Here is a 57,671-nt window from a genome sequence, read left to right as displayed (position 1 = left end):
TGTGATATGTTTAGATCAGAAAAGCAGTTTAGATACTATACTTTTAATGTAACTTTATTAATCGTAAATTATGCATCAGGCTACTATATACTTATAGGGCTTGAATATGCGATTTAAACATGGAAGCGAATTATTTTCCAAATTGTTTACATTTACCAAATAATGTATCTCTTATGTACGAAGAATTAAAATATTGGTATTTGCGTGATCATAAATTGTTTAGGACTTTGAGTTTTTCTCAAATCAAGCAACTTTGCATAATCACAGGTTTTAAAAAAGCCTCAAAAGGGGAAATTATTTATTTTTCATCTTCAGATGTGCCCCGGATTTTTTTACTTAAAAAGGGGAATATCAAGATTGTTGCCCTGGATAATAATGGCAACGAAACTATAAAGGACATTATCCAGAAAGGAGATTTGTTTGGTGAACTGACTTTGGAAACAGATAATAAAAACGAAGAATATGCAAAAGTCCTTTCAGACGATGTTGCCATCTGCAGTTTTTTAATGTCTGATTTTGAAGATTTATTGCTTCGTAATCCGACTTTAGCACTTTCATACACCAAGTTTGTAGGACTGAAAATGAAACGTATTAAAAACAATTATGCCAATCTAATTTCTAAGGATGCCAAAACCAGATTGTATCAATTCCTGAAAGACTGGGCAGAACAGGAAGGCGTTAGAGAAGGAAATTCAGTAGCCATTGAAAATTATCTAACCCAAAATGATATTGCCCAGATTATCTGTACTTCCAGACAAACCGCTACACAATTGCTCAATGAGATGGAAACCAATCAGCTTTTAAACTACAACAGAAAAGAAATTATCATTCGAGATATTACCAAATTATAATTATTTTGGGCTAAGTGTAAATTAGCCGACATTTTGCTTTTTTATAGTATGATAATTTTACATTATTAAAAAGATGTAAAAACATACACTATGAAAAAATTAATTTTTATTTTTTTAGCGACCCTTACTTGGGCTGCTAACGCGCAAAACATGATTGCTAAATCTGCCACTGATATCACTCCTTTGCTAATAGGAGAGAAGATTCCAAACCTTACTTTAAAATCATCGGATAATACAGATGTACAAATTTCAGACCTGCTAAAAAAGAAAAAGACAGTTCTTGTTTTTTATCGTGGAGGCTGGTGCCCGTATTGCAATATGCATCTGCAGGCATTGGCCGAAGCCGAAAAGCAAGTTATGGATTTGGGATATCAAATTATAGCGGTAAGTCCTGATTCTGCTGAAAATTTAAAAATGACAGCAGAAAAAGATAAAGTAAAATATACCTTACTTTCTGACTCAAAAGGAGAATTAATAAAAGCCATGGGAATTGCTTTTGAGGCTCCTGAAAACTATAAAAGTGTAATTAACGTAAATTCTAATGGAATGAATACTAGTTTTTTACCTGTTCCGTCCGTTTTTGTTGTGAATCCCCAGAGTGATATCCTTTTTGAATATGTCTCTCCTGATTTTAAGCATCGTATCACTACCGAATTACTTGTTTCAGTATTAAAAAATTTAAAATAAAAAAAATGAAAAAGTTAGTATTACTTGTATTGATTTTGGTTTTTGGAGTTTCTTCTGCTCAAAATGATGCCAAAAGAGCTAGCCAGTATAATTTAGAAAACAAAACTGCCATTCAGGGTTATGGTCCGGTAGGATATTTTAGTCAGGGAAAAGCAGTTAAAGGGAAAAAAGGGATCTCAGCTTCTTACCAGGGCGTGATTTATAATTTTTCGTCAGGTGAAAATAAAAATGCTTTTCTGAAAAATCCATCAAAATACGAACCTCAATACGGTGGCTGGTGTGCTTATGCGATGGGGAGCGCTGGCGAAAAAGTCGAAATAAACCCCGAAACGTTTAAAATTACTGATGGCAAACTTTTTCTGTTTTACAATGCCTTTTTCAACAACACCTTAAAAAGCTGGAATAAAGACGAGGGAAATTTAAAAATAAGGGCAGATGACAACTGGAAAAAAATCTATAAATAACACGGTCATGAAAAAGGAAATTTTAATATGGATTCTCAGAATTGCCGCCTCGGTAATTTTATTGCAGACCTTATATTTCAAGTTCAGCGGAGCAGAAGAAAGCATCTATATTTTCACTGCCCTAGGAGTAGAACCTTACGGAAGAATTGGTTCAGCAATAGCCGAATTGATAGTTGTAATTTTAATCCTGATTCCAAAAACCACCTGGATTGGTGCTTTGGGTGGAATTGGGGTAATGACCGGAGCTATTTTATCACATGTATTTGTTTTGGGACTCGTGGTAAAAGATGACGGCGGATTACTTTTTAGTCTGGCTATTATTACCTTATTATGCTGCCTGGGTTTGCTTTATTTCAACAAAAACAAATTGTCTAATCTTCTAAATTAAAAGATTATGTTACTAGAATCAATACGCCAGAGTTTAGATGAGTTAATATATCTATTAGATCAATTGTCAGATCAGGATTATTCAAAATCTTGCCAGGCTTTAAGTAATGCCACAATTGGCGAACATACAAGACATATTCTGGAGATGTTTCAATGTCTGGAACAAAGTTATGATTCGGGAATTTTAAATTATGACAACCGCCAGAGAAATAAGCAAATTCAAACCGAAACAGAATTTGCTAAAAAATGCATTATTCAAATTAAAAAAGAATTGAAAAGCGAGAACAAAATAATCTATCTCGAACAGTTTATTGATGGTCTTAGCATGAGGATTCAAAGCAATTATTATAGAGAATTGCTCTATAATTTAGAGCATTGTGTGCATCATCAGGCGCTCATAAAAGTGGCCGTTTTGCAATTCGAAAATATTATCATTGATGAAAATTTTGGTGTAGCGCGCTCGACCATAGCATACAGAAAACAATGTGTACAGTAAGTTTTGTAAATAATAACGGAGTTGTAATGATCACTTCAAACAGGGATGAAAAAGTAATTCGTCCCAGTGCTATTGTGCCCAGGAATTATAAGCATAAGGGAAAAAATATGATGTACCCAAAAGATTCAAAAGCGGGGGGAACCTGGTTTGTCATGGATGAAAACGGAACAGTTCTGGTTTTGCTAAATGGCGGAATCGCAAAACACAATGTGATACTGCCTTATCGAAAAAGCCGCGGACTAATTGTTTTGGACATTATTTCGGATGATTCTCCAAAGGACTTTTGGAAACAAATTGATCTGGATAATATTGAGCCTTTTACGCTGGTTTTGTATCAGGAAAAAGAATTGTACGAATTGATTTGGGATGGCATTGAAAAAAAGAGCACAATATTAGATGAATCCCGAAATTACATTTGGTCATCAGTTACTTTATATACAGATCCGGTAAGAAATAAAAGATCAGACTGGTTTTTTGATTTTTTGAAAGATAAAAATGAAATATCACCATTGGAAATGCTGGATTTTCATCGAAACACAAGCAGCGAAGACACTCAAAATGGTTTAATTATCAATAGAGAAAATAGGATGAAAACCCTGAGCGTAACCCAAAGCGTAATAGAGCAAAATAGGGGGGTAATGAAATATTATGATTTAGTCAAAGCAGAAGATTTTTCAACCTCATTTATTCGAATTTAAAAACATTCAGATGAAACTATTTTTTCATAAAATTACCAATTGGGAATATTGGCCATTTCAGGTTCTGTATGTTCCTATCTATTTTCTTTGGGCCTATTATGCCATCAGAGCAAGATCGATTTTTTTCTTTAATGCCTCTAATCCGAAAATTAAAAACGGCGGGTTTATGATGGAAAGCAAAAAACAGATTTATGATCTGCTTCCTGAAAAATGCTACCCGAAAACCATTTTAATTAAAGAAAATACGGATTTTAAAACCATAGCAGATAAGGTATTAGAAAGGGAAATCTATTTCCCGTTAATTGCAAAGCCGGATATTGGCCTGCGTGGTTCGGGCGTGAAAAAAATTAAAACAATATCGGAGCTGAAAGACTATGCCCAAAAAGCAAATTTTGATTTTCTTTTGCAGGATTTAATCCCATTCAAGAATGAAGTGGGTGTTTTTTATGTTCGTCATCCGCTGGAAAAATACGGAAAAATTACCGGAATTGTCTCTAAAGAGTTTTTGATTGTAACAGGTGATGGCAAATCAACAATTGAAAATCTGATCAAACAAACGCCAAGATTTCAGTTGCAGTTTAATGTTTTAAAAGAAGAATATGGTGATCAATTGGACCTGATATTACCCAGAGGCGAAACCATAAATTTAGTTCCATTTGGCAATCACGCCCGGGGCGCAAAATTTTTGGATGGCAGCCATTGGGTTACGCCAAAATTAACCAAGATGATCAATGAGCTCGCTGCTCAAATTCCTGAATTTTATTTCGGGCGTTTCGATATCATGTACAACACTTTTGAAGAATTAGAACAAGGAGAAAACTTCCAGATTGTAGAATTAAACGGTGCGGCAAGCGAACCTACACATATTTATGACCCCAAACATTCGGTTTGGTTTGCATGGAAAGAACTGGCACGACATATTACTTATATGTATGAAATAAGTGTTGAAAACCATAAAACGGGCGTTCCCTATTTAGATCACAAAGTGGGAATGCGTGAGTACAGATTGCATCTGGCACAAAACAATAAAATAATGAATTTCTAGAAATGAAAAAGGTAAAAAATATCTCCGTTGGATTTCTGGTAAGTTTTCTCGGATCAGTTCCGCTGGGATACTTAAACTTAGTTGGACTGGAAATCTATGCAAAATCAGGATTTCATAATTTGGTTTTCTTTTTGTTTGGAGTCATATTTATAGAAGCCTTTGTGATTTATTTTACGCTGCTTTTCGCCAGAGAGCTTATAAAAAACAGAAAACTCATGAAGGTCATAGATCTGTTTTCAGTTGGCTTCATGCTTACTCTGGCGTTTGTTTTTTATTTGAATTTCAATCACCCGGCAGAGTCTGATTATTATTTAGAGAGATATTTGATCTATTCTCCATTTATAATTGGCGTAATTTTAAATGGATTTAATTTTTTACAATTGCCTTTTTGGACCAGCTGGAATTTATATTTGCTCAATGAAAAATATATTACCATTCAAAGGAAGCTAAAATATTATTATATCGCAGGAACCTTAATGGGTATTTTTACAGGAATGCTTAGCGTAATAATAATATTGCAGTCTGTTTTACAAGACACAAATCAATTCGCAAAGGGCATACTGCCTGTTTTTATTCCGCTTTTTTTTATTGCTTTAGCAGGTATTCAATTGTTTAAAGTATATAAGAAATATTTCAGTGTGTATTAGAATTTTAAAAGGGTAAAATTTATTATGATTTGCAGGTGATTTTTAGTGGAGACTATTAATTAATAATTTTTCAGGAGCTTTTCCCGCTATCGGTTCCACCCGAGTGCCAGCGTACTGGCGAAGCAATCTTTTGTGCCAGGCCCCGGCACAAAAGGATTTCACTGCCATCGAGGGTAGGGCTGCCACAGAGCCCTGTTTTGTCGTGGAGGACTGCACATTCAAACGCAATTCTTTGCAGCAAACCTGAATTTTACCTGCTGAAATGATAAATTACAGTCTGAATATTATTCTTTAAATCACACGAAAAATATTTCCATGCAGCCCTGTTTAAAATACAGTCTATTGGTTTTTGGTATATTTAATTGGAGGTACAGTTATAATGAGTTAAATTTGTATTTATGGCAAAACTCATAAATCTTAAGGTCTTTTCTCATTTTTTCCGATCCTCCTCTGCAGGTGGAATTATATTATTAATCTGTGTACTTATATCACTTTTGATTGCCAACTCGGGATGGTCGGGTGGTTTTAAGGAACTGCTTAATTTTGAACTGGGATTCAATACTTCTTTGCTGCATTTAAAATATCCGGTTTTACTCTGGATCAATGACGGGCTTATGGCTGTTTTTTTTCTTCTTGTAGGACTGGAAATAAAAAGGGAGATAGTGGAAGGGGAGCTTTCTTCATTTGCCCAGGCTTCCCTTCCGGTGCTTGCCGCAGTGGGCGGTGTAGCGGTTCCGGCCTTAATTTATTTCTTTTTTAATAATGGCGATCCGCATACGGCCAAAGGCTGGGGGATTCCAATGGCTACCGATATTGCTTTTGCACTGGGGATTTTATCCCTTTTAGGCAGTAAGGTACCATCGGGCCTTAAAATATTTCTGGCCGCGCTGGCTATTGTGGATGACCTTATTGCAATTTTAGTAATAGCCCTATTTTACTCCTCGGAATTGAATTTTCTCTATTTAGGATATGCAGGGGCATTGTTTGTTTTATTGATAATCTTTAATCGAATGGGTGTCAAAAATATACTTTTTTACCTGATCCCCGGAGCAGTTATCTGGTATTTTATTCATCACTCGGGTATTCATGCCACTATTGCCGGTGTTCTGGTAGCCGTAACGCTGCCCACTACTGAGGATGATACGGAGTCTGCTCTTGAAAAACTGGAACATGCCCTGACCCGTCCAGTGAATTTTATAATTATGCCCATTTTTGCCCTTGCCAATACCAATATCACTTTTGAAACTGAAATGATATCAGGGCTTTTCAGTAATCTGGGACTGGGTATTATCCTTGGATTATTTTTAGGTAAACCCATTGGAATTTTTATAATGTCATGGCTGTCGGTCAAGCTGAAAATTGCCGAACTTCCCCAGTCTGTTACCTGGATGCATGTGCTGGGGCTTGGTCTGCTGGGCGGGATCGGATTTACAATGTCGATTTTTATAGCACTTCTTTCCTTTGGAGATGCACTGCATCAAAATGAAGCCAAATTCGCGATACTCATTGCCTCTACAATTGCCGGTATTTCAGGGTTTTGCATTTTGAGCCTGTACAATAAAAAGCAGAAAAAAGCTCTTGGGGAAAATTAATGTTTCTTGAAAAGTTCCACATCTTTTACCAGCAGGCGCTCATTGAGCCACAGCTTGAGTTTGTCGCTCTGGGCCGGACTTAGAGTTTTAGCGCCGTCATAGATAACGGCCGTTATCGTTGTAATGCTGTCTTTTTGATTAACAAGGCTGCTTTTATTGATAGAGAGTGAACTTACAGCTGGAAATAAAACCCGGGTTTCTTTTAAAATCTGAAGGTTGTCAAATTTGTTCCTGGTCAGCTGCTTTTCCAGCTGCATGATCTTAACGTCTTTTACATTCATCTCATTCTCACTGCTTTTAATCTGGCTCAGGATATCGCCCTTTAGAGCATTGAAGCGGTCAGTGCTGTCCTGACGGATCTGCAATTGTGTGCCGGCCAGGTATTTATTTTGGTTCAGTTTATCTTTAAGCTCTTTTATTTCTAATGCGGAAAACCGTCTGGAGAGGAAAGCCAGCTCGAGTTTTTTAGCTTTAGGCGTAAAATCAGTTTTTTTATACACTATGGTATATCCTTTATTGGTGAATTCACTCTCAATGAAAAGATCTGCATTTTTTTTAAACTGCTGCTCCCTGTACAGTGAGTAAGCCAGATAACTGCTGGGCACCAGCATAACTGTTATTAAAAAAGCAATGGTATACTTTACCCGTTTTTGGTGTTTTTCATCTACCTGTTTAACGGCCGGGTAATTAAGGTATTTAATGATTAAAAAAGTAGCAATTCCTATAAAGACGCAGTTGATGCAGTAGAGATAAAATGCCCCTAAAAAAAAGGTCCACTGCGCGGTGGCAATCCCGTAACCGGCCGTACACAGCGGCGGCATAAGGGCCGTTGCAATGGCAACCCCTGGAATTGGATTGCCTTTTTCCGATCTGGTAACGGCAATCACTCCCACAACACCTCCAAAAAAGGCGATAAGGATATCATAGATATTTGGGGAAGTCCTGGCCAGCAGTTCGGACTGTACATCCTTGAAGGGACTAAGGTAAAAATACAAGGTCGAAACCACCAGGCTTACTACTGTTGCAGTCAGTAAATTTTTGAGTGACCTTTTAAGCAATGAAAAATCATAAATACCCAATGCGAATCCGGCCCCCACAATCGGCCCCATGAGAGGGGATATGAGCATTGCCCCGATAATCACAGCTGTTGAGTTTACATTTAACCCAACCGAGGCGACAATAATGGCGCAGGCCAATATCCAAAGGTTTGCTCCTTTGAACGTTATATTGTTCTTTACCGCCTCCAGGGTTTTTACCCTGTCATCTTCTCCATCGCGAAGGTTGAGCAGGTCTGTAATTTTTCTCATAATCTATATAATTAGCAAGCGATTTAATACGCTATTTTGGCATGTAGGACTAAGATAAGACTAATTTTAATAATTATTTACTGAAATCGGGCAAATGAGAACTCAAAGCTGATTGAATTTATTTTATGCAAGGGAAGGTTTTATTCAAAGATCATCGATTTTAGCCTGTTTCGGTATGATTCCAGCACATCTGATTTGGTTATAAAACCATAGTACTTCCCGTTTTTAAGCACCGGCAGGAAGGCCTTATTGCTTTTTTCAAATTTATTCATAACAGTTTCCATGCTGTCAAAGAGATCTGCAGTCTGAATGGGCTGGACCATTATATCTTTTACAAGGATATTTTCCGCTTTGAGGTTATCGAAGATTACCTCGCGTATATCATTAAAATACACCAGTCCCTGCAGATCGTTTTCACCGTTTACAACCCCAAAAATAACCTGATCGGAATGTGCCAGAAGATCGGCAACATTTTCAAGGTTTTGAGTGCTCTCTACAGTGAGGTAATCTTTTTTGACAAGGTCTTCAATTTCCAGTGTGCACAGAATATTAGTATCCTTGTTGCCGGTGAAAACATTTCCTTTTTTAGCGAGGTTTTTTACATCCAGGGAGTGCTTTTCAAAACGCTTGGAAACAGCAAAACTCACAGAGGCTACAATCATAAGGGGAATCATCAGATCATATCCTCCTGTTATCTCTGCAATAAGAAAAATAGCCGTTAGCGGCGCATGAAACAGGCCGCTGAGGATCCCTGCCATGCCCACGAGCGTGAAATTGCTGACGGGAAGATCAGTAAGTCCCGTGAGATTTAAAAATTTGGAAAAGAAATATCCGGCATAAGAGCCCAAAAAAAGCGAAGGGGCAAAATTACCGCCGTTACCGCCGCTTCCCAAGGTAATTCCCGAAGAAAATGCCTTGAGCATCATAGAAAACCCTACAAAGGCCAGCAGTACCCAGCTGTTGTCGGCATAATCCCCAAATAGCGTATTTTCAAGCAATTTTCCGGGCTCTTTGTCGGCAAGGGTTTTAATGCTTTCGTATCCTTCGCCAAAAAGCGTAGGGAAAATAAAGATCATCAGTCCTAAAATGCAGGCCCCGATTAGCGCTTTTTTATAGATGCCAAATTTTAAATGGGCAAAATAGTGCTCGGTTTTTAAAAATTTCCGGGCATAAAAAACGGCAATAAAACCCGTGAAAAGTCCCATTAAAACGTAAAAGGGAATATTATGGTAATCGAAAGTCTGTTTTTCCCTGAAGGTCAGCAGTATATTCTCATTAAGCACTATGGTGGAAACTAGTGTTCCGGTGGCCGCTGCAATCATAATAGGGGTAAAGGCCGAAATGGTGACATCCACCAGCAGCACCTCGATGGCAAAGAGCACCCCGGCAATCGGCGCATTAAAGGCGGCCGCTATACCGGCGGCAACCCCGCAGCCAATGAGCAGTGTGCGTTCCTGATAGCTTAACTTGAACTGCTGGGCAAAATTGGAGCCAAAAGCGGCGCCTGTGATCACAATGGGGCTTTCCAGTCCTGCAGATCCTCCAAGCCCTACGGTGAGCGAGCTGGTGATAATCTGGGCATACATCTGCTTTTTGGGAATAATACTGGCTTTTCTGGCCACAATATATAAAATCTGCGAAGTCCCTTTCTCCAAGGTGCCTCCCAGTACTCTTTTTACCACAAAAACAGTTAAAAGGATACCTATAACTGGCAGGATACTATTAATAAAACTCAGCTTTAAGGTGCCGTTGATATAGGTTGCAAAAGAATAGACCCAGTGCGCAAAGGCTTTTAAGAAAATCACGGCAAAGGCGGAAATAATTCCGATAAGGACACTGGAGAGAAAAATAAATTGTTTTTTGGTTAATTTTTCCTGTCCCCAGATCAGCAGGTTCTTTGCCTTTACGAATTGTTTTTTGAACATTTTACTAAATTGTATTGTAGAATCACAAAGTTACCTCTTCAAAGGGGTTAATGGGAAAAACCAAACGTTAATGTAATGCTAATTTTAAAGGCAGGGTTTACGGCGCGAGATAATTTGACTGCCATTACCGCTTGTTTAAAATTTTTCCCGATACGGTAAGCTCTATGTAAAGAAGCAGGCAGATGATTGCTGTTTCAGCTAAAAAGTACATCAGATCAAGAATTGTAAGCTTGTTGTAATGAATAAATAAAAAGGCAATGGTCAGCGCGCAGTACAGTAAATTGGCAAAACTTATTAGTCTGATGTAAAGCGCCCATTTTGCTTTTAAAAATAAAAAGCAGGCAGCCGAGTAAAAGCAGAAACAAGCTGCGATTGAGAAGAGTAAATTGAGTGTTGTCTTGGGCATGCCAATATAGGGGCTTAGATTTGAAAGCACTCCACAAAGCAGTACAGCGGTTAGCAGAGCCCCCACAGAGTCAATTAAGAAAAGTCTTCTTGGATTCTTTGCCAGATGACGGGTTAATTTTTCAAAAATTCTATTCATTTTCTATTGCTGTTCGCTGATTTAAAGGTAACGGTTTTTTATCAGAGATTCTTATCTGTTCTTTTTGTACCAGGACAATTTCATTTTGCTGCTGTGATGTTATTCAAACACAAAGCCCAATTGGATTGGGCTTTGTGTTTTTAAATAATTAATTCTATTTGTATTTGATGTTAATACTGATAATGTCCGAAGTCATATTGGTAGTTCTTGTATAATGACCATAACGAATCTCTAAAGTATTCCAGTGTTTGAGGCCGAAGATTCCGTTTAATGGAGTGAATTTCATTCCCATCCCAAAGAAACTGCTGTCAAACTTAGACAAATCATAGTTGCTGGTGTAATATTCATCAGCTGCTGTATGTTCGCCATACGGTTTAAAATACTTCGTGCCAGTTTGGGTATAATATCTGTAAAACGGGCTCATTGAAAATGCCTGGGTTAATTTCACCGGAATTTCAAGATCGGCAGTATGTGCTCTGAGACTCCAGTCATCGGTATAATATCTGTAATAGGCGCGAATAATTACATTGTCTCCTAAGAAATAACTGGCCCTGATCCCCAGTGGAATTTTAAGTCTGGTATCGGGCATTTTTTCCTGATGAACAGAACCGTCTGCAAAATAAACCCTGTGAAACGGAAGGCTTAAATATCCGTTTTGGCTGATAACGTCACCTACAAGCATGACCTGCAGATTTTTGTTTACTACCTGAGAATAACTCAAAGTTCCTGCAAAAGTATTTCGGTTCGCGCTTCCGTAGCCTTCGCCTCCCGAAGTGCGAAGCTCAACAGGTTCAATCAGTTTTAACTGATCGAGAAAGGTTTGAAATTTGGCCGTGAATTCACCATTTCTGTCTTTTGTTTTTTGGGAGAAGCTGATATTGCCTCCAAACGACTGATAATCAAATTCGGTCGATGATGAAACGCCAATACCCAATGTTCTTCCTTTCTCTTCATTTTCTCTTAGATAAGTTAGAGAAGGGTAGAAGCGGTTGTCTGAAGAAGATGCAGATGAATTGGCACTTAAATCAATCATATCTGATGAGGCAGAGGTATAGTGGTCAATACCGGCTTCAATATCAAAAGTATGCTTGATTCCGGTTTCTCCGTATTTTACCAGTTTAACATCGATCGTGTTGGCAATGTCGGTTAAATGTTCAGAACCAATTCCCCCGGTAACGGCTGAATTGTTTCCGTCCTGCTTGTAATAGCTGGAAACCAGATTTACCTCCTCTAGTTTTAATTTTTTGCTTTTGTAAGCTGTGGAATCTGTAGGAACATTTTGTGCTCTTGTCTGAAATAATGCCAGTAAGGCAAATCCTGTAATGAATATTCTTTTCATTTTTTATAGTATGAAAATTAGTTACAACCGCAGCCGCCGCCGCTTTTTCCTGAATTTGCCCCGGAAGCTCCTTCACGGTAGGATTGGAAACTGAGTTCTGTCTTTTCTATTTTCCTGTTGGAAAGGACCATTTCAGAATCGTTGATTTTTCCTTTCTGGTATTCTTTTACCGATGTGCAGGAGGTGAACAGAATGCCCGTAAAAGCAATGCTGCATAACAGTACTAGCGCTTTTTGTTTTGGCTTTTTCATTTCAGGTTAATGTTTTTAGAAGTGTAAATTTTATTGTTGTCGTCGATGATAATACAATATAGATCTGCTATCTGATCTATTAAAAACAAGCCTGCTTTAATACCCATAACCGCTATTGGAGTGGCCATTGCATCTGCAAATTCTGCGTTTCCGCTAATAATGGTCACGCTTTTTATTCCGGTTATCGGAAGTCCTGTTTTTGGGTCAATGGTATGCGAATATTTTTTGCCGTTAATGGTTACAAACTTTTCATAATTTCCAGAGGTCGCCACTGCTTTATTGGAAATTTCCATATAAGAGAATGCTGCATTTGGCAAATTAGGATCGGCTACGCCAATTGTCCATTTTCTACCGTCTGGCTGTAATCCCCAGGCCGAAAGATCGCCGCTGGCATTAATAATGCCGCTCTGCACATTATGATTTAAAAGTATCTGTTTTGCCATTTCAGCGGCATATCCTTTTCCAATGCCGCCAAAACCAATCCGCATTCCTTTTTCTTTTAAAAATACGGTTGTGTGTTCCGGGTCTAAAATGATATTTCTGTAATCAATAAGGTGTACCATCTTTAAAGCCGTTTCGGCATCTGGTAATTGGGTCATTGCCTTATCAAAATTCCATAGACTTTTGTCGATACTTCCATAAGAAATATCAAAAGCACCTTGTGTAATTCTGGAAATACCAATACATCTTTCGATAAGATTAAAAACTTCCAGATCTACTTTTACCGCCTTAATTCCTGCATTTTCATTAATGAGATTGGTCTGGCTGTCCTCTTTATAAGTAGTCAAAAGTCTTTCAATCCGCCTGATTTCTTCAATGGCAAGATTAATATTCTTATTTCCAATATACTCATTTTCGGCCACAACAGTGATAGTAAAGTTGTTTCCCATGAGTTTTAGGGACTCGGAATACTTCTGTTTTTTCAGTATGTTACTTTTTGCTATCACAGATTGCTTTTATTTCGGCAGTCCACTGCTCAGGTGTAGTTTCTGGTTTTCCGTGCCAGGTTTTAAGAACTTTTCCATCAGCATCAAGAAGAAGGGTTAAAGGGAAACTTCCTTCTTTATTGTAAATTTCGGCTAAATCTTCATTTCGCTTTACCTGCTGGGGAGTTCCAATGTTTTTCTTCTTTCTTGGAAAATCAGCATTAACCAGTACCAGATTCTCGTTGGCCATATCTGTGAAAGCCTGATTTTCCAGATAGTCTCTGCGCGTCACGATACAAGGCCCACACCAGTCTGAACCGGAGAAGTTGAGTAGAATTAATTCGTGCTTTTCCTTTGCCACTTTTTTGGCATTAGTAAAGTCAGGTTCCCAGTTGATGGGAAGCACTGTCATTAAAAGGAACATTGTAATTAGTTTCATTAAGCAGTTTGTTTTTAGGTATATACGAAATAACGAATTGTCGGGGATCTTATTTTTTTTGCTTGCTTAAGATTCGATTAAATTTTAAATCAAAAAAACTATTTTCTAAGCAGTCTGGACACCAAAAATATAGCCCACCAATGCCGAGGCTGCCATGGCAAAGGTGCCCCAGATACAGATACGCAATACTGCTTTAAAAGTATGTGAACCTCCTGCTTTAGCGGCAAGTATTCCCGATAATGCCAAAAAGAGTATAGAGAAGCCATATTGATAAAATACCATTTCTTTGATAGGGGCAAAAATTGCGACCAAAAGAGGCAATAAACCTCCAATGATAAATGATACTGCCGATGCAAAAGCTGCAGTTAAAGGATTTGCTTGTGTGATTTCATTAATTCCGAGTTCATCGCGCGCATGGGCTTCAAGGGCATCATGAGCCGTTAATTCGATGGCAACCTGTCTGGCCAGTTCTTTATTTAAACCTCTTTGAATGTAAATATCGGTGAGTTCTTCCAGTTCTTCTTCGGGCAAGGTATCGAGTGCATTTTTTTCTCTTTTTAAATCAGCTGTTTCAATGTCAGATTGAGAACTTACCGATACATATTCGCCTGCCGCCATGGAAAGAGCACCGGCCACTAAACCGGCTACTGCCGCAAGCAAAATAGGTTCTCTGGTTACACTCGCCGCCGCAACACCAATCGCTAAACTGGTGGTCGATAAAATACCGTCGTTTGCACCTAGGACAGCTGCCCTGAGCCATCCGCTTCTGTTAATATAATGAACTTCAGTCTCCATAATTCTAATTTATTTTAGTTTAACCCAGTCCGGACTTTTAGAGATTTTTTCAGCACCTCCAAAATTAGTTTTTAGAAACTGTCTTATTTGTAATGCTGTTTTTTTTTGTGTAGCACTTTTCCAGTCATTCATATCATAAATATGAATCTGCTTTGCATTTGCGTTTGTAACAAATGAAATTCGGGATATTGAATCCTTATATTTTTTTATTTCATTTAACATCTCGCGATTTGGCAGCACAACAAGAATATTTTCCCAATCAAGAAAATCCTTAGGGATATCCTCACGGTCTTTTAATCCTAAAAATTCGAAAAAGGCTATTATTTTTTTGTCATTAAGCTTCTCTATATTTGAATCAACTGATTTTAAGAAGGTATGAAGTTTTGCCTCATCCTGAATTGTATTCATATTAAATTTTTTTGTTTTATATCATAAAAATTACATCAACACATTGTAAAATAATGGATTAAGACTTGTAGAATGATTCTGAATTTTATAATACTATTTTAGGTTCGTAAATATTTTATGAAATAATCAGTTAGCAGTTATCTAATTTCAGAATGTCTGATTTCTCCGCCTGTAGTGCCTGTTTGCTGACCAAAGTATAAAACTGTCAGGGAGAACACCAGTATAGCCAATGCAATATAATTAGCATACAATTTCTTTTTCCAATTGCTCCATAAAGCGACTATTGAACCTATGCCCAATGAATAGGATAGTAAAGCAAATATCTCTGCTTTTTCTTCATGTTCATGGATTAAACTTTTAGAGATTCCCTCAATTTGTTTTACCACGTGCTCGGCGCCTTCGCCTGTTGCTATTGCTGCAAATGCCGTAATTGCTCCCAGTATAAAAATACAGTAAGCTGTTCTTTTTACAATTTCAGATTTTACTGCAAATCCGCCTATGAGTATCAATAAACCTACAATGGGTATAATAATAGGCAAGTGGTTCAATACTAAGTGATAATGCGCTCCGTTCATAATGTTTTGTTTTAAAGTATTAATTTTCTATTCTTCTTTGTTCTCCATTTTCATCCAGGCAATGCATTGGCTAAGCCAGATTTTGTTCCTCTCGGCATTGCTTTTCATCGACCAATCGGGGCAATTGTAAAAAGCCCTGCGATGAGTTTATTGTTTACGGAAAACTCAATTATTTTAGAAAGCATAAGTTTGTTTTGTTAATCGTCGTTGTAAAAAATAAGCAATAGCAAAACACGCGTCAGTAGACGTGAAATTTTTAAGCCGATAAAAAACGATTAACAGTCTCTGGGCGGCTGCCAGATAGAGGAAAGGGAAATGGAAGAATAGGCAAAACAATACGTATATAAATTTTGTTTTTTATACGTAAAATTTACTTTTTGTATGGTTTCGTATTCTTGTATTAAAGGATAAAATACAACAGAGCTGATATTGGTGTGTGATTTAAAAGGCAGTTTCATATCCTTAGCATAATCGGCATCAAATACATCTGGTCCCTGATAATGAATGCACAAAAATTGAAGAACAGTTAAATTAGGATTTTGCTCTTTATGTTCCACATAATGTTCTACCATTACAGGCAGCTTTATAAGCTCTACCAACTGCGTTACAGACAAAAGGTAGACCGATAAAAATAATATGGAAAGGTGTTTTTTCACAATTCAAATATAGCTAATAATCCTGTAATATTTTTAGGTAACTACTTGTTTAGAAATGTTGTAAATAGTTAAGTCTTGCCAAAATACTTTTAAGTTTTACCTCCAAAAAGATAAAAGTCTGTTTAAAAACAAAGGGCGATAAAGCTATTACTGGAAGTTTATTCTTACTCACTAGAATGGTTCTAAATGTTAAATTTGATTGTTTTTTTTCTTGAATTCACACTAAATTAGCCATTGCATAAAAGCCACTGTTAAAAAAACGCCTTATTTTTTATTTATCAGCTGTTACAAGATTACATAGCATTACCAATAAACTTATCCTGTAGTAATTTAATTAGAAATATTATCCATGTATACTATAAATACGCAGCTGGCCTACTTTAAATACAACTTAGATTCTAAAAAGTTAATTGTAAATATTAAATGGTTTAAACTTGATAAGTTTAGCAATTTAAATTTGCAAGCGCTTTCTTTTAACAAATCAGATCTTGAACTATTTAAGAGTTTTATAGCTAAAAATAAACCTAACTTTCCCGGTTCTTGTTTTGTTGAGCAAACCAGAAAAGAAGGATTTGATATGTTGATCAATAATGAATTATCCCAAAGTGCATTGCCCTATTATCTCATTTTATCCAAAAATCCAAAGTTAAATTTGGGCAATTCGATTTATCAGGCTGAAATGATAATCTTGATGAATGAAAATTATCAATTCACTATTAATTATACTTTGGATTTTGACGTAATAGGTAAAATTGAAGTTTACAAACAGGTGAAAGAATAGAAAATAAATTAAATCAAAAAAAATCAATTTACGGTTTAAATTATCGAATATTTTTATGTTACATCATACAAAGCATCAAAATCTCCCGGTCTATTATCGATAAACGAAAACGGTGTCTCGAAATTCTTCAGAAACTGAAAGGAGAGCAAAGTTAACCAGATTCTAATTTTCAGTGGTCTTATTCCGAAAATTGGTGTGGCCATTTAGTTGACAACTGTTTGTTAATTGTCCTAATTTTTCCACATTTAGAATAAAATTATGTATTTGGGTGAACGCAATTTTTCCAGTACTCAAGTACTGTATTGATAATTGCTTTTGTTTTATGGAAGTCATTTTCTTTTTTAAAAAAGCCTTGAATACTAAGTGTAGTGTAAGCTTCTTCAATGGCATTTTCCGTTGCTGCGGTTGAGTAAAAAACAAAAGGTATGCTTTTTTTTCTAAGGACCGGGTCAGCATCTATAAGTCTCTTTAGCTCCAGTCCATTCATAATTGGCATGTTCACATCGCAAAAAATAATCAGCATTTTTTCATTACTGTTACATAGATATTCAAGTGCTTCTGCGCCATTAATTTTCCAGACGATTTTGTTAGTGGTACCCAGAGATACAATTACATCTTCTAAAATCTCCTTGTCATCTGCATCATCTTCTATTATTAGGATATTACCGTTTTTTATCATTGTATTATTTTTAAGAGTATCTAAATGTATAACGTTTTTTTTAATATAGTAATAATTAGAGCATAAAGTATATTAGGTATACTGATGTAAATTTAGTACAACCTCTTTTTTATCTGTTACCGCGTTAATTTTTATGGCAAAAAAGGAATCTACTCTAAATTATGTGTTCCAAGATTTTGCCACAAGCCTATAATTTCGATAATTGAGATATTAATTTGTTTAATTTTTTGAAAATCAAAATGATAAACCCGCCTCATACAATTAAGTACAGGGCGGGCTGTCCATAAACATAATCTTCCATTTTATGTCTACTTAAAAACTTTTGATTGTATATATTGAATTATCTGCGAAATTGAACTTCACAATTTGCAATAACACATTTGAGATAAGAATCTTTCAGTTTACCTATTTGTTTACAAGGTGCTAAAGATAAGAATCGGACTGTTTTAAAGGAAGGGTCACTGTAAATTCAGCGCCGTTGTCTTTCTCTCCCACAGCAGTAATAGAGCCATTATGCCTTTTGGCTATTTTTCTGCAAAGGGCAAGGCCAAGCCCGTTTCCTTCGAACTGGTCTTTGGAGTGCAGCCTTTCAAAGGCCGTGAATATTTTCTCTGTATCAACAATGTCCAGTCCAATGCCATTGTCCTTGATTTTTATTTCCAGCACCTCAATGCCTTCTTGATTCTTTATAATATCCGAAGTGATGATCACACGCGGCGGCTCATCGGCTTTTGAGAACTTAAGGGCATTGTGCACCAGGTTATAAAAAAGCTGGTGGATCAGTATCGGCGCCCCTTCTATCTGGGGAAGCTCACTTATGACCAGAATGGCTCCTTTTTCATTTATGATCAGTTCCAGATCGGTTTTGATATTTTCAATGACCAGGTCAAGGTTTATTTCCTCAACAGGCTGCGATCTTTTATCCAGGGTCGAGTAGGCAAGGATGCCTTCCACGATATTCTGCATCCTTTGTGCGGACTGGTCTACCTTTTGCAGGAATTTTTTAGCGTTCTCACTAAAATCAGCTTTGTACTCATTTTTTAAAATACTATTGAAAGTTTTAATTTTTCGAATAGGCTCTTTCAAATCATGGCTCACCACACCCGCGAAATGCAAAAGATCATCATTGGACCTTCTGAGCTCCTCGGTATTTTGTGCGACCTGCCTTTTGAGCTCTTCTTCAAAGGCTTTCTGCTCGTGGATATCCTGGATGATCCCGATAATGGCGGTATCATCGCCGTTCTGGTCTCTGATGACCCTGCCGCTAATTTTAATCCATCGTGCGGTCCCCTCGGGGCTTACAATCCTGCTCTGATAACTTATTTTTCCTGTAAGGCTGGCCTCTTGGTGCGCTTCTGCGCGCGCTGTTAAATCCTCTGGATGCAGTTTTGCAAACAGCTCCTGGTCTGATATCTCCCCGTCAATTCCTAAAATGGCATTAAAATTCCCGCAGGCTGTCACTTTTTTAGTGGCAAGGTCAATTTCATAGGTGCCCATGCCTGAGGATTCAATAGCCATTCTGAGCCTTTGCTCGGCACTCTGGGTCTGCTGTTTTGCCAGATGAAGCTCGGTTACATCCGAGCCTGTATTCATCACCGCATAGATCCCGCCTGCCTTATTAAAAAGGGGGATAAAGCTGTAATTGAAATAAAAGGTCCTAAGGGAACCGTCCACCATTAAATCGACCTGTTTGTCCTTGGCGTGGAAGGGCGTTCCGGTTTTCAGCACGGCCAGGGCCTGGCCCGCAAAAGCCTGGTTTTGAATTTCGGGAAGTACTTCAAGATATTTTTTTCCAATTACATCATCTCCTTTACCCCACGCCTGTATCATAGCGGGGTTGGCGAGTTCTATTTTTAGTTCTTCCCCTGTATAAACAGCGGTAGGCAGAGGGGTATTATCAACAATGTCTTTCAAAAGCAATAGATTGTCATACATCGGTGGGTGGTTTTTGTTTTTGCGAAGCTATACCTTATCTGTACTTACACTGTTATAGTATTCTTTTTCATTGTTTTAAAATTCCAACCCATAGAAAATACCTTGTCTCTGGCAGTACAACAGGGGTGGTGGAAACGGAAAACTAGTATAATATTTTTAGACAAATAATGCCCTGCCCAAAAGGGATTGTTATTAATTTGGGTCAGTCCTGCCGCGGGAGGCGGGGGCGGCACTATTGGTATTTAATTTAAAGCCGTCCCGGGCAGATGTAAAGCAAAGTGTAAAATGGGATGCAGATTTGATTTTTTACTGCCTGGCAGCATATAAATTAGTACTTTTGCCTGATGAAAATAAGCGGAGAAATAATAGTGATAGAAGATGATCAGGATGACAGGGATTTTCTTAAGGATATTTTCGACAGTCTGGGTTATCCAAACAAAATTGTGTTTTTTGAAGATTCTTCCAAGGTACTGGACTACCTCTCAGATGTAAGGGTAAACCCCTTTATGGTTATCTCGGATATCAATATGCCCAAACTCAATGGTTTTGAGCTTCGCGGTAAAATACTTCAGGATGAGCAGGTCAATAAAAAATGCCTGCCTTACATCTTTTTATCCACCTCGCAGAATCCCCAAAATATAGCACAGGCCTACAGTCTTTCAGTGCAGGGGTATTTTAAAAAACAGGAAAATTTTTCCCAGTACAGGGAAATGATAGACAGGATCATTCAATACTGGCTGGTGAGCCTGACCCCTTTGCCTGTTATTTGAGAATTACGGTGCTGTTTTGAATTGATCCCTGCTGTGATGCAAGGACAATTGACGTATTAATTTTAAAAGCTGGCAGGGAAATAGAGATAAAAAACGCTGCCGGTGGAGTTTCTTTTTGCAGGGTCAGGGTTTACAACCCAACACTTATTCCCTATATTGACATTTTTTGAAACTGTACCGTAAGTTTGCCATGGTATCATTAAAAAAAAATATTGCAAAACGTTTGGTCTTTTAACACCCTTAACCTATGTCTTTTTTCTGGCTGTTAGTATGGTATGGATGTCCATTTGGGTCTTTGATATTTTATATTCTGTTTTGAATATTTGAAGTTCCTGAAATTTATTCTGCAAAAATTTTGTTTTTAAGTCCTCTAAATTATAATAATAGAAGTAAATCCTTTCCCCGCTGCTTCCAGACTGAAAACCGGACCTGTCCGGGTCCCCTTCCACAAAACTCATATAAATCAGTCCGTTTTCACTCAGCAGATCATAACAGTCGCCGATGAGTTTTCGGCTGTCCGCAGGCGATAAATACGGCAGGCAGAACCCGCAGACTATGGCGTCATATTTGGTTTTGATGTGGTCAATCTCCCTGCTGTCCATTACTTGGAAACGGGCTGTGGGATTATTCGCTTTTGCAAGCTCTATCATGTTGGGGGCAATGTCGATGCCAAAAACAGCAAAGTCGGGCCGTTTTGATAACAGGTACTTTGTAATATTTCCAGGGCCGCAGCCAATTTCCAGAATTTTCGGGTCTGTTTTATCCATTGAACTGCATACAAAGTCATAAGTTTCATTGTACAGGTCCAGGTCCATAAACCTGTCCTGATACAGTGAAGCGATCTTGTTCCAGGTTTCAAATGTTTCCTTGTATGGGTCCATTATCGTGTTGTGTTAAAAAATGATATATAAAGTTTTGTAAGGGTAAATAGTTTACAGCTTATCAAACTCAGGTATTTTAGCTAAGCTAAAATACTATTAAAAATAAAAATACACCAAAGAGGTAATTTTTTTGAAGGACAGCAAAGACATAAAAAAAAACTTAATTTTTTTGGAAGTTTTCTGGGGCGGTGATAGAGGGACTATGGCTGCAGTTTTTACCGGTGTGCCGCAGATTTCAAATTACTCGTTGTAAAGCTGCAGTTTATCCCGAGTTTTGAGCAATAGGTTAATTACGCAATACCGTATGATTTATTTTGATCAGGCCCTTTAGGGTGATACAGCTTTCATCTGTCGCCGGATTAAGGACAATATACCTCTGATCCTCCAGCGCGATCAGCGCATCGAGTATTTTTGCCTGGTTTTGCCTTTGGGCAGCAATATTTTCTTTAAAGGTTCTCAGGACATTGTAAGGGGGGATTACAACTGCTGTGAGCTCTTCCAGCGTGAAGGTTTTGGGATAGCTTGCGGCAAGTTTATTGAGTATGCTATCAGAATAATGGGATGATGTTTCCAAGATGTACTAGTTTAAATAATAACACAATAGCTTTGAATAAAGATACGAAGATCTGATAATTATTTAAATGATTTTAAATGTTTTCCCTGATATCCGATTTGAAATGCGGATATAAAAAGGGCTGATTACACAATAGCACTGAGATTTTTAATTCTCCAGGGTTATTCGTTTATTTTATCCTTGTGGTGCTCGTTTAGCCATTTTTCCATTCGCTGCAAGAGCTGTACTTCTTTAGGGTCGCCCTGCGGATTGGAAAGCCCAGTGATGGTCCTATGGAAATAAAACTTTTTATCCTCAAAGCGGCAGGTGAATTTTGGCACCTCGTTGTGGATCACCAGCCATTTGTCCCGGTCTGTACTTTTAATTTCAAACTTCTTCATTTTTCTTACTCTGCAGAGCAGCTGCAGGTACTTAAGTGTTATTGTTGTATACTGTTTTAATGCTGCATTGTAAACCACAAAATTAGAGGATTATTGCCCTTGTTTTGTTATATAATTTACAGCCGGGCTGTATTTTTTTATGGGGTATAGATCAGCGAGGTCTGCCGGCAGGATCATTGTACTTATGACGGCCAGAATGCACCCGACAGCTGTTTTGTGTCATTTGGGGATCTTGGTTCTTCTGTGGTGAAAATAATGCTTTTTCTTTTTTATTTACAAAAGCAGGCAGAGTTTAGCAGGCGCTGAATTAATCGGGTATTGGGAATTAATTGCTGCTGGAATTTAACTTTGAGTGGTCAGCATCGTTAATTGTATATAATGATTTTTATTGGAGCTTTTTCCCGCTATGCGCTGCAATCTTTTGTGCCGAACACCGGCACAAAAGGATTTCCACTTTTATCGGGGCTAGGGCTGCTGCTGAGACAGCAGAAGCTTCAGGCAAATCCGGAGCCTTTTTGTTTTTGAATATCTGAATTTAAATTAAATAAAATAAAAAACTCAAATTCAGCGGGTTCTCATTTAATAAAGCTACCTTTATACCCTTAAATACATTAAAATGCAAGAAGGTACAGTAAAATTTTTCAATGAAGAAAAAGGGTTCGGATTCATAACTCCTAATAACGGAGGGGCCGAAGTTTTTGTTCATGCTTCAGGCCTGTCAGAGAACATCGCTCAAAACGATGCAGTAAGATACGACGTGGAAGAAGGCCGTAAAGGTCCAAACGCAGTAAACGTAGTTATAGTATAATATACTCTTCACAGTTAACTTTATAAAGGCGCCTCTAATCAGGTGCCTTTTTTGTTTATAGTAGAGCTTTGAACCTAAACTCTGTAACCTTGTTTTTGCTAAATTAGTGGTTTTAAAAAGCACGATGTACTACGATTATGTCACAAAATTCAAAGTAGTAATTTTTTTAAGATTTAAACTTGCTTTTACATTTATCTAAATCTAGGATCTTTACAATTTTGACTGTCTTTAAAAACTGAAGGAACTATTTCTTTTCCCCATATTTTTTTTCCCGCTTTCCGTGGATTTAAAAGGAAATATTCGTTCCTGCTGGTAAAATATTGAGAGATGGCCTCCTTGCATTCCTCAAGACTTTCATAGTTACTATTATGAATTACGGATTTTGCCAATCCACTGAACACCGACTCAATTACATTTAAGAACTGAGCTGAGGCTGGTAATGGCGCTAATGCAATAATTGGAGTTTGATACTCTTTTCTGTAAGCTTCATGATTTATAGAATCTAAAAAAATATTGAGTTCTTTTGAGGAGTGCCATGATGCAGCATCCCAGGAAAGATATAATTTCTCTTCTGTATTATATTGCGATAACAGCAGTTTAATCAATTTTATCATTTCTATTGTATTCTTTTTTGTGGAATAAAAATGAGTAATTTGATTTGAAGATAATTCTAATGCAGCTGTACAAATTGTGAAACCCTTACTTTTTTGTATTTGAGGAAATGTTTTTATTTCTCCTTTTTGAACTAGTGATCTGCCTCCTTTTATTTTAACTGCGAAGGGACCAAACTCATCTATAGAAAAAAACTTTTCTCTTGTTCCGAGATTTTTTAGAATATCGGTAATTTCATTCATTTTTTTTCTGAATTGTGGATCTGGACTGGTAAGCACTTCTTTTGCTTTTCGGTAAGTATAACCCTCAGATTTAAGATATTGTGATATAGTGGAAGTAGATATATATGTGCTATATATTTTTCTATACGTTTCTGCAAGATCGGTCAAGAACCAAGAAGTACGATTTATGCCATGCAGTTTAGGAGGCTCATGAATTAGCTTAATAATATTTGTTTTTTTCTCTTCTCTAAGCTGTAATATATTAGGATTGGTTTTATGATTTTTCTTTTCAAACCCTGAAATGCCGTATTTTTTATAGCTATTTATCCAGTCCCTGAGTGTATTTCCGGACCTTTCAATTTTTTCAGCAATTTCTGCTGTCGGTCTGCTTTTATAAGATTCTGTAATTACTACAGATAGTTCCCATCGATGGCGGTCAAGTGAATTTCGCCAGCTTCTAAAGGTTTTTAAGTCTTCTTCCGGTATAAAATTCACGTCCCATGCTTTATGAATAATGTGCTTATGTGTTTTGAGCCAATTGTTAAAAATAGTAATAAATTGGGAACGCTTATAACCAACTGTATATACAGTAAGATATCTATGCCATGCTATTATTGCGCTTGAAAGACACTCAGGTTCTTGCTGTGCCAACTCAAAAAGAAAATTTTGCAAATCAATTGTCTTTTCAATGATATGTTTCCTTGATTTAAGAGTTGGAAGACTCTTTTTGGTATAAAGTAGATCGTTACTGTTAGAATGAAAAAGTGAGGTGTAAAATCTTGCATAACGTTTAACAGTGTTCCTTGAAATATTAAGATTAGAGGCACACTGGCTAATATTTAATTTTTTGGACTCTACCAAAAGAGCAATCTTGAGCTGTTTGGCTTTTGAGATAGTATGGCGGGACATGATTAAAAGTATAAAATTTGACGTCAAGTATGATTGAAATTACAGAGTAAAGATGTAATTATAGATAATATATGGTGTCGTCAGGGGCACCTATATAAGTACTGTTAAATTAATGCTGGAATTATTATTAAAGATAAGGGAGATTTAATAATGTTAGTGATTGTAATGCTAAAAATTATTTAAATTGCTTTAACCACTCTAAAAGTTTCGAACCTAAACTCGCCAGGACTTGATTTTACTGGATTCTTAATTGTTAAAAATAGCTTGTGCCACGATTCTGCCACAAAACTAAAAATGTTGATATTTGGGAAAATAACAAGATCAACCGCCTTAACCTTTTGTGACAAATAAGGTATCCACTCCAAAACGGTGCTGCCATGATGTTGCCATAAAATTAAGATAAGATTTTTTTGTTTTTGCTAAGAGTGAAAAAAAAAGCAAGTGATTTAAAATAAAAAAAATAATACTCAGTTGAAAAGGAATTAATGCTTTGTAATCAATTTACTTTGATCTCTAAATTCACTTGGAGTGAAACCCATTTTTCTTTTAAAAGTTCTGTTGAAATTTGAAATATTATTAAAACCGCTGTCATAGCAAATTTCTTTTATTGATTGTTCAGATTCAAATAATAATCGGGCTGCAAATCCTAATCGTAAATCTGTTATGTAATCAGAAAAAGAGCTATTGGTGCATTTTTTGAAATAATGACTAAAAGCAGATTCCGACATACTTACAAGATCAGCCACTTCTTTTAATTGTATTTTATTTTGAAGATTCTCCTTAATAAATTCATTTACTTTTTCGATCCTCTGGCTTTCTGGGAAACTGTAATAATCGACATAAGAATGTGACGCGAGACTTTTCGTGTTTTTTGCAATAGCTAAATCATGCAAAATGGATAGGAAATTCAAAAGCGAATCGAAATCCTGGGAATCTGATAATTGTAAAATTTTTGGTTTTAAAACTTCAATTGTTTCTTTACTAAAAGCAATGCCTCTTTTTGATCGCTCTAATAATTCTCGTATGGGAATTGCTAATTTTCGATTTAGTGTCTTTTCTGAAAATAAATTTTCGTGAAACTGAATCGTAACTACATGAGCGTCATTATTTTCTTTTATGCCGGTCCATAAATGAGGAGTATTGGGGCCAATGAGTGCCAAATCACAATCTTTATATTCTACCACCGAATCCCCAATGATTCTTTTTCCCGAGGAATTCAAGACTAGGTTCAATTCAATTTCCGGATGAAAATGGAGAGGAAAATCAAATTTGGCGTTCATATGATTTAGTACAATAAAGAAGTCATCATCCGAAATTGGTACTAATTCTCTTAGGATATTGCGTTTTTCGTTCATAATAGTATCATGATAATTCATAATTGAATCATAAATATATCCAAAAATAAAGAATATTTTTCTGATATACGCAATTATACAGATAATAAAAAATTATATGTTCATATAAAGACTGTTTTTATTGATGAAAGTATTAATGTTTATTCATAATAGTATTATCATTTGATTGTATTTACAAAATGGTTACGAAAACGAAGTAGTTAATTTGTCCTGAAACTAATAACTAATCTTTAACCAATCAACAAATGAAAAAAAAATGGACAAAAAGCATACTTTTTTGTATTCTATTAGTTAGTTCGCTAACGGCCTACAGCCAGAATACAATTAAGGGTACAGTTGCAGACGAAACCGGTCTGACAATACCAGGTGTAAATATTGCGGTAGTAGGTTCTTCCAAAACCGTTTCGACAGATTTCGATGGAAAATTTGAAATCAATGTTCCTGCAAATGGAGTTTTATCTTTTTCTTTTTTGGGTTTTGATACTCAAAAAATTCCAGTTGCTGGAAAAACTACTATAAATGTTGTTTTAAGAGCTTCTTCAGAAAACCTAAAAGAGGTAGTCGTAATTGGATACGGTTCTGTTAAAAAAGCAGATCTTACCGGATCTGTCGCCACAATTAAAACTAAAACGCTAGAAGATATACCTTCAAATTCGGTAGAGCAGGTGCTACAAGGTAGAGTCGCAGGACTTCAGGTTACTACTTCTCAAGATCCGGGTTCAAGTTCAACAGTTCGTATCAGAGGAGGAAGTTCGCTTAGAGGTTCGAATGCGCCGCTTGTAGTTCTGGACGGTTTTCCTTTGGGAGATGCCGGGGATCTTAAACAAGTAAATGTTGCTGACATTGAAAAAGTAGATGTATTGAAAGATGCTTCAGCATCGGCTATTTATGGTTCGAGAGGTGCCAATGGTGTAATTATCATTACGACCAAATCAGCTAAAAAGGGAAAAACGCAAATTTTAGTACAACAACAATCTACCTTTTCTGAATTTAATTCCGAGTTGAATTTATGGAGAGATCCTGTTTTAATGGCGCAGCTAACCAATGAAGGACGAATCAACGGAGGACAAGTTCCTCTTTATATCGGAGCAAATAATTCAAATGGGGTTTATTATCCATCTATTCAGGAATTACAGTCTGGTTCGTGGCCATATTTTACAAAATGGGATGATGTTACGTTCAGAACTATGCCTTTGGGCAATAACACTATCGTAAGCATTAACAGCGGAACAGAAAAAACAAGTTTTAACTTAAGTGGAAATTATTATAGTGAAGAAGGCGTTTTTGTAAAAGATGGTTATAGCAAAGGAGGGTATAATCTACGCGTCAAACATGATGTTTTTGACAATTTTACAGTTCGATTCTCAAATATCGTAATCAAAGGAAAAAGAACTTCAAATGGAGGTTTGGCATATTGGAGAAACCCTGTTTTTCCGATTTACGATGCCAAAGGTGATTATTTTATGATCGGTCAAAATGACTATACTCATCCGGTGGCGATTACCAACCTACGTCAAAATGAGACTAAAACTATTGATGTAATTAGTTCTGCTTCTTTAGAATGGCAAATAATACCTTCCTTAAAACTGACTTCAAGATTAAATTATAAATACGGTTCTTCTGTTAATGATCAATATTATCCAAGTAAATATACAGAAACAGGAGATTTCAATAATGGAGCCGGATATATCAACAATTGGGAAGGCCAAAACTTTGTTTCGGAAACATTTGCCAATTATTATAAAACTGTCAATAAACATGATTTTGGTGCAACTGCGGGTTATACTTACGAAAGTTATGTGTCGAGGAGCTCAGGCCTAGGAGCATTTGATTTTGTGAATGAAACTTTAGGAAACGAAAATATGGGCGCAGGAAATCCTGAACGAAATACTGTTTCAAATGGTAAAATTCAAACCAAATTAGTGTCTGGAATTTTTAGATTAAATTATGGTTATGATGATAAATACTTAGCTACAGTCACAGGACGTTCTGACGGTTCATCAAAATTTGGAAAAAACAATCAATGGGCATTTTTCCCCTCTGGTGCTTTGAGCTGGAAGGCTCACAATGAAACGTTTATTAAAAATCTAAAGTTTTTTGATGAATTGAAATTCCGAGGCAGTTATGGTATTTCAGGGAATCAGGGGATTAACCCATACCAGACGTTAAGCCGTTATGGAGTAAGTCAATATTACGATAACGGAAGATGGGTTTCAGCAATTGGACCAGGTTATCAGGTAGGTACCACAGGTCAGGATGGAATTGAAAAATTATGGGGAGGAATTCCAAACCCGGATTTAAAATGGGAAACTACAGCTCAAAGTGACTTCGGAGTAGATATGTCCATTGTGAATAATCGCCTGCATGTGGTCTTTGATTATTACAACAAACGAACAAAAGATCTTTTAAGAGAAAGAATCCTGACACCATCTTCTGGATACGATAGAATTTGGGTAAATGACGGAGAATTGACCAATAAAGGTTTTGAGGTTACCGTTGATGGGGATATTTTAAAAAATCAAGATTGGACAATTAGTGCTCAGGCAGTGTATTCTAAAAATAAAAATGAAATCGTAAGTCTGGGATCTGTAAGGCAATCCGGATTAAATGTTGATCCAAATACCGGAATGCAATATGAATATTCAGGAAACAGCTTGGAGCAATTCAGACAATTCCCCAATTTATTAGCTATCGGGCAGCCGGTAAATGTTTTCTATGGCTATAAAGTAGATGGTATTGTTCAGAATTTGCAGGAAGGAATAAATGCCGGTTTAGACGGACAATTGGCACAGGCAGGAGAATTTAAGTATGTTGATATTAATGGTGACGGGGTAGTAGATACAAAAGATCAGACCATCATCGGAAATCCCAATCCTGATTTTATGGCCAGTTTGAATTTAAGTGTAAAATACAAACAATTTGATTTCAGTGTGTTTTTTAATGGCGTTTTCGGTCAGGATGTATTAGATACTCAGGCCTTCAATCAGCCAAGTAATGCACCTCTTCGATGGACATTGGATAACCCAACAAATGATTATCCAAGTTTGAGAGACGGAAGAACTGTAAAACTTTCAGACTGGTGGGTTAAGGACGGATCATTTGTCAGAATTCAGAATGTGACTGTTGGTTATACTTTAAAACCAGTAAAAAGCGCCATCCAAAGTTTACGCTTATATGCAAATGCCAGTAATGTATACACTTTTACCAAATTTGACGGTTATGATCCTGAAGTAGGAACTGACGGAATTTACTGGGGAGGATATCCTAGATTGAGCAGATGGACTTTTGGATTGGACTTAACTTTTTAAAAAATCAAAATGAAAACAAGATATAAAATAGTAGCGATGGCTCTTTTGATGAGCGCTTTTGCCTGTGATTTAAACGAAGAACCTTATGGATTTTATTCCGAGGAAAATTTCTACAAAACAGCTTCAGATGCTGAATCAGCTGTGGATTATGCTTATGATGCTTTGACGTTTTTAGAATATTCACGCGCTATATTTTTTGTCGGAGACCTTCCAACAGAAGAATGCGGACCAAAGGGAGATGAAGCGGCAGACAATCAAAATTTAGATAAATGGCAGGTTGGAACTTTTAGCACCAACAGAATGCTGGGTAATTATTTTAAATACGCTTACATTGCTATTAACAGAGCAAATGCGGTAATCAAAAATGTGCCGGAAGGACAATTTGATCAGGATTTAAAAGACAGATACCTTGGAGAAGCTTATTTCCTAAGAGCGTGGAATTACTTTAACTTGGTTAAAAATTTCGGAAGAGTTCCGATGCACACCTCAGTGGTTGAAACTGTAAGCCAAACCGCAGCACCAATGGCAAAAGATCTTGATGAAGTTTATGATTTTATTATTGCTGATTCAGAAAAAGCCATTGCACTGTTAAAAGTGAATCAGGCTTTAGGACGTGCTGATAAAGTAGCAGCCCAGGCACTACTCGCTAAAGTATATTTATATATCGCTTCTTCAAAAGAACATAATGTACCCCTTTATACAGCAATGACCAAAGATGTGACAACGATGTATCAACTGGCCGCAAAAAATGCAAATGATGTTATTACAGGCCAAAGTGTTTATGGTTTTGAGAATAATTTACTAGATATATATGATGTTGAAAAACCACTGGGAAAAGAAAATATTTTCTTGCTTTCAATGGACAGAACGGGAGCAGTTGAAGGCGATTATTCTAAAATTTCAAAATTGTTTATTCCCTATATCGATGGAGCGACAATTTATATGAAAAACCCCGATAATACTTATACAAAATCGCATGACGGATGGAATGTATTCCAAACATTAACCGGTTTTTATAACAGTTATGATAATGCTGATAAACGAAAAACGGAATTGTTTGTAACCACGACATACAATGCATCAGGCGTGGTTTCGGCTCAATATCCGGGAAAAATTATTTATCCCTTTACACGTAAATATATTGATCCAAACTTTATTGGGGATAAAACAAGTACAAAACCATTTCTAATTCGCTTCAGCGAAGTGGCACTTACCTATGCTGAGGCTGCCGGACCAACAACGGAATCATATAACTTAATCAATCAAATCAGAAACAGAGCTGGTTTAGGAAATTTATCACCAGGACTAAGCCTGGAAAATTTCAGATTAGCAGTATGGAATGAACGTGCTTTCGAATTGGCATTGGAAGGAAACCGTTTGTATGATTTACGCCGATTTAATAAAGTTTCGCAGGTAGTGCCTGAAGCTGCAGGGATAACTGCTGAACAAGCTGCATTCTATCCGATTCCGCAAACAGAAATTGATTTGAACACAGGTTTATAATTCTTAAAAAAATAACTAATTATGAAAAAAATACTATACGTCCTGTTTGCTGTCATTGCCTTGACACAATCGGGTTGTCAAAGCGATCCTTTGGAAGATATTGAACAAGGAAATTGGAACAATGAACGCAATGTCTTAGAAATAAAATTTGAAAATCAGGTGGGAAGTGCTCAGGTTGTTCGTGTTGACAATCAAACCGGAACCATAAATTTGGCGATAAATGTAGGAGCGGTTCCAGATTTGAGTCACATTGTGATCAAAGAATTGGTTTTGTCTTATGGAGGAAAATCATCTGTAAATGAGGGGGAAGCATTAAATTTTGAAAATGCACAACATAGCGCAACGTTAACAGTTACGTCTCCAAGCGGAAAATCAAGAAATTATACTGTTATAGCAAGTTCCTTTAGAGAATCGCTGGTCGGAACTTTTGATGTTGATAATCTGGTTGTTTACGGAGGAACCGGACCAGAATATGGTGGTGGTGCAGTTTTGGCAATGACTGATAAACCCTGGATTTGGTCGGCTGCAGAAGGTCCGGATAAAGAACTGGACAATCAGCTTGTTTTTAAAATGGACGGAATTACCGAAGATGGAAATACGTACGGAACAGTAACCAATACAGCTGGAGCCGATGGAAAATATGCCGATTTCGTTTATGTGGGAACGCCTCTGACAGACGTCAAAAAATTCTACAGACAAATTCCGTCAGGAGAAGGAAAATGGCTTCGGAATTATGCCACGGGAACCATCACTTTTACATTTGCCGACGGAACTGCAAAAGTAGGAACTTTTGAAAATGCAGGAACTGAAAATCTAGGAAACTCAAGTACGAAAACAATTGCAAATAATGCTTTTGCCTTCAATTTAAACGGAACAGATGATTGGGATAAGATTTATTCTGACTATGATAAATTCGTTAAGAAGCCAAGACGTTTCTGGATTGATGTTACGAAACTAGACTAAATATAAATGTCATAAAAACACTTTTATGAGACATGTAGTTTCTAAAATTATAGTATCATTTTGGTTAGTGACAACAGTAATCAGTTGCTCGGCTTTGCCCGATGCAACTGTTGCTGTTGATAACACTTCAATTATAAATCCTAATTACATTGGAAATGGAGTGCAGTGGGATCCGTACCAATTGGATTATGGGGAAAAACAATTAAAAATTTCTGTCGAAGATTGGCATAAGTTATATGCCCGTCTTGATTTTATGAAGCCTCAATTCATACGGGTAATGATCAATACAACTTCGGTAATTGAAAATGGTGTACTCAACGAAAAGAAGAATTATGAAAACATTGCTCCAATCCTGGAATATTGCCAGTCCCGAAATGTAAAAGTGGTACTGGGAGACTGGGGTGACAGAATGGTGAACAGTAAAACCAATACTATTTCTGAAAACAATTTAAAATTAGCTGCACAGTACCTGGATTTTTTAGCAAATAAAAAAGGATTTTCCTGTATTCTTTATTACAATATGATCAATGAGCCCAACGGATATTGGGCTGCAACCGATGAAAATTATGATCTCTGGAAAAAGGCAGCACAGTATTTTTCGACACAATTAAAAGTGTTGAATTTAGATCAGAAAGTCAGTCTGATGGGACCCGATATTGCAATTTGGAAAACCGATAAAGTAGATTGGATTACGAATTCTGTTAAAGATCTTGATACCTCGATTGGTGTTTATGATATTCATACTTATCCCTCAAAAATCACGGTAAATTCAGGAGATTATACATCAATTTTAAAAGCTTATAAAGATGCGGTTCCATCTGGCAAGCCAATTGTAATGGGCGAAATTGGTTTCAAGTTTGTCGAAAAGCAGGACGAAGCTTTAATGAAGGAGAACATTGCGCGAGCCAAAGCAAAACCATACGCTTCTGTAGAAGATTCTCAAATGTTTGTTTATGATTTTGTATACGGATCTGATATGGCAGATGCTTTGATTCAGACGGTAAACTCCGGATATTCCGGCTCAATTGCCTGGATGCTGGACGATGCCATGCACAGCAGAGAACAGAAGAACAAATTGAAAGTCTGGGGATTCTGGAATATTTTGGGAGATGAATATTTTGGAAAAGAAGAAGAAGAAGTTAGACCGTGGTTTTATGCGTGGTCGCTGCTTACCAAATATATGCCGTCCGGTTGCCAGGTTCATAAAATTTCAGTGGATGGAAATCCAAACATTAAAGCAATCTCCATTTCAAAGGATGGCAGAAATATGATCGCCATTGTCAATGTTTCTTCTAAAGAAGCAAATATTAAGCTTACTTCGAATGGACTTCCTGTCTTAAATCATGTAAAAAGATTTGTTTACGCCAAAGACAAATTGAAATTGGAAGGTGATCATACATTACTTCCTGTAAAAACTAATATCACTTTAGATTTAAAGAAAAATAAAATAGAAACCATTCCGGCAGAGGGCCTTTTGGTATTAACCAATTTTGATTATTAATATTAAAAATTAAACTATGAAATCACTATATGCAATTTTGGTTACGATAAGTTTGTTTTTCGCCGGATGTTCTTCTTCTGATGAAAATACGGATTCTCACGGACCAGATCCTGAAGTGCAAACTTCGGTTACGCTTCAATTAACGGATGCCAATGCAACAGCCGAAACCAAAGCCCTGTATTCTAACTTGTGGAGAATTCAGGAAAAAGGAACCATGTTTGGTCATCACGACGATTTATTGTACGGAAGGAACTGGATAACAGTGGCAGGACGATCCGATATTAAAGATGTTTGTGGGGATTATCCGGGCGTTTTCAGTGTTGATTTTGCTGAGATTATGGATGATAGAAGTATGACTTCAACCCTTAACAGTGACAGAATAAGAGTAATCAAAGAAGCCAGAGAAAGAGGCGAAGTCATAACAGCCTGCTGTCATTTGAACAATCCGTTAACTGGTGGAGACAGTTGGGATAATTCTAATAATACTGTTGCAAAAGAAATCCTGACAGAAGGAAGTACGACCAATATCAAATTCAATTCATGGCTGGATAAATTAGCTGTTTTCGCTAATAATTTAAAAGATAGCAACGGGAAAGTAATTCCGGTTATTTTCCGCCCATTTCATGAACACACACAAACCTGGTCCTGGTGGGGTTCAAGTGCGATTACACAGCAGGAATTTATCAGTTTATGGAAATATACTATTGATTATCTTAAAAATAAAAAACAAGTTCACAGTTTTATTTATGCCATTTCGCCACAACTAGACGGACAGGGAACTGTTGAGAATTTCCTGTTCAGATGGCCGGGAGATGATTATGTTGATTTTTTAGGATGGGATAGTTACCACGGAACCAATACGGCTGCTTTCAGTACTAATCTTCGAAATCTGGCTTCGCTTTCACAGCAAAAATTAAAACCATGCGGCGTAACGGAAACCGGAGTAGAAGGTATTGTGAAAAGCGGAGCACCTTACGACACCTATTGGACAAACGAAATCAGTATTCCACTTACGGGAAAAAAAGTCAGCATGGTCGTAATGTGGCGAAACAAGTACGATCCATCTCACGAAGGAAGTCATTTTTATGCGCCGTTTGAAGGTCATAGCTCAGCGGCAAATTTCAAGTTGCTTTATGCGAGTCCGAATATGATTTTCAGTAAAAAATTGCCCGATATGTACACAATGGCAGCGAACACAACAGTAAAATAAAAACCAAAATACAATAAGCAAAATGAAATTAATTAAGTGCACCCAAAACCCAGTTTTAAGTCCAAACCCTAGTAATTATTGGGAAAATCTTGTTGTTTGTAATCCGGGAGTATGGTATGAAAACGGGACTTTTTATATGCTTTACAGAGCAGCCGGAGATGATGAACAGCATTTTATTCGCGTGGGACTGGCAACAAGTACGGATGGTATTAATTTTAAAAGAGAATCAGACCAACCTGTTTTTGGACCAAGCAGCAACGGACCGGATATGGGCGGTGTTGAAGATCCGAGAATTATAAAATTCGGAAATGAATACTATGTTACTTATGCTTACAGGCCCTATCCTCCGGGACGTTACTGGACATTTCCCCATGATGTAATTAACCTTCCGGAAACTGGGCCTGATGCACCGGCAGTTTACAAACATAATATTGCCAATTCAGGTTTGGCTGTAACCACAGATTTTAAAAACTTTAGAAGACTGGGCCGCATCACAACTTCCAATCTGGATGATCGTGATGTGATTTTATTCCCGGAAAAAATCAACGGAAAATATGCCATGCTGCACCGACCGAAACAATGGATTGGAGCTGAATACGGCTGTGATTATCCATCGATCTGGATAAGATATTCCGATGATTTAATGGTTTGGGAAGAAAAAAGTACTCTTTTATTAAGTGGAATAAATGGAACCTGGGAAGAAAAAATTGGAGGAAGTACTCCACCACTTCGTACAGACGATGGCTGGCTTTTAATTTATCACGGAGTTGAAAACGGTGGAAATGGCTATTACAGAGTGGGTGTAGCTTTGTTGGATTTAGATGATCCAACAAAAGTAACGGCGCGATTGGAAGACTGGATTATGGAACCGGAACACGATTATGAGATTGAAGGATTTTATAAAGGATGTGTTTTTCCTACGGGCAATATGATTGTCGATAATATTTTATATGTTTATTACGGCGCAGCTGATAAATACGTTGGACTGGCAACCTGCGACATTAATGAATTATTAAAAACTTTAAAAGATTCCCAAAATGAAAATTCAAAATAGCATTGCACTGTTTTGTGCAATAATTGGTTTTTCGGCGAAAAGCCAAAATGCAATTCCAATAGTTTCCATAAATCCAAAGGAGATAATTTCGAATGAATTTATTGGAAGCGGTATTGAATTTTCGGCCTATCCACATGCTGATACTGATGATTCACAGTGGGGGAAACTTATGACGGATGAAAAATGGCAATTGGTTTTTGATCGTGTTTCGTTTATAAAACCAAAAATTGCCAGAGTAATGGATCAGGCAAATTGGCGTTATCTCAAAGGTTTTGATGCAACTGGAAATCCAATTGTAGATTTTGAAAGTGATCAGATGAAAGCCTTGTATAAACTTTTAGATTACTGCGAAAAAAATAAAATTATTGTAATTCTGGGAGAATGGGGTCAACCTTACAAACTTCATGATACGCATTTAAATTTGCAAAATAGTTTTACGGGAGCCAACGATCAAAAATGGATAGATCTGATTGTCAAAAATCTGGATCATTTACTTAATGTAAAAAAATACAGTTGTATTAAATATTACAACTTGGTTAATGAGCCTAATGGTGACTGGGCGACAACTGACGGAGATTTTCAGCAATGGAAAGAAGGTATACAAATGCTTCATAAATCAATTGAAAAAGCGGGATTAGGTAAAAAGATTTCGATTATTGGCCCTGATGCAACAGATTTTAATAATCCAAGATCAAAATACAAAGGTTTGGATTGGGCGAAACAAACGGCTCTTCAAATTCCTGATTTAGTTGCAGCTTACGATGTACACGATTATCCTTCAAAGGAAAGTATTCGTTCTGGGTTATTTCAAAAGAAGTTTAGCGATCTGGTTCGTTTTACCGATTCAGTTCATAAAAAACCATTCATTCTAGGGGAGTTGGGGCTTAAAGGAGAACCTTCATCAAAGAAACATTTGGGAGATAAATTCACAAGCGTTGATAGTCAGCTTTCGGTTTATGATTATGATTACGGAGTAGATATGGCGGATGCTTTGATTCAAGCTATAAACAGTGGTTTTGATGCTATTGTGGCATGGGATTTAGATGATGCCATGCATACTAAAGATGATAAAGGAGATAAGTACCAATTGAAACGCTGGGGAATGTTTAATAGTTTAGGTAAAGAATTGACAGATGATAAAGCGGATGAAGATTTACGTCCCTGGTTTTATACCTGGTCAGTTATGACCCGTAATTTTACAGGGGACATGAAAATAGTAAAATTAGATAATTTAAGCATTGATAAAGTTCGTGCAACAATCGGAATTACAACTTCTGGAGATTTTACGATTGCCATTGTAAACAATAGTGATGCAGCTGCCAATTTTACAATTGACACTAAAGGCCTGAAACTAAAATCAAAGTTGAATAAATATTTATATAGTGAAAATAATCGTCCGGTTGATGCAAAAGGATATCCGGTTCCTATCGAAAAAATTAATCTAAAAGGAAAGCGTATTCCCGTTTCAATTCCGGCAAAAAGCGTTATTCTTTACACTACATACCAACAATAAATTATGCTAAATTTAAATATAATCGACTTAGTTGTCATCGTATTGTACATCATCTTTATTGTTTGGTGGGGATTAAAGAATAGTAAATCAAGTGATTCTGATGCTTATTTTTTGGCAGGTAGAGATTTAAAGTGGCCCATGGTGGGTTTGTCGCTATTTGCGGCCAGTATTTCAAGTTCTACTTTGATGGGGAATTCGGGAGAAGGATTCATTAACGGAATTGCCGTTTTTAATTACAACTGGATTTCGATTCTCGTTATGGTTTTCTTCGCGATCTTTTTTCTTCCGTTTTATATTAAATCCGGAATTTTTACAATGCCTGAATTTCTGGAGCGACGCTTTGATGTTAGGTCAAGAACGTATTTTTCTTTTATAACAATAGTTGGAAATATCTTTTTAGATGCATCAGCAACTTTATATGCAGGCGCTTTGATTATCAATATGATTTTTCCGGGTGTCGATATGATGATACTCATTATTGGAATGGGTATAGTTGCAGGAAGTTATACTATAATTGGAGGACTTTCATCCGTAATTAATACTGAGGTAATTCAAGCTTTTGTGCTTATAATAGGATCAACTTTACTGGCCTTTTTTGCCATGGACAGCATTGGCGGCTGGGATGCTTTTTATACGCAGTTTCAGGAAGGGGTTTGGCTAAAACTAACCAGATCGATGGATGATCCAACAGTTCCGTGGCTCGGAATGTGGGTTGGAATTCCGATTTTAGGATTTTATTTCTGGGGAAACAATCAGGTTATGGTGCAAAGGGTTTTATCTGCAAAATCAATCGATCATGGCCGTAAAGGGGTTTTATTGGTTGGATTTCTGTATTTGTTTACACTGTTTATTTTCATTTTCCCAGGTCTGATTGCCAGAGGAATCAATCTCTTTGGAGTCGAAAATCTGCCTCAAGAAATCATTAGCGGAAGCGAGCTTAAATCAAAATACGGAATCAATACAGATCAGGTATACCCAAGATTAATCAGTAAAGTACTTCCCGTTGGTTTAATCGGAATTATATTATCTGCCATGATTTCGGCTTTAACTTCCGCCTTGAGCGCGACTTTAAATTCGGTTTCAACCCTTTTTACCATGGATTTTTACAGCAAATTTGATAAAAATGCAACAAGCGAAAAAAAGGTAAAAGTTGGAAAGATTACGGCAGTTGTTACATTAATAATCGCCATTTTATGGGCGCCTTACATTGGTAAATTCGATTCGTTAATTGCTTACTATCAGGAGATACTTTCGTATCTGGCACCGCCAGTTGTAGGAACTTTTTTCCTGGGATTATTCTGGAAACGTTCCAACGCGATTGGGGCTTTCAGTGGCCTGATGTCAGGATTGTTTATAGCAATGGTTATTATGCTGGCGAAGTATATTTTTGGTTTTGAATTGGGACTTCACTTTTTACTATTGGCGCCGATTATTTTGGTATTAAGTATTTTGGTCAATCTAATGGTCAGTCTGTCTACCGAACCGCCACTTGAAGAAAAGGTCAAAGAAAATACCTGGACAAAAGCCATTTGGATCGAAGAGACCATCGCTCTTAAAGATGTAGTTTGGTATAAAAATTTCCGTTATCAGGCGCTTTTGCTTATTGTGGCCTGCTTTGCAATGTATGCTTTGTTCTACTAATTGAGCTAAAAATTTAAGTAATGAAAAAGAGTTGCTTTTTAGCGCTGCTTTTATTCCTTTTTGGATTAAAAGCAAGCGCTCAGACTTCCAGTGCCGTTATCGAAAAAAAGATCGAGGTTCTGTTGAAGAAAATGACCTTGAAAGAAAAAATCGGTCAGATGAATCAGCTTTCGGCTGATGATATGGAAACCAATTTTAAAGTTATTCAACAAGGAATGGCAGGTTCGGTTTTGAGTATAACGAATCCTGAGATTGCCAATAAAGCCCAAAGACTTGCTGTTGAACAAACGAGATTAGGAATTCCCCTGATTTTTGGACGTGATGTCATTCATGGTTTCAAAACCATATTTCCTATTCCATTAGGACAGGCGGCAAGTTTTAATCCGGGTTTGGTGGAAAAGGCTGCACGAGTTGCAGCAGTGGAAGCGTCAGAAACAGGAATTCGATGGACATTTGCCCCGATGATTGATATTGCCCGAGATCCAAGATGGGGAAGAATTGCTGAAAGTTGTGGTGAAGATCCTTATTTGACTTCCATTATGGGTATTGCGATGGTTAATGGTTTTCAGGGAAAAAATTTATCAGATCCAAGTTCGATTGCCGGCTGCGCCAAACATTTTGCCGGATACGGAGCTGCAGAAGGCGGACGTGATTACAATACTACTGCAATTACCGAACGGCAGTTTAGAAATGTGTATTTGGTTCCGTTTGAACAAGTAGTAAAAAAAGCAAATCTGGCAACGATCATGACTGCTTTTAATGCCAATGACGGAATTCCTTCGTCTGGAAATGAATTTTTACTGAAAGAGGTGCTGCGTAAAGAATGGAATTTTAGAGGATTTGTAGTTTCAGATTGGGCTTCGATTAATGAAATGGTTGATCATGGTTTTAGTTCAGACAACAAAGAAGCAGCCGAAAAAGCAATCAATGCCGGAGTTGACATGGAAATGGTTAGCGGTACGTATGTGGAATATGCGGAATCTTTATGGAAAGAAAAGAAAATTGCAATTGAAACTATAAATGATGCCGTACGCAATATTTTAAGAATAAAATACAGTTTAGGCCTTTTTGAAAATCCTTATGTGAAAGGAAATACTAAAGAAGTTTTTTATAAAGAAGAACATTTGAAGATAGCTGAAAAATTAGCGGAAGAATCAATTGTATTATTAAAAAATGAAGGACAAATTTTGCCTCTCCAAAAACCAAAAACAATTGCTGTATTTGGTCCTTTAGCCAATGCACCTCACGATCAAATGGGAACCTGGGTTTTTGACGGAGATAAAGACCACACGGTGACACCTCTTTTTGCCCTGAAAGAAAAGTACGGAGAAAATATTACTATTATTTACGAACCGATTTTAAAATATTCCAGGGATCAGGATTCAACGGGTTTCGATAAAGCCCGGAAAATTGCGAAAGAAGCAGATGTTGTTTTATTATTTCTGGGAGAAGAATCAATACTTTCAGGAGAAGCCCACAGTTTATCTGATTTGAATTTCCAGGGGCTACAATCAAAACTTTTGGAAACTTTACAAAAAACAAAAACGCCTTTAGTCACTATTATTATGGCAGGAAGACCATTAACTATAGAAAAAGAAGTAACACAATCAAATGCTGTTTTATATGCCTGGCATCCAGGAACAATGGGAGGTCCGGCAATAATTAATTTGTTGTTTGGAATAGTAAATCCGTCAGGGAAATTACCCATTACTTTTCCTAAAAATGTCGGACAGATTCCAATGTATTATGGACATTTAAAAACAGGACGACCGGCAAACGGAAGCGAATTAAATCTGAATAATATCCCAATTGAGGCTTCTCAGACTTCTCTTGGAAATAAATCTTATTATTTGGACAGTGGGAATGAGCCTTTGTTTCCTTTCGGTTTTGGTTTGTCTTATACCAATTTTGAGTATAGGGAAATTGCACTTTCCAAAACCATTTTAAAGAAAGATGATATACTAGAAATAACACTATCTCTTAAAAATACAGGAAATTATCAGGGAACTGAAATCGTACAGCTTTATGCAAGGGATCTTGCGGCGTCGGTGGCCTTGCCAATAAGAGAATTGAAAGCCTTCCAAAGAATTGACTTGAAGGCTGGAGAAGAAAAACGAGTTATGTTCAAACTTCCAATTAGTGATTTAGCTTTTTACGGCATGGATATGAAGAAAAAAGTCGAAGCAGGAAAATTTGACTTATGGATTGGAAGTAACAGTATCTCAGGTGAAAAAGTTTCATTCGAAGTAAAATAAAAGAAAAATTTAAATAAAAGAAAAATGGAGAAAAGGATTTATGTTTTAATAGCATTTATGTTTTCATTATTGACACAAGCACAGGGGTTCATTAAAGTTGAAAATGGGAAACTGATAAAAGATGGAAAACCTTATCATTATGTGGGGACAAATTTTTGGTATGGGATGAATTTAGGAGTTTCTGACAAAGAAAGACTAATAAGAGAATTAGATCGATTGAATGTTCTTGGTGTAAAAAATCTCAGAATTATTGCTGGGTCAGAGGGAAATATAAATACCCCTTGGGCAATTCAACCCGCAATGCAAAAAGAACCTGGAGTTTATAACGACGATCTTTGGAATGGGTTGGACTTTCTTCTTGCAGAAATGAAAAATCGCGATATGAAGGCAGTTGTATGCCTGAATAATTTTTGGCATTGGTCAGGAGGTTTTGTACAGTACGTTTCATGGGCAAACAATAACGAGTCAATTCCATATCCACCGCCTGCGGAAAATGGAGACTGGACAATTTACCAACAATATTCGGCACGTTTTTACAGTGATAAAACCGCTAAAAACTTTTTCGAAAATCACATTAAAAAAGTAATTAGCCGTGTCAATACCATTAATAATCTTCCGTATAAAGAGGACAGAACGATTATGGCCTGGCAATTAGCAAATGAGCCGGTAGGCAGTAATAATATAGAGGATTACAGAAAATGGATTCATGAAACAGCTAAGTTTATTAAAAGTTTAGATTCAAATCATCTGGTTTCAATTGGTTCGGAAGGGAACACGCGTTCTGCTGCCAATGGGACAAATTTTGAAACCGATCATCAAAGCCAATATATCGATTACTGTACCTTCCATTTATGGGTTCAAAATTGGGGTTGGTTTGATCCGCTTAAAGCAAAAGAGACCTATAGTAATGCTGTAGAAAAAGCCACCAGTTATATTGAAGAGCATGTCAAAATAGCTCAAAAAATTAACAAACCCGTAGTCCTGGAAGAGTTTGGGATTTCAAGAGATGAAAATAATTACGATCCGAATTCTTCCATAAAGATCAGAGACGAATATTATAAATTGATTTTCGAAAAAATCTATTCTTTAAGCAAAACTATTCCTCAGGTTGCCGGCGTTAATTTTTGGGCATGGGGTGGTGAGGGACGACCAAAATCACTGATGAGTTTATGGAAAGAAGGAGATGATTTTATTGGAGATCCGCCACATGAACCTCAAGGCTGGTATTCGGTATATGATACTGATTTTAGTACCCAAAAAATTATTAAATATTACTCTTTAAAAATGAGTAATGAACAGTTAAATAAATAATTGATAAAAACGATAAGGCGATTTTATTGTTTCTGTCTGATGTTGTCTGTTTTGTTCAAAAAGAAAAAAACCGGAGTAATAATTCAAAAATTACTTCACAGTTTCAATTAAGAATAATGATTGAAAAATAATTTCAAAATGAAAAACAAACCTGTTTCTATTCGCAATATTGCTGATGAACTGAAAATTTCTATTACAACAGTTTCTTTTGTTTTAAATGGAAAAGCTAAGGAAAAACACATTTCAGAAGCAGTTGCGCAAAAAGTTCTGGATTATGCAAAATTAATCAATTACAAACCCAACCAAATTGCACAAAGTCTGCGGACTGGAAAATCAAAAATTTTGGTCTTCATGGTTGAAGATATTTCTAATGGCTTCTTTTCCAAGCTAGCTCGAATTCTTGAAGATATTGCATATAAAAAGGGATATCGATTACTCTTTTGCAGTAATGAAAATGATGATGATAAATCGAAGGAATTGATTGAATTGTTTAATTTTCGTCAGGTTGATGGATTTATTATTGTGCCTTCTCCTGGTATAAGCGATATAATTAGAGATTTGATTATAGAAAATATTCCTGTTGTTTTATTAGACCGATTTTTTGATGGATTAGATTGTGATAGTGTAGTGATTGATAACGAGGAAGCTTCTTTCAATGCTTCGGTTGAACTAATAAAAAATGGATTTAAAAATATAGCTTTTATTACTATGGTTTCCTCTCAGACCCAGATGAAAGACAGGCTATCAGGATATGAAAAAGCAATTGCGCAGTATGGTTTACAGCCCAAAGTCCTGGAAATTCCGTACCATGAAATTTATACTGGCAAAGGAAATCAATATGTTAAAAATTATCTTAAAAATCATTCTGATTTAGATGCTGTTTTTTTTGCTACAAATTACCTTGCTCAAAATGGGTTACAGGTTTTTAAGGAACTCAAATCTAATTTATTGACTGATCTTGGAATTATGAGCTTTGATGATCATGATATGTTTAAAATATATCCAACTTCAATTAGTTGCGTTGCACAGCCTGTGAACGAAATAAGTTCTAAAGTGATGGAATTAATGTTGCCTCTTCTCAGTGGAAATGATGTTAGAAAAACACCTCAAAGGATTGTTCTGAAATCGCAAATTATTTTGCGTGAATCATCCTGTCGGAAGTAAATCCAAATAAAACGGGATATATAATTTAAAATCTTCTATTGTTAAATAGTCAAGAGCAAAATGTCTTCTGCCGGTGTTATCAATAAACTGTACTCAAATCAGGTGTGTTCTTGGTTCATAGAAATTTAAGCCTGAAAGACTACGTTTTCAGGCTTTTTTGTAATTTTTATTTTTTAAATAGATCCTTGTCAGTGCGTGCAATAAAAGCTTTGATCGTCTTTAAGCAGTTCGACAACAAAATATTAAGTTAATACAATGCCGAGTTCTATTTTTTATGACTTACTGTACAAACCCAATTCTCTCATATATTTTGACACTGTCGATTTGCATATTTTATAACCACGATCCTGAAGCTCGATGGTTATCCCGCCTATCTCAACGATGCCATGGAACAGCTCGAGGGTCAGATTGCCTCGGCAAAGATCGCCATGGCCCGGCTGTCCTCTCCGCAGCTGTACTATGTACTTTCTGGAAATGATTTTACACTCGACATCAATAATCCACTCGAGCCCAAGATCGTCTGCATGGGTAACAACCCGCAGAAAATCCAGATCTACGGGGCGGTGCTTTCCCTGTATGTCAACAGGCTGGTAAAGCTGGTCAACCAAAAAGGTAAACTCAAATCCAGCCTGATATTCGATGAGTTCCCCACCATTTATTTAAACAATATGGACAGCCTGATTGCCACGGCCAGGAGCAACAAAGTGGCCACCTGCCTGGGGATCCAGGATTTCAGCCAGCTGCGCAAGGATTACGGCAGGGAGCAGGCCGATGTGATCATGAACATTACCGGAAACATCATCTCGGGACAGGTGACAGGCGATACGGCCAAACAATTGTCCGAACGCTTTGGAAAGATCCTGCAGGACAGGGAGAGCCTTTCCATTACCAGCACCGACACCTCCATTAGCCGTTCCCGGCAACTGGAATCCGCCGTTCCGCCTTCGAGGATTTCCTCCCTGAGTTCGGGGGAATTTGTAGGGATGGTGGCCGATGATCCCAACTGTAAAATAGCCCTCAAGACGTTTCACTGCGGGATAGTGAACGATCATAAGGCCTTAGCGAAGGAGCAGGACCGTTACACGGAAATCCCGCCGGTCCGGAAGCTGGATCCCGCCACAATCCAGCGCAATTACCTGCAGATCAAACAGGACGTGCAGGATATCATCCACAGTGAGATGGAACGGCTGCTGGACGATCCCGCATCGGGTCATATGGTGATCAAAAAATAATGACCTTAGCTATTGAAGAAGAGATTCTAAGTTATTACAAAGTTTTTCAGCGTTATTACAAGATTGCATCACCACTATTTTTTATAAAGGTATTTTGTCATAAAATTGTGCTGAATTTATAACTGAGTTTCCAAAAAATACTGCCCTTATGTTGGTAATATTTTTTACTAGGCATGCAGTTGGAGGTAACAGACCAAAGCTGTAAAGAAAACGTTTTAATCTCATTTAATGGTATCCTATGAAATACAAAAATATATTACTGGTCAACGATGATAGTGATCATGCAGAGGATTTTGTGACTGCCCTGAATGCAATAAACCAAAAGATTATATCTTCAGTGGAAAGCAGTGCGCTCGAAGCGCTAAAAAAGCTTAGGGGTTCAAAATTAGCCCCTGATATGATTTTCCTGGATTATCACATGCCCTATTTTGACGGAACTGAATTTCTCAAATTGCTTCGGGATATTAAAGCCCTGAGGAAAATTCCGGTCATACTTTATTCGAAACATTCGGGAGGAATGCTAAAGGATTCGTTGGACACATTCAAAGGGGTGCAGTTTTTGAAAAAACAGGGAAACTTTAGCAAACTCACGGAGGTACTTCGAAATGTAATTGTACCTGAACAGTCCGTTAAAAAATGATAAATCTCGTTGATTTTTTGTGGCAGATCAGAATTCTTCAAATTTTAAAGAAATTTTGAAAAGGGAGTGAACCTTTAAAACCAAAAACAGAATTCTTTTGCGTTTTTATTGGGATTCTCAAAAAAATGTTCTGACTAGATGGAGGCTTTGTCGGATCTGTTAAAAAATGTTTTGAGTTCTGAAAAGAACATATTCCAGGAGAACTCCTAAGGGGTACCCGTTTTTATGCTCGTGAGCCATTTTTTCATTTTTTTGAGTTACGGATGTAAATGAACATCATTTGATCAGGGCTAGTGAGGCAGAAATACGTTTTTGACGGGAAAGGATAAATACGAACCTTGGAATAATTTTAATGAAATATACTTCATTGTTGAGATCGAGACAATCTGTAACTTTGCGGTTCACTGCTTTTAGTGAAACCTAAAAATATTGAAAGTGTATAAACAATTAGAAAAATATTTTAAATCAAGAACTGAAATTGACGATAAGACACTTTCTTATATTTACTCGTATTTTAAATTCAGGAAAACCAAAAGAAACGAATTTCTTTTGAAAGAGGGCGAAATCTGTACTAATTTCTACTTTGTCAATAAAGGCTGTATCCGACTATTTAACATTAATAAAGGAGGAGAAGAGGCAACAAGATATTTTCATTTTGAAGATTCCTTAGGAACTGCACTGTCGAGTTTAATCAATCAACAACCTTCATTTGAATTTATGCAGACTATTGAACCTTCCGAACTGTTAGTGATAAACCGCGAAGATTACTTTCATCTGGTAAACATCGTTCCTCAGTTTGGATTTATTTACAGACAGATTTTAGAATTAGCCTACATAAAATCCCAAGAACGTATATATTGTTTTCAAGGTCTGGATGCGGTAGAAAAAGTCCGTTGGGTTTTAACAAACCAAACAAAATTGCTGACCAGGCTATCCAATAAAATGGTTGCATCTTACCTGGGACTTACTCCTCAAACATTAAGCAGATTAAAATCAAAGATCTAAAAATGTGAACATAGGACAACGTTTACAAAATATACCCTTATCATCTTTGCACTTCAACAAACACAGAAAAGTTCAATATGATTTTAGTAACAACGCCGACAGGAAATACAGGCTCAATAGTTCTTCAACAATTAACAGAGAAGGAGCAAAAGGTTAGAATTTTTTTAAGAGATCCTCAAAAAATACCAGCTGACATTTTGCAAAAAGTAGAAGTTGCCACAGGTTCCTTGCTCAACGAACATGAATTTACAGAGGCACTGCGAGGCTGCGATACTCTTTATTTTTGTGTGCCCCAAAGCAATACCCAGGAAGATGTAAATGGCTATTACGAAGATTTTGCAAAAGTGGCTTCAAAAGCAATTAAAAATGCGGGTACAAAAAGGGTCGTTTATTTATCCAGCGGCGGTAAAGAAAGTAATTTGCAGGCAGGTCTTGTCACAGCCCTACACAAGGGGGAAGATATAATTAACCAATGCGGAGTCTCAGTAAGGGCATTGCGCTGTCCGGTATTTTTTGAGACACTTTTGTATCAAATGGGATCTCTAAAAGAACAGGGAGTATTTTCTTTGCCAATGGACGGAAATTATAAATCACCGCAAATCGCCGTAAAGGATATCGCATCAAAAGCTGTAGAATTTTTGACGGATAATACCTGGACTGGTGTTGAAGGAGTGACAGTTCGTGGTCCGGAAGATATAAGCTATAATGAGATTGCAGGACAAATGAGTATAGTAACAGGAAAACCTATTTACTTTATGGAGATTTCAAAAGAGGATTATATAAAAACGCTGTTGGAAAAACATCACACAAGCGAAGCATTTGCAATCTCTTTAACAGAAATGCTGACGGCAATCGGTAATGGTTTATATGACTTAGCGCCGGGAACACAGGCTTCCGCAGGACCTACAACCATTAGAGAGTGGATGATTGAAAATCTGGTTGCTAAAATAAATTAAAGCATAACATTATGCAAATGTCATGGGAATTCGGAAATACCTTAAATGAAAGAAATCTTACTAATTAGAAAGATTATTACCGCAACTAGCAAAAACTTTGATAGCCATCCTTAAACTAGGAATGATTTTTTTTAAACCTTCTAAAATTTTTTACGATGTTGAAGCCCCCCACCGGCAATGATATCTGTCAAAGTTTTTAGCGACGTGCCATATTGGGTAACCGAATAACTTACAGCAGCGGTTAAATAGAAGCTGCTTTGCGATTGATACCTTCAGAAATTATGGAATTATAAATTATCGCTATTTACTTTTCCACAATGGTGATCAGTTTTACCATCATCTCGATTACTTTTTCCTTAGTCAGAGGAATGACATTATTAACAATGGTGTATCCTTCTACAAAAGGAATAAGAAAACTTACGATTTCTTCAGGCTTACTGCAAAATGCAGCAATCAGATCGATCATCCATAAGCAATAGGTTTTATAGTAGGTTTCCACAGCGTTTTGCAATTCCTTATTTCTGGATGCTAAAGTCCATATTTCCTGAAACATCAAGGTTTGATAACCGGATCTTCCATCGATCAGCAGCATGCTCAAAACCTTTTCCAGAAAAACATTTTTATCAGGAGTGCTGTCAGCTGCCAAAAGTCTGATAGCTTTAGTGAGTTCTTTCTTGCAGCTTTCAAAGTAAAATTCCACTGTGGCAATCAAAAGAAGATTTTTATCTTTATAATAGTATTGCAGGTTACTTAAAGACAAATTCGCATTTTTTGCTATTTTCCTCATAGAGAGATTTTCTGCACCTTCCTTTATCAGTACCTCTATTGTTGTCGATAAGATCTTATTTAATCGCTCTTCTTTTTTGTCCATTGTGTAAAATTAAATAAAAAATATTAAAAATATTTTTCCGTATAGGTCATTTGACCTATATTTACATTAGGTCAAATGACCTAAATTTAATTTATAAAATAGTATAATATGGAATTACAGGAAAAAAGAATTCTGATTGTTGGCGGTTACGGACAGGTAGGAGCCAACATAGCACATCTGATAAGAAAAGCGGACAGTGCTGTCGAACTTATTCTCGCTGGTAGGAATCCCCAAAAAGGAGAACTGCTGGCTAAAGAATTAACCCACGCTGAAACAGCCTATATCGATTTGGAAGAAGGTTTCAATTTAGCTCAATTTCGAGAAATCGACCTTATAATATCAGCTTTGGATGACCACAGCAATATTTTAAGGGAAGAGTCTATTTTAAATGGTATTGCCTGTATTACGGTAAGCGAATTGGCCGATCAGATTTCAACTACAGCATTTCTCGGCCTTCATAAAACAATTTCAGCTCCTGTAGTTTTCGCAGGGCATTGGCAGGCCGGACTGTTGACATTAGTTGTAAAGCAGATGGCTTCTGGCTTCAGCACAATCACGGATATAGAAACTGCCGGACTATACGATGAAAAAGATCCGGTAGGACCACTGGTTGCAGAAGAAGTTAGTGGTTTTGTAGGTCAGGCACTGATCCGTCAGAATGGAAATTGGCTGTATGTGGATTCAAAAAATAATGCAAGATCGATTACTCTTTATGGTGAATCATCGGCTATTGGTCATCCAATGAGTACCCTGGATGTTCCAAGTATCGCCGCTTTTACCAGTGCCCGCAATATTCGGTTTGATTTCATTATTGGGGAATCAATAGGCAGCGGTAAAGGTTTGAGAGCATCACACGATTTGTATATTGAGATAGAAGGGATCTCATTATCAGGAGAAGGCAAAAAAGTCAGAACCATACTGTCCGGTCCAAAAGGGAATTCTCACCTAACTGCGGTAGGCGTCTATCTAATCGCAGAGAGGATTCTTGGTCTTAACGGACAGACTGCGCAGAAAACAGGAGGTCTTTATCTTCCTGAAACCATAGTCTCATCGGATAATTTTACAAACCGTTTGGCAGAATTTGGCATCCAGACTATTGAAGAGAATGTCAAATGTTCCTTACCCTTTACTACAATTTAAAATGAAAAAATCAGTAATCATTATCGCACTATTTATTGTCTCATCCAGTGTTAGTGCCCAAACAAAAAACAATCATTTAAAACAACACACAAAAATGAAACATACAACAATCTTACACAAAGCCAATGAATTTGTAAAAAATGGCGATTATGAAAGTTTTTTAGCATACTGTACCCCAAACACCAAATGGGTTTTCGTTGGTGAACGTATTCTTAACGGGAAAGAGGAAGTGCGTGCTTATATGAAAGAGTTCTACTGTGAGCCACCGGTGTTCAGTGTGGAAAAGGCAATCGAAGAAGGCAATTTTGTCATGGTTACGGGGGAAATCCGATTAAAAAATAAGGACGGAAAATATGAACATTTTGATTATTGTGATATCTGGCGATTCGAAGAGGGCAAGATAGCAGAGCTCAAAGCATTTGTCATCGGGAAAAAGCCTTCATTATAAGATACTATGGAGTAAAAAACGGATCACTGGCAAAAATCAAATAAGCTAATAGGATGTATTGAAAAGAGTATAAAAAAAATCTTCCGTTTAACTACGTTTTGTTGTCGGTGAGATCGACATCCCAGAAGGAATTGCAGAGATATGAGATTTGCATTATTTTAGAACCAACTAATCAAAAGATTGTCTGAATTCCAGAGGCGTAACATTGGTTTTGGTTTTAAATAGTTTACTAAAAGATTGCGGATGTTCAAACCCCAATTCGTAAGCAATTTCAGCAATGGTGAGTTCGGTGGTTATTAATCTTTCCTTTGCTTTTTCGATCAGCTTCTCGTGGATATATTGCTGGGTGCTTTTGCCAATCAGGGAACGCAGCATATCACTTAGATAACCGGGTGAAATATGCAATTGATCCGAAAGGTATTGAACGGTGGGAACGCCAAGATGAATAGATTCCAGACCGTTGAGGTATTGATCCAAAATAGTTTCTGTCTTCTGCAGAATGTCATTATTGACTGCTTTACGGGTAATGAATTGACGTTTATAAAACAGATTGACGTAACTGAGCATCAGTTCTATCTGTGCGATAACGACTTCCTGGCTGAACTCATCAACCCCACTGTTGAGCTCCTGTTCCATAATCTTGTAAACGGAAAGGATCACCTCTCTTTCTTTGTCGGAAAGATGCAATGCCTCATTGGAAGCATACGAAAAATAGCCATACTGCTTGATCTTTTTAGCCAGGGGATACCCCAGTAAAAAATCAGGATGAATAAGCAGTATGTAACAGTAAGTCTTACTGTTATAATCAGTACTTCCTACCAGTTGATTAGGAGCTAAAAATAACATACTGCCTTCGTTGAAATCATAATAATCCTGTCCGTATTTCAGTCTGCCGCTATTTTTTGTGATGAAAGTGATCTTGTAAAAATTTACAATATCGTAGATTGGAGCCATTTCTGTATTGAACGGATTGATTTCATTAAAATGGATCAGACTGATCAACGGATGTTGGGGTGCAGGCAGGCCGAAAGCCTGGTGGCTTTCCGATATGGATATAAAACGGATCAATTTATCACCTTTGCTTTTCATCTTGTAAATTTATTAAAAAAACCTGTGACAATTATGATCACAGGTTTTTAGCTGATATAATATTACCAGGGAAGAATGTTATCTTTTCCGCTGACATTAGATGGCCCTGTAAAACTGCCTGTCGAAAGATCTTCTGCCAACGCCACTCTGATGGGTTCTACAGATCCTTCTTCCACAGTATCTGTGCCCTGGAAATTGTTGAGTGCCGTTGCCGTAAATCCCGGACTTACCAAATGAACCTTAACATTTGTATTTTCCAGATCTATGGCCAGAGACAGAAAGATGCCGTTAAGTGCTGTTTTAGAAGCACCATAAGCCGCATCGAATGCTGAACGGTAAGGATTTTCAGGATTTGAATTGATTCCCAATGAACCTAATGAACTCGAAACGGTCACGATTCTTGCAGCAGGAACTTTATGCAACAATGGCAAAAAGGCCTGTGTGACTGCTAAAGTACCGAAAACATTCGTTTCCCAAACACTTTTTAACTCATCGATAGGGACAATGCTTGCACGCTGTGCTCCTAACACTTCTTCCATAGTTCTTCCGGATTGTCCGGCGTGTGAGATAGCGGCATTATTGACGAGCAATGTCAGATATCCGTATTGGTTTTCAATGGTTTTAACTGCTGTAGTAATAGATTCCGAATCTGTTATATCCAGCTGAATGGCCGTCGCATTGCCGCCAATTTCGGAAACGGCAACCTGCCCTTTGTGAAGATCACGCGAACCTGCATATACTATATAACCATAATCGGCGAGAGCTTTAGCAATTTGGAAACCTACCCCTGTATTGGCACCGGAAACCAGTGCTACTTTTTTTTCATATGTCTGCATAATCTGAAGTGATATAAATTAATACAACAAAGTTGACCATTAAAAAAGTGAGGACTGTATCCAAATCGAGAATAGTTGAAGCCAAATCGAGGAAGAATAGTGAAGCCATCCCCAAAATTCTTAATTAAAGATGTATATATATCCCAACGTTACATAACCAAAACTTTGTGGTAAAAATGGTATGCTCTCCCACATGGAAATGTTTTTTTAGTTTTTGGAATAGATATATTCGTGTCTCTGGGTCCATTTATTTTCTCCGGAAAAGAGAACTTCTTTGCGTATAGAAAATACAGTTTTGCTTATCGTATAAGTTTGTCTTATCAAGGCTTCTTTACTATCATTACCGTCTTTTCCTTTTTTTTGAGTAACAATTTGTATTTGACCATCAGCGAGTTCTGTTCTTGAGACTATCTGTTCTTTTCCAATATATTTTCCATCTTGCGAAATGGTAATAATTTGAGTCGCCAAATAATAAAGTGGTATGCAGATCTGCTAAATACATGTCAGATTTCCAAGTTAAAAAACATTTTGGAAATGGATCTTTCAGGTTATTCAATGGACCCGTTCGGTTCAGGCATGCAGCAAAATGATAAATTCTTCCTGAGCTTGTAATGCGGGATTGCAATCTGCGGGTTGTACGGAAGTCCGAACCATTTGCATTACCTTGTTGATAACTGCTTTTGGCATCGTCAAAATGATATTCGATATCTGTTAATGCGCTAAAACAATAGCAACTTTTGATTTTTAATCGAAAATTTTTATCTTTATGACATGCAATATTACAAAATTCTACTAATAGATGATGATAAAGAAGATCATGAGATCTTTTTAGATTCATTGAACTGTGTCTCTAACGAATTTCAATTTTACAGCTTTACAAACGCCAGTAAAGCTTTGAAGAGTCTTCGCGTTAAGGAAATAGAAGCTGATGTGATTTTTCTGGATTTAAATATGCCTATCATGAGCGGACAGGAATTCTTACTGGGATTAAAGAAAGAAGAAAACATTCAGGACATTCCTGTTATTATTTTCTCTACCTCTTCAGATCCTCAGACTATTCAAATAACAAAGGATCTTGGTGCAGCCAACTTCATTACCAAACCAGACCGGTTTGATAAGCTTGTCGATATCCTTAAATCTATATTACTTTAATCTGGATGGGTGACAATACTAATATAAATATACCGGCTTTCTTGGAAGGTGAGGGCGAAATGAGAAGATTGATCAGATCGTATGACTGGAGTAAAACATCTTTAGGAGAACTGGCGCGATGGCCGGAAGGCCTTCTTTTAAGTGTCAGCATTATGCTGGACAGTCCATGTGCGATCAATATAATTTGGGGTCCGGACCGTATTCATCTGTATAATGATGCATATCGTCCCATTTTAGGAAAATCTAAGCATCCCCTGGCTCTTGGAAATAACATTCTTAACACATACAGTGAAATTAAGGATACCTTGGTGATAATGTTTAACAGCGTTTTTCAGGGAGAAGGACTTAGTTATAAAGAGCTGGAGCTTATTTTAGAAAGAAACGGTTATGCAGAAAAATGTTATTTTGATATTTTTTACAGTCCGATACTTGGAAAAGACGACAAAATCAATGGAGTTCTGGCTATTGTATCGGAAGTTACTGAAACGGTCATGATAAGGGCAGCACTGGAAAACAGCAAAAAGGTACTACAAAATATGATAATCCAGTCGCCCGTCGCAATGGCTATTTTTAGAGGTCAGGATCATATAGTTGAAGTTGCGAATAAAAAAGTTCTTGAGTTATGGGGCAGGACAGAAGAGGAGTCTTTAAATAAGCCGATTTTTGAAGTACTTCCAGAGGCTGGTGAGCAGGGATTAAAAGAACTAATGTTTAAGGTCTATTCCTCCGGTGAACGATTCATTGCCAATGAACTGCCTGTTGCTTTGTACCGAAACGGAAACGTTGAGACTGTCTATGTTAACTTTGTTTATGAACCCATTATGCAAGATGACCCGCGTAATTCCGGCGTATTGTCTGTAGCTATTGACGTTACCGAACAGGTTAAGTCAAGGCAGCGAGTGGAAGAAATTGTGGCGGAGCTCAAAAATTCTAATGATGAACTTGAAAAATCAAATGAGGCACTGGCACAATTTGCATTTATTGCGTCACATGATCTGCAGGAACCTGTCAGAAAAATAAGTACTTTCACCCAGATGCTCGAGCATAATATAGTAGACATCAGCGATAGTTCAAGACGATATCTAGAAAAGATTTACAACTCCACAGACCGTATGTCAGCACTTATTCGGGATATATTGTCCTATTCTAAGCTTGGTAGAACAGACAATTTTGAAAGTGTTGATCTGAATGCTGTGCTGGCGGAAATACAAGTTGAATTTGAGCTGTTGATCGAAGAAACCAGCGCATTAATCGAATCAGCTGTTCTACCGACTATTACTGCCATACCGACCCAGATGACACAGCTTTTTGATAACCTTTTGTCCAATGCCTTAAAGTACAGGAAATCTGGAGTTGACCCTGTAATTAAAATTTCATATCAGTTAGTGTCTGGAAATACTGATATCAGACAAATAAAATTAGATCCTGAAAAAGAGTATCACCGAATTACAGTGAGTGATAATGGCATTGGATTTGAAGAGAAGCAGGCGCTGAAAATTTTTAAAATTTTCCATCGCCTCCACGGTAAGATGGAATATAGCGGAACAGGAATCGGGCTTGCAATCTGCGAGAAAGTAGTTCAAAATCATGGTGGCCAGATTTATGCGGAAGCAGGCAGTGGAGGAGCACTATTTCATATTCTGCTTCCTGCTTTGATTGCCTATACCGGCAAACCATAAGGAACCCTTACTCGCAAAATGCGAACGCAACGGGTCATGGATCTTTGATTATCCCATTTTCTGTAATTTTTAAACGGCTTCGCCCAGATACCAGTCAAAACAGGTATTGAATGAATTTTTGTTTTGTCTTTCTGTTGCTGTTGAGATTAAATGAAATGGTATATTCGCTGTTAAAATAAATTAGTTGCCCTCCTTAGGCTGTCAACGAGTTAAATCATTAATTCTCGCTTATCTCATAAGCTGATATCCTGATGGGTAGCCGGTAGGTCATGCCTCATTTGAAAGGATCGGAAGAAAAAAGACCTGGTATGTTTTTTTCTTTTAACCTTCCCAATATCTCCCTGCAATAGGTCTCCACAGCGTCGTTTAAGCATTTTATTTCACCTTTCTTAACCAATTCATAACAGGACAGGGCACCCTCACAGTCGGTATGGAAGCTCACCCAGACAGTATAATCCACAACAGGGCAGTTCTCACCGGCATCAAAGCCGCTGCGCATCGACATAAAACTGTTCTGGCCCTGCGTGTTCTTATCGATCGTCAGGCTCCCATAGCTGGTCTGTATCCGGGGCGGCCAGAAATCCGATGGAGCGCAGGCAGTTAAAACTGGGCCTTAACGGGACAAATTTCAACATCTTTTTTGGATGATTTAAAGAAATTGGCTTACTATCTGTAGCGTCTCTCTTTCATTGGCGATGTAAATTTGGTTTGGTAGTCCTGTTGGGGATTGAATCAAAAATCTGTTTAATTTTCCTAAGTATTTTAAAGCTAGTGATAATCTATTTTTAAGTAAAAAGATCGAAATTAAATTTTGGCACAGAAAATATGTCATAGTTCTAAAAAAATGATCATTAAGTGTAAAGTATTGATAGTTAGTATTTTATTTAAAATTATTGTTGGCTTTTTGTGGTAAAATGTTATTAATTTTATTTTTTATCAGATTAAATAAGAAGTCAATTTTATTATCTATAACATCAACTAGATTATAATTATCTAATACTCTTTATTTTTTTTAACTGCAGCTTTAATGTTTCAGTGGGTCTGCGTTTGGTTTGCCTTAATTGTCTTTGCCCAGCTCTGATAGATTGGGAACCACACACGATCTCCGTTGGAGCCATTGCAAAGCATCACAATACCGCTCTTGGTAGGTAAATGCAAAAACATTGCCGCACTCCAACCTACGTTTTCTCCAGTATGTCCAATTGTTTGGAGACCTTCATAATTCATGAATCGGTATCCAAGACCACTTTCTCCTTCATTGGAATATGGAAAAACAGGTTGCTCCATCAATTGTATTGTTTCTGGCTTTAAAACTTTATTTAACTTCCGAGAATCAGTTGTAATAGATAGCTCTGCAAAATGTGCTAAGTCCAGCACCGATGTTTGTAATCCTGCTGCTGCTTGTTCTGTAAATATTCTGTTTTTTATAGCATTTCCAAGCGTGTCGTACGCAGTAGCAGAATTCGCTTTCATGCCTTCGGTCCATTCATAGGAGGTATTAACTAATCCCAAAGGTTGGAATACATTTTTTTTCATATAGTCAGCAAATTTTTCCTTTGTTTTTTCTTCAAGAAATAATTGTGCCAGCGTGTAACCGCCCCCAGAATAGTCCCACTTTGTTCCTGGCTCATTTATAAGATGTACACCTTCTCCATTTTTTTTTGTTTTTCCGTTTAGGGATTCTTCTAAACTTAATATTTTGGTTCCTTGCTCAAACCCGCCATATCCATGCACAGAGAGACCCGATGTATGGCTGAGAAGTCGTCGAAGTGTAACTTTTGATATATCGTATTGGGATTTAGGTAGTTGCCATCGGGTTAAAGATTGATTAACTGGCTCATCAAGTTGTACAAGACCATTTTCAGTAAGTTTCATAAATCCCCAAGCGGATACAACCTTCGAAATTGAGCCAATATTAAAAATTGTTTGTGGTGTTATGGGTTTTTTAGTTGCCGAATCAGCATAACCGATGCATTGAATCGATATGATTTTTCCATTTTGAATAACAGCTACGGCTATACCGGGAACATTGTTCTTTCTGGTAAATTCTAATCCTAATTTTTCAATTTCTATAGATAATAAATCTGCTTTTATGATTTTATTTTCTTTTACTGCAGTCTCGCCACGTTTTGTTGAGCAAGCAAAAAGAATAGCAATACAACACGTGATAAATAAATGATTAAGTTTACTGATGTTCATTTGAGTTGTGTTTTTTAGATGTGTCGGAATATTTTAGCACTGTAATATTGCTACTTTTATATTTATTATTACATTTCCGGGCAGTCAATACTAGTAATTAAGCTGCCTCAATTTTTCCTTAGCAAATTACATATAATCCATAAGTTGTTTAAAATTACTAGAATTATCTATCCAAAATATAATATATTCACATTCTGGGAGTAAGATAAATTTCCAAGATGTCAATGTTCGCATCCACCAGCAGTCTGCAGATGGAGGGCACCTGTTCGCAGTTTTCGTATTTAATCTTTATGCATTCTTCCAACTCGAAGATTTCCATCTCAAAGTCAAAAAATAGCCTGGATACCTCTCTGTTGCTTTCGGTTTTGACAACTATCCATCTTGGCTCATTTTTGTTTTTTCTCAAAATTACAGGATTTAGGATTAAATGCTGCGTTTGTGGCTTCTTTATAGAGGTAGTTTTTACTTTAAACCACTCTGATTTTCCAATTTTTGCAGAAAGTAAAATTACTCGATCGAAATGCCATTAAATTGTAAAAATGCGAATAGTAAGCAATTTTTAGACGAGAGAAAGTAATTCAGCGTATTTATCCTTTTCGGAGAAACTTTGGCAAATGATCGGAATGAAATAAACCAATTATTTACTTCACCCGAGAAATAATTATAATGAAAAACATGAGAGCGGAAAATACATATAATTATGAAATAGTAAACCATTTTAAAATAAGATTTAGTAGGTTATAAAGTCATAATTATTCTTCATTATTGCTGTTCGAATCTCGTTAAGTTATCCAGTGATAAGTTTAAAACTCATCTTAGTTTTTTGTGTAAATAGATCTTTAAATTCTTTATTCGTTCTATCGTGATTCTAAAGAAACAGTATAAAAGCAAAAATGATTCAAAGTTAGGTTATTGAAAGAGGTTGTAAAAAAAAATGGTGCCAATTGTCTTCAAGTGGCTCCATTTGGCTTTGTGACCTCCACGGGACAAATTTCAACAAAATTTATGGAAGATTTGAAGAGATTGGCGTATTATATTTAGTGTCTGTCTTTCATTGGCTTTAT

The 57,671-nt window shown here is 37.0% G+C and carries 55 protein-coding genes; 31 read left to right on the top strand and 24 right to left on the bottom strand.

Features of this window, described 5'->3' with window-relative positions; all coding sequences use genetic code 11:
• Positions 1-173 precede the first annotated feature (173 nt).
• The 9 genes from DCO46_RS03020 to nhaA all read left to right on the top strand — a co-directional run bounded on the left by DCO46_RS03020 (position 174) and on the right by nhaA (position 6,867).
• A complete protein-coding gene (locus tag DCO46_RS03020) occupies positions 174-851 on the top strand; it encodes a Crp/Fnr family transcriptional regulator (protein WP_056252210.1) in 678 nt (225 codons plus the stop codon).
• Between the two features lie 90 nt (positions 852-941).
• Positions 942-1,538, top strand: coding sequence for a peroxiredoxin-like family protein (locus DCO46_RS03015; protein ID WP_116751106.1), 597 nt, complete (start codon positions 942-944; stop codon positions 1,536-1,538).
• A gap of 5 nt (positions 1,539-1,543) precedes the next feature.
• Positions 1,544-2,002, top strand: coding sequence for a YHS domain-containing (seleno)protein (locus tag DCO46_RS03010; protein ID WP_116751105.1), 459 nt, complete (start codon positions 1,544-1,546; stop codon positions 2,000-2,002).
• A gap of 7 nt (positions 2,003-2,009) precedes the next feature.
• Positions 2,010-2,390, top strand: coding sequence for a DoxX family membrane protein (locus DCO46_RS03005; protein ID WP_116751156.1), 381 nt, complete (start codon positions 2,010-2,012; stop codon positions 2,388-2,390).
• Between the two features lie 6 nt (positions 2,391-2,396).
• The gene (locus DCO46_RS03000) at positions 2,397-2,885 is read left to right on the top strand and encodes a hypothetical protein (protein ID WP_035688624.1); all 489 of its coding nucleotides are present in this window, start codon (positions 2,397-2,399) and stop codon (positions 2,883-2,885) included.
• Positions 2,873-3,583, top strand: a complete 711-nt coding sequence (locus DCO46_RS02995; RefSeq protein WP_116751104.1) for an NRDE family protein — start codon at positions 2,873-2,875, stop codon at positions 3,581-3,583. The genes DCO46_RS03000 and DCO46_RS02995 overlap by 13 nt, the downstream gene beginning before the upstream one ends.
• Before the next feature lie 10 nt (positions 3,584-3,593).
• Complete coding sequence (locus DCO46_RS02990) at positions 3,594-4,628, top strand: D-alanine--D-alanine ligase (RefSeq protein WP_116751103.1); 1,035 nt, start codon at positions 3,594-3,596, stop codon at positions 4,626-4,628.
• Positions 4,629-4,630: 2 nt separating this feature from the next.
• Entirely contained in the window at positions 4,631-5,275 is a 645-nt protein-coding gene (locus DCO46_RS02985; RefSeq protein WP_116751102.1) for a hypothetical protein, read from the top strand.
• 398 nt (positions 5,276-5,673) lie between these two features.
• On the top strand, positions 5,674-6,867 hold the full coding sequence (gene nhaA, locus DCO46_RS02980) for a Na+/H+ antiporter NhaA (protein WP_116751101.1): 1,194 nt from the start codon (positions 5,674-5,676) through the stop codon (positions 6,865-6,867).
• On the opposite strand, the gene DCO46_RS02975 is transcribed toward nhaA, so the two are convergent.
• From DCO46_RS02975 to DCO46_RS02925, 11 genes are all read right to left on the bottom strand, one after another.
• Positions 6,864-8,174 carry a DUF389 domain-containing protein gene (locus tag DCO46_RS02975; RefSeq protein WP_116751100.1) on the bottom strand — a complete coding sequence of 437 codons (1,311 nt, stop codon included), beginning with the start codon at positions 8,172-8,174 and terminating at the stop codon, positions 6,864-6,866. The genes nhaA and DCO46_RS02975 overlap by 4 nt on opposite strands.
• A 140-nt stretch (positions 8,175-8,314) precedes the next feature.
• Positions 8,315-10,099 carry a chloride channel protein gene (locus DCO46_RS02970; RefSeq protein WP_116751099.1) on the bottom strand — a complete coding sequence of 595 codons (1,785 nt, stop codon included), beginning with the start codon at positions 10,097-10,099 and terminating at the stop codon, positions 8,315-8,317.
• Positions 10,100-10,223: 124 nt separating this feature from the next.
• A complete protein-coding gene (locus DCO46_RS02965) occupies positions 10,224-10,643 on the bottom strand; it encodes a hypothetical protein (protein ID WP_116751098.1) in 420 nt (139 codons plus the stop codon).
• Between the two features lie 154 nt (positions 10,644-10,797).
• Positions 10,798-11,982, bottom strand: coding sequence for a DUF3570 domain-containing protein (locus tag DCO46_RS02960; RefSeq protein WP_056251106.1), 1,185 nt, complete (start codon positions 11,980-11,982; stop codon positions 10,798-10,800).
• 17 nt (positions 11,983-11,999) lie between these two features.
• Positions 12,000-12,233, bottom strand: a complete 234-nt coding sequence (locus tag DCO46_RS02955) for a DUF4266 domain-containing protein (protein ID WP_056251109.1) — start codon at positions 12,231-12,233, stop codon at positions 12,000-12,002.
• Entirely contained in the window at positions 12,230-13,123 is an 894-nt protein-coding gene (locus DCO46_RS02950) for an FAD:protein FMN transferase (RefSeq protein ID WP_056251112.1), read from the bottom strand. Before DCO46_RS02950 ends, DCO46_RS02955 begins: the two co-directional genes overlap by 4 nt.
• A 40-nt stretch (positions 13,124-13,163) precedes the next feature.
• Positions 13,164-13,598 carry a thioredoxin family protein gene (locus DCO46_RS02945; RefSeq protein WP_056251113.1) on the bottom strand — a complete coding sequence of 145 codons (435 nt, stop codon included), beginning with the start codon at positions 13,596-13,598 and terminating at the stop codon, positions 13,164-13,166.
• A gap of 105 nt (positions 13,599-13,703) precedes the next feature.
• On the bottom strand, positions 13,704-14,393 hold the full coding sequence (locus DCO46_RS02940) for a VIT family protein (protein ID WP_056251116.1): 690 nt from the start codon (positions 14,391-14,393) through the stop codon (positions 13,704-13,706).
• A gap of 9 nt (positions 14,394-14,402) precedes the next feature.
• Positions 14,403-14,801, bottom strand: coding sequence for a hypothetical protein (locus DCO46_RS02935; RefSeq protein WP_056251122.1), 399 nt, complete (start codon positions 14,799-14,801; stop codon positions 14,403-14,405).
• Between the two features lie 137 nt (positions 14,802-14,938).
• Positions 14,939-15,376: a hypothetical protein gene (locus DCO46_RS02930; protein ID WP_116751097.1), complete on the bottom strand. Its 438-nt coding sequence runs from the start codon at positions 15,374-15,376 to the stop codon at positions 14,939-14,941.
• 275 nt (positions 15,377-15,651) lie between these two features.
• A complete protein-coding gene (locus DCO46_RS02925; RefSeq protein ID WP_116751096.1) occupies positions 15,652-15,948 on the bottom strand; it encodes a hypothetical protein in 297 nt (98 codons plus the stop codon).
• A 433-nt stretch (positions 15,949-16,381) separates the two neighbouring features.
• Between DCO46_RS02925 and DCO46_RS02920 the strand changes: the two genes are divergently transcribed.
• Positions 16,382-16,813 carry a hypothetical protein gene (locus DCO46_RS02920; protein ID WP_056251129.1) on the top strand — a complete coding sequence of 144 codons (432 nt, stop codon included), beginning with the start codon at positions 16,382-16,384 and terminating at the stop codon, positions 16,811-16,813.
• Between the two features lie 53 nt (positions 16,814-16,866).
• Here the strand turns inward: DCO46_RS02920 and DCO46_RS22610 are convergent, their stop codons facing one another.
• From DCO46_RS22610 to DCO46_RS02910, 3 genes are all read right to left on the bottom strand, one after another.
• Positions 16,867-17,016, bottom strand: coding sequence for a hypothetical protein (locus DCO46_RS22610; RefSeq protein WP_165828792.1), 150 nt, complete (start codon positions 17,014-17,016; stop codon positions 16,867-16,869).
• Positions 17,017-17,069: 53 nt separating this feature from the next.
• Positions 17,070-17,492 (bottom strand): response regulator, encoded by a 423-nt coding sequence (locus tag DCO46_RS02915; protein WP_116751095.1) that lies wholly within the window; start codon positions 17,490-17,492, stop codon positions 17,070-17,072.
• Between the two features lie 423 nt (positions 17,493-17,915).
• On the bottom strand, positions 17,916-19,427 hold the full coding sequence (locus DCO46_RS02910) for an ATP-binding protein (protein WP_051892835.1): 1,512 nt from the start codon (positions 19,425-19,427) through the stop codon (positions 17,916-17,918).
• 344 nt (positions 19,428-19,771) lie between these two features.
• Here DCO46_RS02910 and DCO46_RS02905 point away from each other — a divergent pair, with 344 nt between their 5' ends.
• Positions 19,772-20,197 carry a response regulator gene (locus DCO46_RS02905; protein WP_035688637.1) on the top strand — a complete coding sequence of 142 codons (426 nt, stop codon included), beginning with the start codon at positions 19,772-19,774 and terminating at the stop codon, positions 20,195-20,197.
• A gap of 245 nt (positions 20,198-20,442) precedes the next feature.
• Here DCO46_RS02905 and DCO46_RS02900 read toward each other — a convergent pair whose 3' ends face one another.
• From DCO46_RS02900 to DCO46_RS02890, 3 genes are all read right to left on the bottom strand, one after another.
• Positions 20,443-21,078: a class I SAM-dependent methyltransferase gene (locus DCO46_RS02900; RefSeq protein WP_116751094.1), complete on the bottom strand. Its 636-nt coding sequence runs from the start codon at positions 21,076-21,078 to the stop codon at positions 20,443-20,445.
• 286 nt (positions 21,079-21,364) lie between these two features.
• Entirely contained in the window at positions 21,365-21,652 is a 288-nt protein-coding gene (locus DCO46_RS02895; RefSeq protein ID WP_035688640.1) for a hypothetical protein, read from the bottom strand.
• 161 nt (positions 21,653-21,813) lie between these two features.
• Complete coding sequence (locus DCO46_RS02890; RefSeq protein ID WP_035688642.1) at positions 21,814-22,032, bottom strand: hypothetical protein; 219 nt, start codon at positions 22,030-22,032, stop codon at positions 21,814-21,816.
• 616 nt (positions 22,033-22,648) lie between these two features.
• Between DCO46_RS02890 and DCO46_RS02885 the strand changes: the two genes are divergently transcribed.
• Positions 22,649-22,840, top strand: coding sequence for a cold-shock protein (locus DCO46_RS02885; protein ID WP_116751093.1), 192 nt, complete (start codon positions 22,649-22,651; stop codon positions 22,838-22,840).
• A gap of 191 nt (positions 22,841-23,031) precedes the next feature.
• Here the strand turns inward: DCO46_RS02885 and DCO46_RS02880 are convergent, their stop codons facing one another.
• A complete protein-coding gene (locus DCO46_RS02880) occupies positions 23,032-24,582 on the bottom strand; it encodes an IS630 family transposase (RefSeq protein WP_116751092.1) in 1,551 nt (516 codons plus the stop codon).
• A gap of 482 nt (positions 24,583-25,064) precedes the next feature.
• Positions 25,065-25,958, bottom strand: a complete 894-nt coding sequence (locus DCO46_RS02875; RefSeq protein ID WP_243416239.1) for an AraC family transcriptional regulator — start codon at positions 25,956-25,958, stop codon at positions 25,065-25,067.
• Positions 25,959-26,182: 224 nt separating this feature from the next.
• On the opposite strand from DCO46_RS02875, the gene DCO46_RS02870 reads away from it, so the two are divergent.
• The 15 genes from DCO46_RS02870 (at position 26,183) to DCO46_RS02795 (ending at position 47,193) form a co-directional block, all read left to right on the top strand.
• The gene (locus DCO46_RS02870; protein WP_116751091.1) at positions 26,183-29,245 is read left to right on the top strand and encodes a SusC/RagA family TonB-linked outer membrane protein; all 3,063 of its coding nucleotides are present in this window, start codon (positions 26,183-26,185) and stop codon (positions 29,243-29,245) included.
• A gap of 9 nt (positions 29,246-29,254) precedes the next feature.
• Positions 29,255-30,748 (top strand): RagB/SusD family nutrient uptake outer membrane protein, encoded by a 1,494-nt coding sequence (locus DCO46_RS02865; protein ID WP_116751090.1) that lies wholly within the window; start codon positions 29,255-29,257, stop codon positions 30,746-30,748.
• A 21-nt stretch (positions 30,749-30,769) separates the two neighbouring features.
• Positions 30,770-31,711 (top strand): hypothetical protein, encoded by a 942-nt coding sequence (locus DCO46_RS02860; protein WP_116751089.1) that lies wholly within the window; start codon positions 30,770-30,772, stop codon positions 31,709-31,711.
• A gap of 25 nt (positions 31,712-31,736) precedes the next feature.
• On the top strand, positions 31,737-33,212 hold the full coding sequence (locus DCO46_RS02855) for a cellulase family glycosylhydrolase (protein ID WP_116751088.1): 1,476 nt from the start codon (positions 31,737-31,739) through the stop codon (positions 33,210-33,212).
• Positions 33,213-33,228: 16 nt separating this feature from the next.
• A complete protein-coding gene (locus DCO46_RS02850) occupies positions 33,229-34,422 on the top strand; it encodes a glycoside hydrolase family 26 protein (RefSeq protein WP_116751087.1) in 1,194 nt (397 codons plus the stop codon).
• Between the two features lie 22 nt (positions 34,423-34,444).
• Entirely contained in the window at positions 34,445-35,476 is a 1,032-nt protein-coding gene (locus tag DCO46_RS02845; RefSeq protein WP_116751086.1) for a glycosidase, read from the top strand.
• Complete coding sequence (locus DCO46_RS02840) at positions 35,460-36,989, top strand: cellulase family glycosylhydrolase (RefSeq protein ID WP_116751085.1); 1,530 nt, start codon at positions 35,460-35,462, stop codon at positions 36,987-36,989. The genes DCO46_RS02845 and DCO46_RS02840 overlap by 17 nt, the downstream gene beginning before the upstream one ends.
• Before the next feature lie 3 nt (positions 36,990-36,992).
• On the top strand, positions 36,993-38,630 hold the full coding sequence (locus DCO46_RS02835) for a sodium:solute symporter (RefSeq protein WP_116751084.1): 1,638 nt from the start codon (positions 36,993-36,995) through the stop codon (positions 38,628-38,630).
• A 20-nt stretch (positions 38,631-38,650) separates the two neighbouring features.
• Positions 38,651-40,885, top strand: coding sequence for a beta-glucosidase BglX (gene bglX / locus DCO46_RS02830; RefSeq protein ID WP_116751083.1), 2,235 nt, complete (start codon positions 38,651-38,653; stop codon positions 40,883-40,885).
• Positions 40,886-40,909: 24 nt separating this feature from the next.
• On the top strand, positions 40,910-42,196 hold the full coding sequence (locus DCO46_RS02825; RefSeq protein WP_116751082.1) for a glycoside hydrolase 5 family protein: 1,287 nt from the start codon (positions 40,910-40,912) through the stop codon (positions 42,194-42,196).
• A gap of 138 nt (positions 42,197-42,334) precedes the next feature.
• A complete protein-coding gene (locus DCO46_RS02820) occupies positions 42,335-43,360 on the top strand; it encodes a LacI family DNA-binding transcriptional regulator (RefSeq protein WP_116751081.1) in 1,026 nt (341 codons plus the stop codon).
• A 386-nt stretch (positions 43,361-43,746) separates the two neighbouring features.
• Positions 43,747-44,592 (top strand): type IV secretory system conjugative DNA transfer family protein, encoded by an 846-nt coding sequence (locus DCO46_RS02810; RefSeq protein ID WP_116751080.1) that lies wholly within the window; start codon positions 43,747-43,749, stop codon positions 44,590-44,592.
• 238 nt (positions 44,593-44,830) lie between these two features.
• Complete coding sequence (locus tag DCO46_RS02805) at positions 44,831-45,232, top strand: response regulator (RefSeq protein ID WP_116751079.1); 402 nt, start codon at positions 44,831-44,833, stop codon at positions 45,230-45,232.
• Positions 45,233-45,667: 435 nt separating this feature from the next.
• Positions 45,668-46,237: a Crp/Fnr family transcriptional regulator gene (locus tag DCO46_RS02800; protein WP_116751154.1), complete on the top strand. Its 570-nt coding sequence runs from the start codon at positions 45,668-45,670 to the stop codon at positions 46,235-46,237.
• A 77-nt stretch (positions 46,238-46,314) separates the two neighbouring features.
• Positions 46,315-47,193, top strand: coding sequence for an NmrA family NAD(P)-binding protein (locus DCO46_RS02795; RefSeq protein ID WP_116751078.1), 879 nt, complete (start codon positions 46,315-46,317; stop codon positions 47,191-47,193).
• A gap of 304 nt (positions 47,194-47,497) precedes the next feature.
• Here the strand turns inward: DCO46_RS02795 and DCO46_RS02790 are convergent, their stop codons facing one another.
• Positions 47,498-48,064, bottom strand: coding sequence for a TetR/AcrR family transcriptional regulator (locus tag DCO46_RS02790; protein WP_116751077.1), 567 nt, complete (start codon positions 48,062-48,064; stop codon positions 47,498-47,500).
• Positions 48,065-48,172: 108 nt separating this feature from the next.
• Between DCO46_RS02790 and DCO46_RS02785 the strand changes: the two genes are divergently transcribed.
• Together DCO46_RS02785 and DCO46_RS02780 are read left to right on the top strand one after the other, a co-directional pair.
• A complete protein-coding gene (locus DCO46_RS02785) occupies positions 48,173-49,204 on the top strand; it encodes a hypothetical protein (RefSeq protein WP_116751076.1) in 1,032 nt (343 codons plus the stop codon).
• Position 49,205: 1 nt separating this feature from the next.
• On the top strand, positions 49,206-49,652 hold the full coding sequence (locus tag DCO46_RS02780; protein ID WP_243416238.1) for a nuclear transport factor 2 family protein: 447 nt from the start codon (positions 49,206-49,208) through the stop codon (positions 49,650-49,652).
• Positions 49,653-49,820: 168 nt separating this feature from the next.
• On the opposite strand, the gene DCO46_RS02775 is transcribed toward DCO46_RS02780, so the two are convergent.
• The 3 genes from DCO46_RS02775 to DCO46_RS02765 form a co-directional block, all read right to left on the bottom strand.
• Positions 49,821-50,606 (bottom strand): helix-turn-helix transcriptional regulator, encoded by a 786-nt coding sequence (locus DCO46_RS02775; RefSeq protein ID WP_317048030.1) that lies wholly within the window; start codon positions 50,604-50,606, stop codon positions 49,821-49,823.
• A gap of 197 nt (positions 50,607-50,803) precedes the next feature.
• Positions 50,804-51,577 (bottom strand): SDR family NAD(P)-dependent oxidoreductase, encoded by a 774-nt coding sequence (locus tag DCO46_RS02770; protein ID WP_116751074.1) that lies wholly within the window; start codon positions 51,575-51,577, stop codon positions 50,804-50,806.
• A gap of 207 nt (positions 51,578-51,784) precedes the next feature.
• The gene (locus DCO46_RS02765) at positions 51,785-52,045 is read right to left on the bottom strand and encodes a hypothetical protein (protein WP_116751073.1); all 261 of its coding nucleotides are present in this window, start codon (positions 52,043-52,045) and stop codon (positions 51,785-51,787) included.
• Positions 52,046-52,348: 303 nt separating this feature from the next.
• On the opposite strand from DCO46_RS02765, the gene DCO46_RS02760 reads away from it, so the two are divergent.
• The gene (locus DCO46_RS02760) at positions 52,349-52,729 is read left to right on the top strand and encodes a response regulator (protein ID WP_116751072.1); all 381 of its coding nucleotides are present in this window, start codon (positions 52,349-52,351) and stop codon (positions 52,727-52,729) included.
• 5 nt (positions 52,730-52,734) lie between these two features.
• Positions 52,735-54,408 carry a sensor histidine kinase gene (locus DCO46_RS02755; protein ID WP_116751071.1) on the top strand — a complete coding sequence of 558 codons (1,674 nt, stop codon included), beginning with the start codon at positions 52,735-52,737 and terminating at the stop codon, positions 54,406-54,408.
• A gap of 1,032 nt (positions 54,409-55,440) precedes the next feature.
• On the opposite strand, the gene DCO46_RS02745 is transcribed toward DCO46_RS02755, so the two are convergent.
• On the bottom strand, positions 55,441-56,607 hold the full coding sequence (locus DCO46_RS02745; RefSeq protein ID WP_116751069.1) for a serine hydrolase domain-containing protein: 1,167 nt from the start codon (positions 56,605-56,607) through the stop codon (positions 55,441-55,443).
• Between the last annotated feature and the right edge of the window lie 1,064 nt (positions 56,608-57,671).

Origin of the sequence: Flavobacterium sp. HTF (genome assembly GCF_003105115.1) — a bacterium.
Taxonomy (GTDB): domain Bacteria; phylum Bacteroidota; class Bacteroidia; order Flavobacteriales; family Flavobacteriaceae; genus Flavobacterium.
This window is presented reverse-complemented; position numbering and strand designations above follow the sequence as displayed.

What these genes read in the sequence shown, in the direction of transcription:
- DCO46_RS03020 (WP_056252210.1), top strand. Translation starts at nt 174, where the DNA reads ATGTACGAAGAATTAAAATATTGGTATTTGCGTGATCATAAATTGTTT.
- DCO46_RS03015 (WP_116751106.1), top strand. Translation starts at nt 942, where the DNA reads ATGAAAAAATTAATTTTTATTTTTTTAGCGACCCTTACTTGGGCTGCT.
- DCO46_RS03010 (WP_116751105.1), top strand. Translation starts at nt 1,544, where the DNA reads ATGAAAAAGTTAGTATTACTTGTATTGATTTTGGTTTTTGGAGTTTCT.
- DCO46_RS03005 (WP_116751156.1), top strand. Translation starts at nt 2,010, where the DNA reads ATGAAAAAGGAAATTTTAATATGGATTCTCAGAATTGCCGCCTCGGTA.
- DCO46_RS03000 (WP_035688624.1), top strand. Translation starts at nt 2,397, where the DNA reads ATGTTACTAGAATCAATACGCCAGAGTTTAGATGAGTTAATATATCTA.
- DCO46_RS02995 (WP_116751104.1), top strand. Translation starts at nt 2,873, where the DNA reads ATGTGTACAGTAAGTTTTGTAAATAATAACGGAGTTGTAATGATCACT.
- DCO46_RS02990 (WP_116751103.1), top strand. Translation starts at nt 3,594, where the DNA reads ATGAAACTATTTTTTCATAAAATTACCAATTGGGAATATTGGCCATTT.
- DCO46_RS02985 (WP_116751102.1), top strand. Translation starts at nt 4,631, where the DNA reads ATGAAAAAGGTAAAAAATATCTCCGTTGGATTTCTGGTAAGTTTTCTC.
- nhaA (WP_116751101.1), top strand. Translation starts at nt 5,674, where the DNA reads ATGGCAAAACTCATAAATCTTAAGGTCTTTTCTCATTTTTTCCGATCC.
- DCO46_RS02975 (WP_116751100.1), bottom strand. Translation starts at nt 8,174, where the DNA reads ATGAGAAAAATTACAGACCTGCTCAACCTTCGCGATGGAGAAGATGAC.
- DCO46_RS02970 (WP_116751099.1), bottom strand. Translation starts at nt 10,099, where the DNA reads ATGTTCAAAAAACAATTCGTAAAGGCAAAGAACCTGCTGATCTGGGGA.
- DCO46_RS02965 (WP_116751098.1), bottom strand. Translation starts at nt 10,643, where the DNA reads ATGAATAGAATTTTTGAAAAATTAACCCGTCATCTGGCAAAGAATCCA.
- DCO46_RS02960 (WP_056251106.1), bottom strand. Translation starts at nt 11,982, where the DNA reads ATGAAAAGAATATTCATTACAGGATTTGCCTTACTGGCATTATTTCAG.
- DCO46_RS02955 (WP_056251109.1), bottom strand. Translation starts at nt 12,233, where the DNA reads ATGAAAAAGCCAAAACAAAAAGCGCTAGTACTGTTATGCAGCATTGCT.
- DCO46_RS02950 (WP_056251112.1), bottom strand. Translation starts at nt 13,123, where the DNA reads ATGGGAAACAACTTTACTATCACTGTTGTGGCCGAAAATGAGTATATT.
- DCO46_RS02945 (WP_056251113.1), bottom strand. Translation starts at nt 13,598, where the DNA reads ATGAAACTAATTACAATGTTCCTTTTAATGACAGTGCTTCCCATCAAC.
- DCO46_RS02940 (WP_056251116.1), bottom strand. Translation starts at nt 14,393, where the DNA reads ATGGAGACTGAAGTTCATTATATTAACAGAAGCGGATGGCTCAGGGCA.
- DCO46_RS02935 (WP_056251122.1), bottom strand. Translation starts at nt 14,801, where the DNA reads ATGAATACAATTCAGGATGAGGCAAAACTTCATACCTTCTTAAAATCA.
- DCO46_RS02930 (WP_116751097.1), bottom strand. Translation starts at nt 15,376, where the DNA reads ATGAACGGAGCGCATTATCACTTAGTATTGAACCACTTGCCTATTATT.
- DCO46_RS02925 (WP_116751096.1), bottom strand. Translation starts at nt 15,948, where the DNA reads ATGGTAGAACATTATGTGGAACATAAAGAGCAAAATCCTAATTTAACT.
- DCO46_RS02920 (WP_056251129.1), top strand. Translation starts at nt 16,382, where the DNA reads ATGTATACTATAAATACGCAGCTGGCCTACTTTAAATACAACTTAGAT.
- DCO46_RS22610 (WP_165828792.1), bottom strand. Translation starts at nt 17,016, where the DNA reads ATGGCCACACCAATTTTCGGAATAAGACCACTGAAAATTAGAATCTGG.
- DCO46_RS02915 (WP_116751095.1), bottom strand. Translation starts at nt 17,492, where the DNA reads ATGATAAAAAACGGTAATATCCTAATAATAGAAGATGATGCAGATGAC.
- DCO46_RS02910 (WP_051892835.1), bottom strand. Translation starts at nt 19,427, where the DNA reads ATGTATGACAATCTATTGCTTTTGAAAGACATTGTTGATAATACCCCT.
- DCO46_RS02905 (WP_035688637.1), top strand. Translation starts at nt 19,772, where the DNA reads ATGAAAATAAGCGGAGAAATAATAGTGATAGAAGATGATCAGGATGAC.
- DCO46_RS02900 (WP_116751094.1), bottom strand. Translation starts at nt 21,078, where the DNA reads ATGGACCCATACAAGGAAACATTTGAAACCTGGAACAAGATCGCTTCA.
- DCO46_RS02890 (WP_035688642.1), bottom strand. Translation starts at nt 22,032, where the DNA reads ATGAAGAAGTTTGAAATTAAAAGTACAGACCGGGACAAATGGCTGGTG.
- DCO46_RS02885 (WP_116751093.1), top strand. Translation starts at nt 22,649, where the DNA reads ATGCAAGAAGGTACAGTAAAATTTTTCAATGAAGAAAAAGGGTTCGGA.
- DCO46_RS02880 (WP_116751092.1), bottom strand. Translation starts at nt 24,582, where the DNA reads ATGTCCCGCCATACTATCTCAAAAGCCAAACAGCTCAAGATTGCTCTT.
- DCO46_RS02875 (WP_243416239.1), bottom strand. Translation starts at nt 25,958, where the DNA reads ATGAATTATCATGATACTATTATGAACGAAAAACGCAATATCCTAAGA.
- DCO46_RS02870 (WP_116751091.1), top strand. Translation starts at nt 26,183, where the DNA reads ATGAAAAAAAAATGGACAAAAAGCATACTTTTTTGTATTCTATTAGTT.
- DCO46_RS02865 (WP_116751090.1), top strand. Translation starts at nt 29,255, where the DNA reads ATGAAAACAAGATATAAAATAGTAGCGATGGCTCTTTTGATGAGCGCT.
- DCO46_RS02860 (WP_116751089.1), top strand. Translation starts at nt 30,770, where the DNA reads ATGAAAAAAATACTATACGTCCTGTTTGCTGTCATTGCCTTGACACAA.
- DCO46_RS02855 (WP_116751088.1), top strand. Translation starts at nt 31,737, where the DNA reads ATGAGACATGTAGTTTCTAAAATTATAGTATCATTTTGGTTAGTGACA.
- DCO46_RS02850 (WP_116751087.1), top strand. Translation starts at nt 33,229, where the DNA reads ATGAAATCACTATATGCAATTTTGGTTACGATAAGTTTGTTTTTCGCC.
- DCO46_RS02845 (WP_116751086.1), top strand. Translation starts at nt 34,445, where the DNA reads ATGAAATTAATTAAGTGCACCCAAAACCCAGTTTTAAGTCCAAACCCT.
- DCO46_RS02840 (WP_116751085.1), top strand. Translation starts at nt 35,460, where the DNA reads ATGAAAATTCAAAATAGCATTGCACTGTTTTGTGCAATAATTGGTTTT.
- DCO46_RS02835 (WP_116751084.1), top strand. Translation starts at nt 36,993, where the DNA reads ATGCTAAATTTAAATATAATCGACTTAGTTGTCATCGTATTGTACATC.
- bglX (WP_116751083.1), top strand. Translation starts at nt 38,651, where the DNA reads ATGAAAAAGAGTTGCTTTTTAGCGCTGCTTTTATTCCTTTTTGGATTA.
- DCO46_RS02825 (WP_116751082.1), top strand. Translation starts at nt 40,910, where the DNA reads ATGGAGAAAAGGATTTATGTTTTAATAGCATTTATGTTTTCATTATTG.
- DCO46_RS02820 (WP_116751081.1), top strand. Translation starts at nt 42,335, where the DNA reads ATGAAAAACAAACCTGTTTCTATTCGCAATATTGCTGATGAACTGAAA.
- DCO46_RS02810 (WP_116751080.1), top strand. Translation starts at nt 43,747, where the DNA reads ATGGAACAGCTCGAGGGTCAGATTGCCTCGGCAAAGATCGCCATGGCC.
- DCO46_RS02805 (WP_116751079.1), top strand. Translation starts at nt 44,831, where the DNA reads ATGAAATACAAAAATATATTACTGGTCAACGATGATAGTGATCATGCA.
- DCO46_RS02795 (WP_116751078.1), top strand. Translation starts at nt 46,315, where the DNA reads ATGATTTTAGTAACAACGCCGACAGGAAATACAGGCTCAATAGTTCTT.
- DCO46_RS02790 (WP_116751077.1), bottom strand. Translation starts at nt 48,064, where the DNA reads ATGGACAAAAAAGAAGAGCGATTAAATAAGATCTTATCGACAACAATA.
- DCO46_RS02785 (WP_116751076.1), top strand. Translation starts at nt 48,173, where the DNA reads ATGGAATTACAGGAAAAAAGAATTCTGATTGTTGGCGGTTACGGACAG.
- DCO46_RS02780 (WP_243416238.1), top strand. Translation starts at nt 49,206, where the DNA reads ATGAAAAAATCAGTAATCATTATCGCACTATTTATTGTCTCATCCAGT.
- DCO46_RS02775 (WP_317048030.1), bottom strand. Translation starts at nt 50,606, where the DNA reads ATGGCTCCAATCTACGATATTGTAAATTTTTACAAGATCACTTTCATC.
- DCO46_RS02770 (WP_116751074.1), bottom strand. Translation starts at nt 51,577, where the DNA reads ATGCAGACATATGAAAAAAAAGTAGCACTGGTTTCCGGTGCCAATACA.
- DCO46_RS02760 (WP_116751072.1), top strand. Translation starts at nt 52,349, where the DNA reads ATGCAATATTACAAAATTCTACTAATAGATGATGATAAAGAAGATCAT.
- DCO46_RS02755 (WP_116751071.1), top strand. Translation starts at nt 52,735, where the DNA reads ATGGGTGACAATACTAATATAAATATACCGGCTTTCTTGGAAGGTGAG.
- DCO46_RS02745 (WP_116751069.1), bottom strand. Translation starts at nt 56,607, where the DNA reads ATGAACATCAGTAAACTTAATCATTTATTTATCACGTGTTGTATTGCT.